Annotated in this window: 52 protein-coding genes and 2 rRNA genes (1 of these 54 running past the window's edge); 41 read left to right on the plus strand and 13 right to left on the minus strand. The window is 69.3% G+C overall.

The window, feature by feature from the left end; translation table 11 throughout:
- Positions 1-1,824, plus strand: a 23S ribosomal RNA gene (locus ACWGKS_RS24670); the annotation flags it as partial.
- 93 nt (positions 1,825-1,917) lie between these two features.
- Positions 1,918-2,033: ribosomal RNA gene (gene rrf / locus ACWGKS_RS24675) — 5S ribosomal RNA — on the plus strand.
- A gap of 958 nt (positions 2,034-2,991) precedes the next feature.
- On the opposite strand, the gene ACWGKS_RS24680 is transcribed toward rrf, so the two are convergent.
- Complete coding sequence (locus ACWGKS_RS24680) at positions 2,992-4,356, minus strand: DUF222 domain-containing protein (RefSeq protein ID WP_452524190.1); 1,365 nt, start codon at positions 4,354-4,356, stop codon at positions 2,992-2,994.
- A gap of 880 nt (positions 4,357-5,236) precedes the next feature.
- On the opposite strand from ACWGKS_RS24680, the gene ACWGKS_RS24685 reads away from it, so the two are divergent.
- Together ACWGKS_RS24685 and ACWGKS_RS24690 are read left to right on the plus strand one after the other, a co-directional pair.
- Positions 5,237-6,415: a tetratricopeptide repeat protein gene (locus tag ACWGKS_RS24685; RefSeq protein WP_452524192.1), complete on the plus strand. Its 1,179-nt coding sequence runs from the start codon at positions 5,237-5,239 to the stop codon at positions 6,413-6,415.
- A 59-nt stretch (positions 6,416-6,474) separates the two neighbouring features.
- Positions 6,475-6,876 (plus strand): NUDIX domain-containing protein, encoded by a 402-nt coding sequence (locus tag ACWGKS_RS24690; protein WP_452456071.1) that lies wholly within the window; start codon positions 6,475-6,477, stop codon positions 6,874-6,876.
- A 3-nt stretch (positions 6,877-6,879) separates the two neighbouring features.
- Here the strand turns inward: ACWGKS_RS24690 and ACWGKS_RS24695 are convergent, their stop codons facing one another.
- Positions 6,880-7,809 (minus strand): GNAT family N-acetyltransferase, encoded by a 930-nt coding sequence (locus tag ACWGKS_RS24695; protein WP_452524194.1) that lies wholly within the window; start codon positions 7,807-7,809, stop codon positions 6,880-6,882.
- 52 nt (positions 7,810-7,861) lie between these two features.
- Positions 7,862-8,788: an MBL fold metallo-hydrolase gene (locus ACWGKS_RS24700; protein WP_452524223.1), complete on the minus strand. Its 927-nt coding sequence runs from the start codon at positions 8,786-8,788 to the stop codon at positions 7,862-7,864.
- A gap of 271 nt (positions 8,789-9,059) precedes the next feature.
- Between ACWGKS_RS24700 and ACWGKS_RS24705 the strand changes: the two genes are divergently transcribed.
- Positions 9,060-9,464: a single-stranded DNA-binding protein gene (locus ACWGKS_RS24705; RefSeq protein ID WP_358510495.1), complete on the plus strand. Its 405-nt coding sequence runs from the start codon at positions 9,060-9,062 to the stop codon at positions 9,462-9,464.
- 9 nt (positions 9,465-9,473) lie between these two features.
- Here ACWGKS_RS24705 and ACWGKS_RS24710 read toward each other — a convergent pair whose 3' ends face one another.
- The 4 genes from ACWGKS_RS24710 to ACWGKS_RS24725 form a co-directional block, all read right to left on the minus strand.
- A complete protein-coding gene (locus ACWGKS_RS24710; protein WP_358510498.1) occupies positions 9,474-10,481 on the minus strand; it encodes an HAD-IIA family hydrolase in 1,008 nt (335 codons plus the stop codon).
- Positions 10,482-10,527: 46 nt separating this feature from the next.
- Positions 10,528-11,370 carry an aminoglycoside N(3)-acetyltransferase gene (locus tag ACWGKS_RS24715; protein ID WP_358510501.1) on the minus strand — a complete coding sequence of 281 codons (843 nt, stop codon included), beginning with the start codon at positions 11,368-11,370 and terminating at the stop codon, positions 10,528-10,530.
- 117 nt (positions 11,371-11,487) lie between these two features.
- Complete coding sequence (locus ACWGKS_RS24720) at positions 11,488-12,753, minus strand: DUF1015 domain-containing protein (protein ID WP_452524197.1); 1,266 nt, start codon at positions 12,751-12,753, stop codon at positions 11,488-11,490.
- A 47-nt stretch (positions 12,754-12,800) separates the two neighbouring features.
- Complete coding sequence (locus ACWGKS_RS24725) at positions 12,801-13,151, minus strand: SCP2 sterol-binding domain-containing protein (protein WP_358510507.1); 351 nt, start codon at positions 13,149-13,151, stop codon at positions 12,801-12,803.
- Positions 13,152-13,312: 161 nt separating this feature from the next.
- Between ACWGKS_RS24725 and ACWGKS_RS24730 the strand changes: the two genes are divergently transcribed.
- The 13 genes from ACWGKS_RS24730 (at position 13,313) to ACWGKS_RS24790 (ending at position 28,425) form a co-directional block, all read left to right on the plus strand.
- Positions 13,313-13,951, plus strand: coding sequence for a membrane fusogenic activity family protein (locus tag ACWGKS_RS24730; protein ID WP_452524199.1), 639 nt, complete (start codon positions 13,313-13,315; stop codon positions 13,949-13,951).
- A 42-nt stretch (positions 13,952-13,993) separates the two neighbouring features.
- On the plus strand, positions 13,994-14,173 hold the full coding sequence (locus tag ACWGKS_RS24735) for a hypothetical protein (RefSeq protein WP_358510513.1): 180 nt from the start codon (positions 13,994-13,996) through the stop codon (positions 14,171-14,173).
- Between the two features lie 21 nt (positions 14,174-14,194).
- Positions 14,195-14,995, plus strand: coding sequence for a TlyA family RNA methyltransferase (locus ACWGKS_RS24740; RefSeq protein ID WP_358510516.1), 801 nt, complete (start codon positions 14,195-14,197; stop codon positions 14,993-14,995).
- 111 nt (positions 14,996-15,106) lie between these two features.
- Complete coding sequence (locus ACWGKS_RS24745) at positions 15,107-16,033, plus strand: NAD kinase (RefSeq protein ID WP_358510519.1); 927 nt, start codon at positions 15,107-15,109, stop codon at positions 16,031-16,033.
- A gap of 24 nt (positions 16,034-16,057) precedes the next feature.
- Complete coding sequence (gene recN, locus ACWGKS_RS24750; protein ID WP_358510522.1) at positions 16,058-17,770, plus strand: DNA repair protein RecN; 1,713 nt, start codon at positions 16,058-16,060, stop codon at positions 17,768-17,770.
- A gap of 129 nt (positions 17,771-17,899) precedes the next feature.
- On the plus strand, positions 17,900-19,072 hold the full coding sequence (gene steA / locus ACWGKS_RS24755) for a putative cytokinetic ring protein SteA (protein ID WP_452524225.1): 1,173 nt from the start codon (positions 17,900-17,902) through the stop codon (positions 19,070-19,072).
- Positions 19,069-20,046 (plus strand): copper transporter, encoded by a 978-nt coding sequence (locus ACWGKS_RS24760; RefSeq protein WP_358510525.1) that lies wholly within the window; start codon positions 19,069-19,071, stop codon positions 20,044-20,046. The genes steA and ACWGKS_RS24760 overlap by 4 nt, the downstream gene beginning before the upstream one ends.
- Positions 20,043-20,846 (plus strand): hypothetical protein, encoded by an 804-nt coding sequence (locus tag ACWGKS_RS24765; RefSeq protein ID WP_358510528.1) that lies wholly within the window; start codon positions 20,043-20,045, stop codon positions 20,844-20,846. Before ACWGKS_RS24760 ends, ACWGKS_RS24765 begins: the two co-directional genes overlap by 4 nt.
- A complete protein-coding gene (gene murJ, locus ACWGKS_RS24770; protein WP_358510531.1) occupies positions 20,843-22,444 on the plus strand; it encodes a murein biosynthesis integral membrane protein MurJ in 1,602 nt (533 codons plus the stop codon). Before ACWGKS_RS24765 ends, murJ begins: the two co-directional genes overlap by 4 nt.
- A complete protein-coding gene (locus ACWGKS_RS24775; RefSeq protein ID WP_358510534.1) occupies positions 22,441-23,523 on the plus strand; it encodes a glycosyltransferase family 4 protein in 1,083 nt (360 codons plus the stop codon). The genes murJ and ACWGKS_RS24775 overlap by 4 nt, the downstream gene beginning before the upstream one ends.
- A gap of 310 nt (positions 23,524-23,833) precedes the next feature.
- Complete coding sequence (locus tag ACWGKS_RS24780; RefSeq protein WP_358510536.1) at positions 23,834-24,853, plus strand: TerC family protein; 1,020 nt, start codon at positions 23,834-23,836, stop codon at positions 24,851-24,853.
- 227 nt (positions 24,854-25,080) lie between these two features.
- Positions 25,081-27,915: an excinuclease ABC subunit UvrA gene (gene uvrA / locus ACWGKS_RS24785; RefSeq protein WP_358510539.1), complete on the plus strand. Its 2,835-nt coding sequence runs from the start codon at positions 25,081-25,083 to the stop codon at positions 27,913-27,915.
- Positions 27,916-28,038: 123 nt separating this feature from the next.
- Complete coding sequence (locus ACWGKS_RS24790; RefSeq protein ID WP_358510542.1) at positions 28,039-28,425, plus strand: Rieske (2Fe-2S) protein; 387 nt, start codon at positions 28,039-28,041, stop codon at positions 28,423-28,425.
- An 81-nt stretch (positions 28,426-28,506) separates the two neighbouring features.
- Here the strand turns inward: ACWGKS_RS24790 and ACWGKS_RS24795 are convergent, their stop codons facing one another.
- Positions 28,507-29,664, minus strand: coding sequence for a mechanosensitive ion channel family protein (locus ACWGKS_RS24795; RefSeq protein WP_358510545.1), 1,158 nt, complete (start codon positions 29,662-29,664; stop codon positions 28,507-28,509).
- Between the two features lie 178 nt (positions 29,665-29,842).
- Between ACWGKS_RS24795 and uvrC the strand changes: the two genes are divergently transcribed.
- The 10 genes from uvrC (at position 29,843) to ACWGKS_RS24845 (ending at position 40,038) form a co-directional block, all read left to right on the plus strand.
- Entirely contained in the window at positions 29,843-31,876 is a 2,034-nt protein-coding gene (gene uvrC / locus ACWGKS_RS24800; RefSeq protein ID WP_358510549.1) for an excinuclease ABC subunit UvrC, read from the plus strand.
- Positions 31,873-32,757, plus strand: a complete 885-nt coding sequence (gene rapZ, locus ACWGKS_RS24805; RefSeq protein WP_358510552.1) for an RNase adapter RapZ — start codon at positions 31,873-31,875, stop codon at positions 32,755-32,757. Before uvrC ends, rapZ begins: the two co-directional genes overlap by 4 nt.
- Before the next feature lie 177 nt (positions 32,758-32,934).
- On the plus strand, positions 32,935-33,948 hold the full coding sequence (locus ACWGKS_RS24810; protein WP_358510555.1) for a gluconeogenesis factor YvcK family protein: 1,014 nt from the start codon (positions 32,935-32,937) through the stop codon (positions 33,946-33,948).
- A 43-nt stretch (positions 33,949-33,991) separates the two neighbouring features.
- Entirely contained in the window at positions 33,992-34,411 is a 420-nt protein-coding gene (locus ACWGKS_RS24815; protein ID WP_358510558.1) for a DUF488 domain-containing protein, read from the plus strand.
- A 199-nt stretch (positions 34,412-34,610) separates the two neighbouring features.
- Entirely contained in the window at positions 34,611-35,591 is a 981-nt protein-coding gene (gene whiA / locus ACWGKS_RS24820; protein ID WP_067605321.1) for a DNA-binding protein WhiA, read from the plus strand.
- A 338-nt stretch (positions 35,592-35,929) separates the two neighbouring features.
- On the plus strand, positions 35,930-36,934 hold the full coding sequence (gap, locus tag ACWGKS_RS24825; RefSeq protein WP_358510561.1) for a type I glyceraldehyde-3-phosphate dehydrogenase: 1,005 nt from the start codon (positions 35,930-35,932) through the stop codon (positions 36,932-36,934).
- 122 nt (positions 36,935-37,056) lie between these two features.
- The gene (locus ACWGKS_RS24830) at positions 37,057-38,244 is read left to right on the plus strand and encodes a phosphoglycerate kinase (RefSeq protein ID WP_358510564.1); all 1,188 of its coding nucleotides are present in this window, start codon (positions 37,057-37,059) and stop codon (positions 38,242-38,244) included.
- A gap of 41 nt (positions 38,245-38,285) precedes the next feature.
- The gene (gene tpiA / locus ACWGKS_RS24835; protein ID WP_358510567.1) at positions 38,286-39,065 is read left to right on the plus strand and encodes a triose-phosphate isomerase; all 780 of its coding nucleotides are present in this window, start codon (positions 38,286-38,288) and stop codon (positions 39,063-39,065) included.
- A 288-nt stretch (positions 39,066-39,353) separates the two neighbouring features.
- Positions 39,354-39,590 (plus strand): preprotein translocase subunit SecG, encoded by a 237-nt coding sequence (gene secG, locus ACWGKS_RS24840; protein ID WP_067605382.1) that lies wholly within the window; start codon positions 39,354-39,356, stop codon positions 39,588-39,590.
- A gap of 76 nt (positions 39,591-39,666) precedes the next feature.
- Positions 39,667-40,038, plus strand: coding sequence for an RNA polymerase-binding protein RbpA (locus tag ACWGKS_RS24845; protein ID WP_087097472.1), 372 nt, complete (start codon positions 39,667-39,669; stop codon positions 40,036-40,038).
- A gap of 298 nt (positions 40,039-40,336) precedes the next feature.
- Here ACWGKS_RS24845 and ACWGKS_RS24850 read toward each other — a convergent pair whose 3' ends face one another.
- Positions 40,337-40,597, minus strand: coding sequence for a hypothetical protein (locus ACWGKS_RS24850; protein ID WP_067605311.1), 261 nt, complete (start codon positions 40,595-40,597; stop codon positions 40,337-40,339).
- A gap of 143 nt (positions 40,598-40,740) precedes the next feature.
- Here ACWGKS_RS24850 and ACWGKS_RS24855 point away from each other — a divergent pair, with 143 nt between their 5' ends.
- Positions 40,741-41,424, plus strand: a complete 684-nt coding sequence (locus tag ACWGKS_RS24855) for a hypothetical protein (protein WP_358510570.1) — start codon at positions 40,741-40,743, stop codon at positions 41,422-41,424.
- Here ACWGKS_RS24855 and ACWGKS_RS24860 read toward each other — a convergent pair.
- Entirely contained in the window at positions 41,416-42,174 is a 759-nt protein-coding gene (locus ACWGKS_RS24860; RefSeq protein WP_358510573.1) for an IclR family transcriptional regulator, read from the minus strand. The genes ACWGKS_RS24855 and ACWGKS_RS24860 overlap by 9 nt on opposite strands.
- A 97-nt stretch (positions 42,175-42,271) precedes the next feature.
- Here ACWGKS_RS24860 and ACWGKS_RS24865 point away from each other — a divergent pair, with 97 nt between their 5' ends.
- The 7 genes from ACWGKS_RS24865 to hutI all read left to right on the plus strand — a co-directional run bounded on the left by ACWGKS_RS24865 (position 42,272) and on the right by hutI (position 50,046).
- The gene (locus ACWGKS_RS24865) at positions 42,272-42,526 is read left to right on the plus strand and encodes a FitA-like ribbon-helix-helix domain-containing protein (protein WP_358510576.1); all 255 of its coding nucleotides are present in this window, start codon (positions 42,272-42,274) and stop codon (positions 42,524-42,526) included.
- On the plus strand, positions 42,523-42,924 hold the full coding sequence (locus ACWGKS_RS24870) for a type II toxin-antitoxin system VapC family toxin (protein WP_358510579.1): 402 nt from the start codon (positions 42,523-42,525) through the stop codon (positions 42,922-42,924). Before ACWGKS_RS24865 ends, ACWGKS_RS24870 begins: the two co-directional genes overlap by 4 nt.
- Positions 42,925-43,008: 84 nt before the next feature.
- Positions 43,009-44,556, plus strand: coding sequence for a histidine ammonia-lyase (gene hutH, locus ACWGKS_RS24875; protein ID WP_358510582.1), 1,548 nt, complete (start codon positions 43,009-43,011; stop codon positions 44,554-44,556).
- A 21-nt stretch (positions 44,557-44,577) separates the two neighbouring features.
- Positions 44,578-46,251, plus strand: a complete 1,674-nt coding sequence (hutU, locus tag ACWGKS_RS24880; RefSeq protein ID WP_358510584.1) for a urocanate hydratase — start codon at positions 44,578-44,580, stop codon at positions 46,249-46,251.
- Positions 46,248-47,486, plus strand: a complete 1,239-nt coding sequence (locus ACWGKS_RS24885; protein ID WP_452524208.1) for an allantoate amidohydrolase — start codon at positions 46,248-46,250, stop codon at positions 47,484-47,486. The genes hutU and ACWGKS_RS24885 overlap by 4 nt, the downstream gene beginning before the upstream one ends.
- Positions 47,483-48,841, plus strand: a complete 1,359-nt coding sequence (locus ACWGKS_RS24890) for a formimidoylglutamate deiminase (RefSeq protein WP_358510590.1) — start codon at positions 47,483-47,485, stop codon at positions 48,839-48,841. The genes ACWGKS_RS24885 and ACWGKS_RS24890 overlap by 4 nt, the downstream gene beginning before the upstream one ends.
- Positions 48,842-48,876: 35 nt before the next feature.
- Positions 48,877-50,046 carry an imidazolonepropionase gene (gene hutI / locus ACWGKS_RS24895; RefSeq protein WP_358510658.1) on the plus strand — a complete coding sequence of 390 codons (1,170 nt, stop codon included), beginning with the start codon at positions 48,877-48,879 and terminating at the stop codon, positions 50,044-50,046.
- A 70-nt stretch (positions 50,047-50,116) separates the two neighbouring features.
- On the opposite strand, the gene ACWGKS_RS24900 is transcribed toward hutI, so the two are convergent.
- Entirely contained in the window at positions 50,117-50,383 is a 267-nt protein-coding gene (locus ACWGKS_RS24900) for a hypothetical protein (RefSeq protein ID WP_358510661.1), read from the minus strand.
- A gap of 411 nt (positions 50,384-50,794) precedes the next feature.
- Here ACWGKS_RS24900 and ACWGKS_RS24905 point away from each other — a divergent pair, with 411 nt between their 5' ends.
- Together ACWGKS_RS24905 and ACWGKS_RS24910 are read left to right on the plus strand one after the other, a co-directional pair.
- A complete protein-coding gene (locus ACWGKS_RS24905; RefSeq protein ID WP_452456066.1) occupies positions 50,795-51,235 on the plus strand; it encodes a DUF485 domain-containing protein in 441 nt (146 codons plus the stop codon).
- On the plus strand, positions 51,235-52,911 hold the full coding sequence (locus ACWGKS_RS24910) for a solute symporter family protein (protein ID WP_358510596.1): 1,677 nt from the start codon (positions 51,235-51,237) through the stop codon (positions 52,909-52,911). Before ACWGKS_RS24905 ends, ACWGKS_RS24910 begins: the two co-directional genes overlap by 1 nt.
- Here ACWGKS_RS24910 and ACWGKS_RS24915 read toward each other — a convergent pair.
- The gene (locus ACWGKS_RS24915; RefSeq protein WP_358510599.1) at positions 52,883-53,824 is read right to left on the minus strand and encodes a hypothetical protein; all 942 of its coding nucleotides are present in this window, start codon (positions 53,822-53,824) and stop codon (positions 52,883-52,885) included. The genes ACWGKS_RS24910 and ACWGKS_RS24915 overlap by 29 nt on opposite strands.
- A 137-nt stretch (positions 53,825-53,961) precedes the next feature.
- Here ACWGKS_RS24915 and cas6 point away from each other — a divergent pair, with 137 nt between their 5' ends.
- A complete protein-coding gene (gene cas6, locus ACWGKS_RS24920; RefSeq protein ID WP_452524211.1) occupies positions 53,962-54,912 on the plus strand; it encodes a CRISPR system precrRNA processing endoribonuclease RAMP protein Cas6 in 951 nt (316 codons plus the stop codon).
- Between the two features lie 104 nt (positions 54,913-55,016).
- Here cas6 and ACWGKS_RS24925 read toward each other — a convergent pair whose 3' ends face one another.
- Positions 55,017-55,199: a hypothetical protein gene (locus ACWGKS_RS24925; protein WP_452456064.1), complete on the minus strand. Its 183-nt coding sequence runs from the start codon at positions 55,197-55,199 to the stop codon at positions 55,017-55,019.
- A gap of 241 nt (positions 55,200-55,440) precedes the next feature.
- Between ACWGKS_RS24925 and ACWGKS_RS24930 the strand changes: the two genes are divergently transcribed.
- A complete protein-coding gene (locus tag ACWGKS_RS24930; RefSeq protein WP_452456082.1) occupies positions 55,441-57,165 on the plus strand; it encodes a hypothetical protein in 1,725 nt (574 codons plus the stop codon).
- A protein-coding gene (locus ACWGKS_RS24935; RefSeq protein ID WP_358510607.1) for a hypothetical protein crosses the window boundary here: on the plus strand, positions 57,162-57,176 show its 5' end (the start). 660 nt of this gene lie beyond the right edge of the window; 15 of the gene's 675 nt are visible here — the first part of the coding sequence; the start codon lies at positions 57,162-57,164; its stop codon lies off the right edge, out of view. The genes ACWGKS_RS24930 and ACWGKS_RS24935 overlap by 4 nt, the downstream gene beginning before the upstream one ends.

Genomic DNA, 57,176 nt, shown 5'->3' on the forward strand with positions numbered 1-57,176 from the left:
TGGGTTGGTAGGGGAGCGTCGTGCATCCGGTGAAGCCGCCGAGTGATCGTGTGGTGGAGGGTGTGCGAGTGAGAATGCAGGCATGAGTAGCGATAGCAACGTGAGAAACGTTGCCGCCGATTGACTAAGGGTTCCTGGGGCAGGTTAATCCGCCCAGGGTGAGTCTGGACCTAAGGCGAGGCCGACAGGCGTAGTCGATGGATAACGGGTTGATATTCCCGTACCCGTGCATGAGCGTCCAATACCGAATCAGGTGATGCTAACCACGCCGGCTCTTGGTGTTCCCTTCGGGGAGTGCCTGTGGGCTGGTCTGGGATCCGAGCTTGTAGTAGGTAAGTGATGGGGTGACGCAGGAGGGTAGCTCTACCCGGCGATGGTTGTCCGGGGGTAAGCGTGTAGGCCGAGGGGTAGGCAAATCCGCCTCTCGTTAAGGCTGAGACGTGATGCCGAGCCGTTTTTGGTGAAGTGAGTGATCCCATGCTGTCGAGAAAAGCCTCTAGCGAGTTCGTGTGTGGCCAGTACCCTAAACCGACGCAGGTGGTCAGGTAGAGAATACCGAGGCGTTCGGGTGAACCATGGTTAAGGAACTCGGCAAATTGTCCCCGTAACTTTGGGAGAAGGGGAGCCCTGTCCGGTGAAGGAGTTTTCCTCTGGAGCTGGGTGGGGTCGCAGATAGCGGGGGGAAGCGACTGTTTATTAAAAACACAGGTCCGTGCGAAGTCGTAAGACGCTGTATACGGACTGACGCCTGCCCGGTGCTGGAACGTTAAGAGGACTGGTTAGTGGGTTTCGGCCTGCGAAGCTGGGAATCTAAGCGCCAGTAAACGGCGGTGGTAACTATAACCATCCTAAGGTAGCGAAATTCCTTGTCGGGTAAGTTCCGACCTGCACGAATGGCGTAACGACTTCCCCACTGTCTCAACCATGGGCCCGGTGAAATTGCACTACGAGTAAAGATGCTCGTTTCGCGCAGCAGGACGGAAAGACCCCGGGACCTTCACTATAGCTTGACATTGGTGTTTGGGATGGTTTGTGTAGGATAGGTGGGAGCCGGTGATGTTGTCACGCTAGTGGCGGCGGAGGCGTTGGTGAAATACCACTCTGACTGTTTCGGGCATCTAACTTTGGACCGTGATCCGGTTCGGGGACAGTGTCTGGTGGGTAGTTTAACTGGGGCGGTTGCCTCCTAAAGTGTAACGGAGGCGCCCAAAGGTTCCCTCAGCCTGGTTGGTAATCAGGTGTTGAGTGTAAGTGCACAAGGGAGCTTGACTGTGAGACGGACGTGTCGAGCAGGAGCGAAAGCTGGGACTAGTGATCCGGCACCGGCGTGTGGAAGCGGTGTCGCTCAACGGCTAAAAGGTACCCCGGGGATAACAGGCTGATCTTCCCCAAGAGTCCATATCGACGGGATGGTTTGGCACCTCGATGTCGGCTCGTCGCATCCTGGGGCTGGAGTTGGTCCCAAGGGTTGGGCTGTTCGCCCATTAAAGCGGCACGCGAGCTGGGTTTAGAACGTCGTGAGACAGTTCGGTCCCTATCCGCTGTGCGCGTTGGAGACTTGAGAAGGGCTGTCCCTAGTACGAGAGGACCGGGACGGACGAACCTCTGGTGTGCCAGTTGTTCTGCCAAGGGCATGGCTGGTTTGCTACGTTCGGGATTGATAACCGCTGAAAGCATCTAAGCGGGAAGCTTGCTTCGAGATGAGGTCTCCTGCCTCCTTTGAGAGGGTAAGGCCCCCTGTAGACGACGGGGTTGATAGGCCGGGTGTGGAAGCCCTGTGAGGGGTGGAGCTGACCGGTACTAATAGGCCGAGGGCTTGTCCGCTGCAGATAATTAGGTTGCTCGCGCACATTTTGTTCACGAAATCTTACTCGTGGCTGTGCCCCTTTGGGGGTGTGGTTGTGGGTGTTTGGTTTCCGTGGTGGTTATTGCTGGAGGGTCACACCCGGTCTCATTCCGAACCCGGTCGTTAAGTCTCTTTGCGCTGATGGTACTGCCCTGTGGTGGGGTGGGAGAGTAGGTCGCTGCCACGGTTTTTCTTGGAGGGGGGTCCGCTTGTTGGCGGGCCCCCTTTTTTTGTGTGTGGTGGGGTTGTGTGTGGGGGGTTGTCTTTTTAGGCGGCCCCCTTTTTTTGTTGTGGGTGGGGTGTCTGAGGTGCGGAGTCTTGGGGTTGTTGGGCGTTGCTCGGGTGGTTGGTGGGGCGCCTCAGGTTTCTGGCTCTGAGGGTTGTTGGGCGGGGTGGGGGTGGGTTTCTCCCTCCTTCCCCGCCGCGTGATTGTTGCCGCCCGCACCGCACGCGTCAAGGCAATGTCGGGTTCTGTGACGCTGTGGTGGGTGGCCTTGACCCGCACGGCACGGGCGGCGGTTTGGCGGCTATCGGGGAAGGGGGGAGAGTGGTTGAGGTCCCAACGGCCCCGGGCTTCGCCCGGTCCGGCCGTGGCCGGCCGGATCCCTTCCCCTCCGCCTGGTGTCCTCGTTGAGCGCGTCGCCACTACGTGACGGGTGAGGTCACGAAGCACCCGCTACAGGTGGGACGGGTGGCGAGCCGCGTCCCTGCGGTAGCCGGCTCTGGTCTTCTCAGCGATGATCTTGCTCGTAGCGCCATGTTGGGCGCCCAACATGGCGCTACGGACAAGATCGTTTCTCTTCAGAGCCCCTCCACCGAAACCCTGAGGAGATACTTCCGTGAGAGGTGGCGCCGACCATAAAGGGCAAGGGGGTAGTGGGTAACCCGCAATGGCCACACTGCCCGTGGTGGGGGTGGCGCCGATAGGACAGATGGCCGCCGTAGGGCCGAGGGCGGCACTGTCCAGCCGAGACCCCCGATGGGAGTCATTCTGGCCCCTGGTGATGGCTCCGGGTAGGGGGTTCGTGGGGTTTCTGGCTCTGGGCATGCCGATATCCCCACAGGGCACGGGCCCTTGGGGTCTGACACCCAACCGGGGGTGATCTCGTCGGGGTGGTGTTCCACCTGGTGGAAACGGGTGGTGGTTAGGGGGCGGTGGCTGGGGCTGGCTCCCCCTCACCATCCCCGGACCCGCTGGTCTCGGTGTCCTGGTGGTTCTGGGCGTGGTGGTGTTCCCAGATCTGCCGGTTCACCTTGGCCTGCAACCGGTGCTTGAGCCGATTGTGGGTCGAGCACAGCACCTGCATGTTGTCGGCGCTGGTGGCCCCGCCGTGGGAGAAGGGGACGATGTGGTCGTACTGCGACCAGCTACGCGGCATGTCGCAGCCTTCGTGCCACTCGCAGTAGGGCTTCTTGAACCCGGCCGCTTGACGGACCGGATCGGGGGCGCACCGCTGCTTTCGCCCCACATCCAACAGGGTCCGACCCTGGGCGTCGGTCACGAACCGGCGCAGCCAACTGTGGGGGGTCAGGCGGGCCACCATCTGATCGGGCAACACCACACCATCCTCGGTGGTGGCGGGCTCAGCCGACCCGTCGCCCAGGAAGCGCTTCAGCGGGACGGTGATGTTCAACGTGGCCAACGGTTGGCGGCTCAGGCTGGAGCAACCCCGATGCGTCAGAGCGGTCTCGAAGATCCGCATCATCGCGTCATAAGTGCGCTGATGCTTCGGCATCGCCGCGTTCTCCGGCCCATACGGTTCGGTGTAAGCCTCCAAGGCGGCCTGGATCAGCTCGTTATCGGCCCCCGGCCCCCACATCCGTAGCAGGAACCCACCCTCGAAGGTGGGCGAGAATTGGGCACCCCGGTTCTCGAACGTCGCGTCATAGTCCCGGTCGGCCTTATCCGGATCCAGGCGGGCGACGAACCATTTCGCCGCGTCCCGCAGCTGGCGCACCGAGGCCTGCGGGCATTCCTTCTTATAGGCGATGAGCCCGTATTCTAACCGGGCCCGAAACCCCTCCGCCGAAGGACGCTGGGCACGGAATTCCTCATCCGTTGTTTCGAGGACCTTCGCCCATTCGGTGGTGGCTTTTTCGGTGGAGGTCGCGATGGCGCAGGCTTCACCCAGCGACAGGGCGCTGGTTTGGAAGGCTTCTTCCACCAACGGCAGCTGCTGCTGATGCAACGCTCGGGCGAGGGTGGCGAGGCTCTTGGCCTCGGCCGGGGAGGTGCCCCACTGGTGGGTGATCCACGCTTGGATGCTGCGCTGGCCACCCTCTTCCAACAGGACACCGGTGGTCTCCATGCGGGCCAGGGCGGGCAGCATCCCGTAGCGGATCCGGTCTGTTTCCTGGTTGAGGCGGCCGAACTGGGCGAGCACCTCGGTTTCGCACCCGGACGGGATATCCCGTTCGGAGAATTCCACCGCCATCTCCCGCGCACCCGCCATCGCCTTATCGACCGGGGTGTTCCCGGTCGGGCGCGGTGCGTGGGGAGGAAAGCTCATGCTCTGATTATATGCGAACACCCCCAAGAATGGCAGGCCTACCCGCGAGTTTATTGACCGAATTCTGGGGCCGGTATTCCTATCATACGAGGACCCCTGTTTCGGGTTGCCCGCAACCCCTTTTCGCTATGGTCGGATCCGTCTATCGCGGAGATACTCCTGGCGAATTCGAGGGAAGGGGCTCTGAATGGAAACGATCTTGCTCCTAGCGCCATGTTGGGCGCCCAAATGGGCGCTAGGAGCAAGATCATCGCTGTGAAGACCAGGGCCGGCTACCGCGGGGACGCGGCCCGCCCCGTGCCCCACCTGTAGCGGGCTCTTCGTGACCGGGCCGGTCACGTAGTGGCGACGCGCCCCACGAGGACACCAGAGGGAGGGGGAGGGATCCGGCCGGCTACGGCCGGAGTGGGCCGAAGGCCCACAGGGCCCGTTGGGACCTCAACCACTCTCCCCCCTTCCCCGATAGCCGCCAAACCGCCGCCCGTGCCGTGCGGGTCAAGGCCACCCACCACAGCGTCACAGCACTCAACATTGCCTTGACGCGTGCGGTGCGGGCGGCAACAATCACGCGGCGGGGAAGGAGGGAGAACCCACCCCCACCCCGCCCGACCACCGGCAGGTTCTCTACCTGAGGCGCCCCACCAGCAGACGTTGGGCAGCACGAAACCGGTGGTACCCAAGCTCCCCCTATATCAAGAGGAACATGCTGGGAGCTCCCGGAGCCACTGGAGATCGGTGGGCTGTGGATAAGTGCACGGTGGGGATATACCGCATTGGTGATCTGGGTTCATCCCATGTCGTAAGCTGGAGGATACGAGTACTACTATGCGCTGCTACTGGTCAAGGTGGCAGCGCTTTTGAATGTTGACGGACGGGTTCGATGACTGAGGAAAGCCGATCGGGAGACCGCGAGGACTCCGGAGCACACGACCACAGCGGTAACGGCTCCGGTGGGCCTGGCGGACGCGGGCGCGGTGACGACTCCCGCTCCCGGTCCGGCTACAGGGGATCCCGGGACGATCGCCGGGATGATCGTCGTGGTGGTGGGAACCAGGGTGACCGTCGTGGTGGTGGTTATCAGGGTGGCCGGGGCCAGGACCGGGATCGTCGTGGTGGTGGGTTCCGGGGTGAGCGGGATCGTCGCGATGACCGGGGTGGTTATGGGCGTCGTGATGATCGTCCTGGCGCCAGTGCGGGTGGCGGTGGCGGCCGTGACTTCCGTCGGGACGACCGTCGCGATGACCGACGTGACGACCGACGTGGTCCCCGTGAGGAGCGGGACCCGGCGGACCTCGCTCCGCCGCTGCCGGATGAGGCCACCTACAACCAGATCGACCCGGAGACCAAGCGCGATCTGCACTCGCTGCCCAAGTCCCTGGCCGAGCTGATCGGCAAGCACATCGTGGCCGCCGGCCTGTTCGTCGACGAGGACCCCGAGAGGGCCTACAAGCACGCCGCCTACGCCCGCCGCAAGGCCTCTCGCCTGCCGACGGTCCGTGAGGCCTCCGGCATCGCCGCCTACACGGTCGGCAAGTGGCAGGAGGCCCTCTCAGACCTGCGCGCGGCGCGGCGGATGAGCGGTCGGGACACCTTCCTGGCGGTCATGGCGGACTGCGAACGTGGTCTGGGCCGGCCGGAGCGGGCGCTGGAGATCACCAACGACCCGGCCGGGAAGGACCTGGACACCGCGGACCGGATCGAGTTGCGCATTGTGGCCGCCGGTGCCCGTAGGGACATGGGTGACGTCAAGGCCGCGCTGGCCGAGCTGCAGGTGCCGGAGCTCAAGGAACGCCGTGCCCGTCCGTACGTGGCCCGGTTGTTCTACGCCTACGCCGACGTCCTGGAGGAGCTGGGCCGTACCGATGACGCCCGCGAGTACTTCGCCCGGGCCTCTTCGGTGGACCGCGAGGGCATGACCGACGCCGACGAGCGTCTGGCCGCGCTGGAGGGCGTGGAACTGGTCGACCACGACGTCGAGGACGGCGTTGTCTGGACCGACGTCGAGGAGGACGCGGACCAGGCGGCGGAGGAGGCTGAGGAACGTAGGGGTCGGGACTGACCTTCCCCGAACCGATCGATGCGCCGTCGGGTGGTGAGAAGCCACTCGGCGGCGCCGTCGTGCGTCTGGGGGAGGTGCCCGCCGAGTACGACTCGGTGGTGTGCCTGACCTACCTGGGGGAGCGTCCCTTGATGGTCCGCAATCGTGAACGGGCCTGGGAGTTCCCCGGCGGGCATCGGGAGCCGGGGGAGGGGATCTCCGACACGGCTCGCCGTGAGGTGTGGGAGGAGGCCGGTGCCACCCTCGGGGAGATCCGGGTGGTGGGTCACTACGTGCTGGCCAAGGGGCACACCACGGTGGTCACCCACGCCCGGGTGCGCGAGTTGGAGCCGTTGACCGGCCGTTTCGAGACCAGCGAGGTGCGCGCCTTCGACCGGCTACCGGCCGACGATGAGTTGTCCTGGGCGGATGGTCTGTACGCGCACCTGCTCCGGATCCTGGACCTGCCCGGGGCGCCCTAGGGTTCAGGGCCTGCGGTAGGTCTGCTCGCTGCCGATGACGCCGTACCCGAGCCGGTCGTTGATGGCGAGCATGGGTTCGTTGTCGGCGTGGTTACCGGTGTAGGCGTACCGGATGCCCTTCTCCCGTGCGCGGTGCAGTGCCGTGGTCTTGGTGTAGGCGGCCAGCCCACGCTTTCGGTACTCGCGCAAGGTACCGGTCATCCCCGATTCCATTCGGCCGGTGCCGTCCGAGTTGTAGCAGGAGATCGCCACGGGGACCCCGTCCAGCAGGAGCGCCAGGCTGAGGTCGCGGTCGGCCAGCGGGTTGCCCCACAGGATGCGGACCCAGTCCTCGTAGGGCAGGAATCCGTCGTCGAGGCCTCCGGGTTCGTCTTCGCTGGTGGCCTTGTCGATCTCGTAGATGGGGCGGGGGTCGTCGTCGAACTCCCGGAGGGTACGCAGTTCAGCGCCCTCGGGGGTGGGCGGAGCTTCCGGGAGCGTGGTCAGGTCCAGGCCGAGGATCTGGGCGCTTTCGGCGAGTTCGTACCCGCGGTCCAGGATCGCCCGTCGGAAGCCCTCCCCGCCGACCTGGACGTTCTCCTCGGCGGCGTCGGCGCCCAAGAGGTCGGCGCCACCGTCGACCAGGCGCCGTTCGGAGGTTTCCAGCAGCCGAGCGGGGAGGTCCCCGTGGACGAAGCGCGGTGCCACGGCGGCCATGTACGACTGCCCGTGCGTTCGCCCGTTCTCGCCCTCGTACAGACGGGAGAGGACGTGTCCGACCACTTGATCGCCCTCCACCGCGACGAAGCGTTGATCCCGGAAGTAGGTCAAGGGCCGGTCGAAGCGCTCCGTGAGGAGGGCCTCGGTGAGCACCAGGCAGGGGTAGGACGTCCGGATGAGCGCGAACGTTCCGGGGATGTCCGTGCGGCGCATCGGACGGATCTCGATCGTCATGCCGGGGACACTACGTCGCGGCCCCCTCGGGGCGCATCCGGTTTTTCTCGCTTCAAGCGCGTTCCTCTTCGGCCTTCCTCGCGGTGTCGGCCTGCTCTTGGGCGAGCCGGTCCAGCCAGTGCACGATCCCACCGACGTTGGCCTCGGCGCCGCTGAGGATGTCGAGTACCGCGGCGGCGTCGGGTGAGGCGTCCGGGGGCAGTGGCTTGTACCGGGAGATCACCTTGTCCTTGACCATGGCCACGGCGTGATCCAGGTCCCCACCGGTGTCCTGGGAGTCGCGGACGGTCTCCACCCACAGGCGTAGTTCGCGCTCGGCCCGGTCGAGTTTCTCGCCGACCCCGTCCACCGCGCCGAAGTGGGAGAACATCAGGCGCTGGGCGCCGATGTCACCGAACAGACGCAGCGTGCCCAGGCAGGCGTTCATGTCGAAGTCCGGCGGCGGGGTGGCGGGACGCAGGTCGCCGGTGAGTGGGTTGTACACGCCGAGGGCGTCGCCGACGTAGAGGTCGCCGGTGGCGGTGTCGACCAGACCCATGTGGTGCTTGGCGTGGCCGGGCGCGTAGTGCGATACGAGTTTGCGTCCCGCGCCGAGGTCGATCTCGCCGGTCTCGGCGACCGAACGGATTCGGGTCGCCTCGGTGGGACGCATGTGCCCGAAGAGGGTCTCCAACCGGTCGCCCCACACCATCTTGGCGCTGGCCATGAGCCGGCTGGGGTCGGCCAGGTGCCGGGCGCCGCGTTCGTGCACCACGATCTCGGCGTTGGGGAACAGTGCCGCCATGTCGCCGGTGCCGCCGGCGTGGTCCAGGTGGATGTGCGTGACCACGATGGTGGCCAGGTCGTCGGGGGACAGACCGAGTCGGATGACGGCGTCGCGCAGGACCGGGGCGGATCCGGCGGTGCCGACCTCCACGATGCAGGGCCGTTCGGTGCGGATGAGGTAGGCGGACACCACCCCCGGGTACCCGGCCAGCATCGTGTCGATGGCGTAGATCTCGTCGCCCAAGGGGATGATCCCCTCGGGCAGGTCGTCGGTGTTCACGTCTTTGTGCACGTCCGAGCACCCTTCTTCTACCGTTGCGGACCGAACCCGACTCTAGGGCACGGGGCCTGGACGGTCCTGTGTCGGGGGTCACCTGGGGCTCGGGTTATCCACAGATTCTCGAACGGTCTTTTCTCGCATCCTGCCGGCGGGGATCCTGGAATCAGTGCGCGCACCAGGTCACCCTCTACCGGGAAGGTTCCTCGTGCTCATCCGGAAACCCTCAGAAACCAAGGACACGACCAAGACCACGATCACGACCGAGGCCACGACAAAGGATCAGGGCCATCTCAACCAGGTGTTGGTGGTCGGGCGGATCACCGCCGCGCCGACCGTACGCGAACTGCCCAGCGGGGATCGGTTGGTCTCCTGGCGGATCGGGGTGGTCCGCCCCGAGGATCCGCGGCGTCCTGGGCATCGGCTGGACTCGCTGACCCTGGTCTCCTTCGAGGATTCGATGGTGGACCGGGTCCGGGAGTACCGGACGGGGGAGGTGGTCCGGGCGTCAGGGGCTCTGCGTCGTCGGATCTGGCGCGGCCCACAGGGGGTGCGCAGCATCCTGGAGGTCGAGGTGAGCACCGTCGCCATCGAACGGAGGCCCGTGGGGTGAGGCTCCTACCTACCAGCCCAGGACCCGAAGGGCGGCGGCCACCGACTCTCCGGTGGGGTCGATGGAGTCGTCGGCCCACACCGCGTCGCACAGGGCCCGCAGTCCGTCCAGCCGGTCACCGTTTCCGGACAGCTCGACCGCACCCGTGCCGGTGGTGGCGGTCCAACCACCGCACACCGACCGGTCGCCTTCTCGCCGTGGGCCGGGGTGGGTCTCGTTCATCCCCGACACGTCCCAGGACAGGTAACGGGGACGCTGATGGGGCGGGGCGGCCACCAGGTCGCGGGGTGTGACGACCCCGGACAGCACCAGCAGTCCGGCCGCGCCGTGGGTGGTGGCGCCCTCGATGTCGGTGTCCAACCGGTCGCCGACGATCAACGGGTCGGTGGCCCCGGTGCGGAGCATCCCCTCTTCGTGCAGGGGGCGCATGGGCTTGCCGGCGATCACCGGTTCCACTCCGGTGGCGTGCGCGATGACGCGTACGAAGGATCCGTTGGCGGGGGTGATGCCCCACTCGCCGGGGGCGGTGGCGTCGGCGTTGCTCGCCACGTAGTAGGCGCCGCGCGCCACCGCCAGCGCGCCCTGGTCGAGGAGTTCGCGGTTCATGGTGCGGGAGAAGCCCTGGACCACGGCCACCGTCGAGGTGTCGGCGATGGTGACGGGCCGCAGCCCCATACGACGTACCGCTTGCCGCAGCCCGGTGTCGCCGACCACGAGGACGTCCGAACCGGAGGGGAAACGCTCGGCGATCAGTCGGGCGGCGGCCTCCGCGGAGGTGACGACGTCCTCGGGGGCGGCCGGCACGCCCAGGTGGGTGAGGTGTTCGGCGATCCGAGCGGGGGTGCGTCCGGCGTTGTTGGTGACGAAGGCGACCTTGACTCCGGCGGCGCGTGCCTTGCCGATCGCCTCGGGTGCGGCGGGGACGGCTTCGGCACCGATGTAGACCACGCCGTCCAGGTCCAGGAGCATCGCGTCGTGGAGCTCGTTGAGCGGGCGGTCTGCTGCCTGGAGGGACATGGAGGTCGGCCCGTCTTTCCGTGTGGTGATGGTGGTCGCTTCCAGGCTAGGCGGCTCCGCCCCGCGGGGCCTCCCCACGGGGTGTGTGGTCCGTCGCAGCCGGGGCGCGGTGTTCGGTCAACCAGTCGGTGGCGAAGCGCACCGCCTCGGCGAGGGGGAAAAGGCGTGCGGTGGCGGCGCCCACGGTGTCGACCGTGACCGTGCCCGTTCGTTCCAGGTCCGTGCCCAGGGCGGCGAAGTCGTCGGCGTCGAAGGCGATGTCCTGGACGCTCAGCCAGGTCCGATCGCCATCGGGGGTTCGGACGGCGCAGGAGGTGTCGGCCCGGGCCGGGTTCGGTACCCGGTATTCGGCCAGATGGAAGGTGGTGCAGGTGTCGTAGCCGACACCTAATAGCAGGACGTGGGCGCCGAAGTCCGCCAACCTGGCCAGGGGCGATTCCTCGCCCAGGGCCGAGCCGAGCGGGTGGGGACGCATGAGGTGGTGGGCGTGGGGGCCCAACGCCGCGAAGGAGGTCTGCGGATGGGGGCTGCGTACCGCTCCCGGCCAGGTGCGCACCATCTCCGAGATCCGACCCATGTGGGCGCCGGGGGTGGCGAGGGGGTCGAACGCGGGTGTGTGTTCGCGGATGGTCGGCCACCAAGACTCGGGCACCGGCGGGTTCCGCCAGCCGGAGGGGTCGGTGTTGTCCGAGGTCTGGGTGGGCACCACCAGGGTCCCTCGGGGGCCGACCGCGTCCATCAGGGCCTGCACCACGGCCTGCTCGGCGCCGCACACCCACCCCAGGGAGCCGAGGGAGGAGTGCACGAGGAGGGAGTCGCCTCGGCGTACACCCAACCGGGCCAGGTCTCGGGCCAGGAGTACACGGGTCTGGGGGTGGTCGACGGGCATGTCCGTGTTCTCCTCTGCCGGGGTGGGAACACCCAGCGTGGCAGGGGGTGCGCGCCGGCGACAGAGGTTTTCTCGATGCCTTCGGCGACCGGGGCGCACCCTGGTCGCCCGTGCGGGTCAGTCCAGAACCCGCATGACCAGGCCGGTGCGGGGTTTGGGTCCGAAGGAGGTGGATTTTCGGGGGGTGAGCTCGCCGCGGTCGGCGACGGCGTAGACCTGCTCCACCCGCAGTGGGGGCACGATGATCGCGGTGCCCCGTTCGGTGCGGGCGACGGCGATCGCTTCGGCCGGGTCGTCGTGCACCATGCGCACCTGTTCCTCGGGGACGCCCCACAGGGGTAGCAGGACCCGGTGCAGGGCGGCGGTGCTCAGGTGTCGCCACTGCGCCGAGCGTTCGGGCATGGCCCGTGACAGTGCTCGGTCGGTGAAGTCGTGCACCAGGTGGGCGGTGCCGTCGGGGGCGGCCACGATCAGGGCGGGGGAGTCCACGCCGTCCAGGTGGGTGGGGCCCGCGTCGGGAAGGGGGGAGACGGTGGCGACGGCGCGGGCCTGGTCCAGTGCCCGCGCGGTGTCCAGTCCGGGCAGGACGCGGTGGATGGCACCGAGCCGGGGCGGGTGGGTGTCACTGTCCACCAGCAGCGCCAGGCCGTGCCGCCAGGCGGGATCGGTGTGTTCGTCGCGCAGGCGTCGGTAGGCGGAGTAGCGGTGGTGTCCGTCGGCGATCAGGGCCGTGCGGGGAGCCAGGTCCTGGGCGACGCGGTGGTGGACGGCCGGGTCGGTGATCGCCCACAGGCGGTGTCGGGCTCCGTCGCCGGTGCGGGTGGAGATCAGTGGTGTGCCCTGGGCGGCGGCCTCGGCGGCGGTGGAGGCGGCTCCGCCCTCGCCCCGGTAGACCAGGAAGATCGGTTCGAGGTTGGCGCGGGCGGCGCCCATCAGCAGGAAGCGGTCGAGTACGGGGGGTTCGGCCACGTCCTCGTGCGGGCGGACCGCCGGTGTCGCCTCTTGGTCCTCGGGGAGTCCGAGGGCTCCGATGAGTCCGCGTTGGAGACGGCCGTCGGGGGTGATCTGCTCGTACACGTACAGGGCCGGTTCGGGGTCCTGGGCGAGATAACCGTCGTCGATCCAGCTGCGCAGCAGGGTGGCGGCGCCGCGGTAGCGGTGGGCGGCGGCGTCCTGGCGGGACAATTCGAAGGGGAGTGTGACCCTGGCCGCGTTGTGCGGGTCGGAGCGTTGGAGTTCCCGCGCCTCTCGGGCGTCGGGGATGTCGTAGGGCGGGGCCAGGAGTCGGGAGACGTCGAAACCATCGTCGATGAAGCGGTCGACGTCGGGCGCGGCGTAGCGGAGGCCGCGGAAGGGGGCCAGGTCAAGGGATTGGCGTGGCATCTCAGAAAGGTATCGTCCCGGCGGGCGGGCCGGGGCACCGCCCGGGATCAGAGCAGACGGCGCAGGCGCAGCAGGTCGCCGAAGCTCGCGTCGATCTTCAGACGGCGACCGAACAGGGCCTTGGCGGGGTCCAGGCGTTCCTCGGACAGGGCGACGAAGTCCTCGCTCGAAACGGTCACCGTGACCTGGGGTCCGGGGCCCGGCGTGGAGCGCGGGCGGTGGGTGACGTCGGTGAGGCCGTCGACGGTCAGGCACATGTCGAAGGCGGTGTCCAGGTCGGGGACGATCACGCTCACGGTGCGTTCGCGGATGTGCCTGCGGCGCCGTTCGAGGGGTTCTCGCAGGAGGCGCTCGTTTGCCCGGGCGATGCTTTCGAGGCACGCGTCGATGCTGCTCATCGGATCATGATGCCGTATCGGCGCGGAGATCGTCCGTTCGCGTGTCACCGGGACCGTGGGAACGGTAGCGTTGGCGTCGTCCCCCGGAACGAGGCCCCTCCCTCACCCGCGCCCTCTTTTCGTTCGTTTTCTCCCGCGGTCCCATCAAGGAGCACGTCATCATGGTCGTCGACGCGGTACGCACCTACCTCGATGCCGCCAATGGCCTCACCGAACTCTCTCGTAAGGAGGCGGTGGCGGCCGCCAAGGCGTTGTTGCGGGCCGGTGGCGCCAACGGCGCACCGGTCCCTTCGGTGGACGCCGCTCAGGGTCCGCCGCCGCGAGTGGGGCAGAACATCCAGGCGTTGGCGGGTGAGCTGATCGAGACCAGTCAGGCGAACCGGGCGGCCATCGCCGATCTGGTGCGCGCCGAGGTGGGGCGTGCCCTGGAGGAGTTGGACGTGGTGCCGCGCGCCGAGCACGACCGGTTGGTGCGCAGGGTCGCGGAGTTGGAGCGTCGCCTGGGTGCCAGGTACGCCGTGGAGCGGGTGCCCGGCCGGCTGGAGCCGGTGGCCGAGGAGGAGACCTCGAAGGCGGAGCCCGCCGAGCCCGACCCCGTCCCCGAGCCCGTGGAGGGCCCCGCCGACGAGGCCGAGCCCGTGAGCGAGCCCGAGCCCGAGTCCGCTCCCACCGAGCAGCCGGCCTCTCCCAGCGCCAAGACCGGTACCGGGACCAAGACCGCCACCAAGCCCACGGCCAAGAACACCCGTGCGCGCTCCACCGCCAAACGCACCACCAAGGGCAAGAGCGCCAAGAAGTGAACGAACGATAGTGTCGGGACGTGAGCGAGGGACGGGGGTCGTATGGGCGCCGACGAGCAGGCCGAGGCTTTGGCCGAACAGACCCTTCGGGCTACCAGGGAACGGTTGGCCGGGCTGGACGAGGTGCCCACGCACGAACACGTGGCGGTCTTCGACACCCTGCAACAGGAGTTGTCCGGTGTGCTCGGTGCGCTCGGGCAGGGGTCCCAGAGCGGGCGATAATGCCCGGTACCCTAGGTGACCATGGCAAAACGTAGTCGGCTCGACGCGGAACTGGTCCGCCGCGGTCACGCACGCTCCCGCGGTCACGCGGCCGAGATGATCGAGGGCGGATTCGTTCTCGTGTCCGGGATGGCCGCCTCCAAGGCCGCCACCCAGATCGGGACCGACCAGCCCATCGTGGTGCGCACACCCTCCGAGGAACCGACCTACGTCTCCCGTGGGGCGCACAAGCTCGTCGGCGCGCTGGACGCGTTCGAGCTCTCGGTGAAGGGGCGCCGCGCCCTGGACGCCGGCGCCTCCACCGGCGGGTTCACCGACGTGCTGTTGCGAAGAGGCGTCGAACGTGTCACCGCGGTCGACGTCGGTTACGGGCAACTGGCCTGGTCGTTGCGCAGCGACGATCGGGTCGAGGTGATGGAGCGCGTCAACGTCCGCGAACTCACCCCCGAGCAGATCTCCGAGCCTCGCCCCGACCTGGTGGTGGGCGATCTGTCGTTCATCTCCCTGAAGCTGGTGTTGGGTCCGCTGCGCGGGTGCGTCGACCCGGCCGCTGATTTCGTGATGATGGTCAAACCCCAGTTCGAGGTAGGCAAGGACCGGGTGGGCGCCGGCGGTGTGGTGCGTGAGCCGGCGCTGCGGGCCGAGGCCGTGTCCGACGTGGCCGCGCACGCCCTCACCTTGGGTCTTGGGGTGGTCGACGTGGCCGCGAGCCCCCTCCCCGGCCCCTCGGGCAACGTCGAGTACTTCCTGTGGATGCGGGCCGGTGCCGACCCGTTGGACCCCGCCCGACTCGAACGGGCGATCGAGGAGGGACCGGCCTGAGGGCGTGGCCCATGGTCGTAAGTGTCCGGTAGCGTGACCCGGCCGGGTCCGGGCGAGGCATCCGGTCGGTACCAGTGCTCCCGACCGGGGAGTGAATGTAAGGGGACGGCGATGACCGGCGGACGCAGTGTTCTGCTGCTGGCCCATACCGGTAGACCCGCGGCTGTGCGCAGCGCACGGTTGGTCCACGAAAGGCTCAGCGGGGCCGGGCTGACCGTTCGCATGCTCAAGAGCGAGCTGGAGAACCTGGCGGCCGAGGGTTGTGAGTTGTCCCCGGTGGAACCGGTGGAGGGCCCCCACGCCGCCGAGGGGGTGGAACTGGTCATGGTCCTGGGCGGTGACGGCACCCTTTTGCGGGCGGCCGAGATCGCCCGCCCCGCCGGGGCGCCGCTGCTCGGGGTCAACCTCGGGCACGTCGGGTTCCTTGCCGAGGCCGAACGCGAGGACCTGGGCGCCACGGTGCGCAGTGTGGTCCGACGCGAGTACGTCGTCGAGGAGCGCATGACCCTGGACGTGGCGGTCTTCAACGGAGGCCGTGGTGACGGGGCGCCCCCGGTGCGTTCCTGGGCGCTCAACGAGGCGACCTTGGAGAAGGCCGACACCCGCCGGATGTTGGAGATGGTCCTGGAGGTGGACGGGCGCCCCCTGTCCAGCTGGGGTTGTGACGGTGTGGTGTGCGCGACCCCCACCGGTTCCACCGCGCACGCCTTCTCCGCGGGTGGTCCCGTGGTGTGGCCGGACGTGGAGGCGTTGCTGGTCGTGCCGATCAGCGCGCACGCTTTGTTCGCCCGCCCCCTGGTGGTGGGCCCGGACGCGACCGTGGCGCTGGAGGTGTTGCCGGACACCACGCCGGGCGTGCTCTGGTGTGATGGACGGCGTATGGTCGAATTGCCCGCGGGGGCACGAATCGAGATCACCCGTGCCGATACGCCTGTTCGTCTGGCCCGGCTGCACCGCGCGCCGTTCACCGACCGGTTGGTGGCCAAGTTCGGTCTGCCGGTCACCGGGTGGCGGGGACGCGCCGGTCGCGAACGTTGAACGACTATTGCAGGAGAGGGTTCGGTGCTCGAAGAAGTCCGCATCCAAGGCCTCGGTGTCATCGACGACGCCGTGTTGGAGCTGTCACCGGGTTTGACCGTGGTCACCGGTGAGACCGGCGCGGGTAAGACCATGGTCGTCACGGGGCTGGGACTGCTCTTCGGTGGGCGTGCCGATCCCCAGCGGGTCCGGCCGGGTGCCGACCGGGCGGTGGTCGAGGGTCGGTTGACGGTGCCCGAGGGCGGTCGGGTGGCCACCCGGGTGTTCGAGGCCGGTGGCGACATCGACGACGACGTACTGATCCTGAACCGGACGGTGTCGGCGGAGGGGCGTTCGCGCGCGACCATGGGCGGTCGTTCCGCGCCGGTGAGCCTGTTGGCCTACCTCGCCGATGACCTGGTGGCGGTGCACGGTCAGTCCGACCAGCAGCGTCTGCTGCGCTCGGACCGTCAGCGTTCGTCGTTGGACCGGTTCGCCGGTGACGAGTTGGCCAAGGCGATGAAGCGTTACTCGGTGGCCTATCGGCGCCACCGCGAGATCTCGGCCGAGCTGGAGGAGTTGGTGGAGCGGGCGCGTGAGCGCGCCCAGGAGGCCGACCTGCTCCGGTTCGGGGTGGAGGAGATCGCCGCCGCCGAGCCGTTGCCGGGTGAGGACGCCGAGTTGCTCGCCGAGGAGACGCGGTTGGCGCACGCCGACGGGTTGCGGGTGGCGTCCACCACCGCGCACGAGGCGCTCACCGGGGACCCTGCCGCCGCGGAGGTGCAGGCCGACGTGGTGGGGTTGTTGTCGGCGGCGCGTCAGGCGGTGGCCTCGGTCAGCGAGCACGACCCGGACCTGGCCGCGATCGGTGGCCGGTTGGACGAGGCGTCCTACATCATCACCGACGCCGCCACCGAGCTGGCGTCCTATTCGGAGTCGGTGGACGCCGACCCGGGCAGGCTGGCGGAGGTGCAGGAGCGTCGTTCCCTGCTCACCCAGCTTTCGCGCAAGTACGGCGCGACCACCGATGAGGTGTTGACCTGGGCGGAGAACGCGGCCAAGCGGTTGGCGGACCTGGACGGCGACGACGAGCGCATCGATGCATTGCGCGCCGAGACCGAGGACCTGGCCGCCCGTATGGACGAGGCGGCCGGTGAGCTCACCGGGATCCGTGAGGTGGCGGCCGAGCGGTTCGGTACGGCGGTCACCGAGGAGCTGATCGCGCTGGCGATGCCGCACGCGCGGGTGAGCGTGCGCATCACCACCGGTGAGGAGTTCGGTTCGCACGGGCGCGATGAGGTGGAACTGCTGCTGGCCCCGCATCCGAGTTCGCCTCCGTTGCCGCTGAACAAAGGCGCTTCCGGTGGTGAGCTCTCGCGGGTGATGCTGGCCATCGAGGTGGTCTTCGCGGGCTCCGACCCGGTCCCCACGTTCGTGTTCGACGAGGTGGACGCGGGCGTGGGTGGTAAGGCGGCCGTGGAGATCGGGCGGCGTCTGGCCCGCTTGGCCCAGCGTGCCCAGGTGATCGTGGTCACGCACCTGCCTCAGGTGGCGGCGTTCGCCGACGCCCATCTGGTGGTGGAGAAGTCCACGGAGGGTCTGGTCATCGAGAGCGGTGTGGTGCTGCTGGATCGGGCCGGCCGTGTGCGTGAGCTCTCGCGGATGCTCGCGGGTCTGGAGGACTCGGAGTTGGGGCGGGCGCACGCCGAGGAGTTGCTGGGTAACGCCGACCCCGAGCGGGCCTACCCGGCGGCCTGAACGATCGGCTCGACCTTCGCCGGTGCCCGGAATCCGGGCACCGGCGGTGTTTTGTCCTGAAAACGCCGTTCAGTCGACCGCCGTGACTCCGGGTGAGCGAAGTCTGACAGTATGCCAGCGATGAAGGTACTGCGATTCCGCCGCCCACGCGTGGAGGCCCCCGCCGGGCTGGTCGCTCCCGTTCGTTCGGACCGTCGAACCAAGAACCTGACCAGGCGCCTGCGTCCCGGTGACATCGCCGTGATCGACCACGTCGACCTGGACCGGGTCAGCGCGGAAGCGCTCGTGGGTTGCGGTGTGGCCGCCGTGGTCAACGTGGCCCCCGGCATCAGTGGTCGCTACCCCAACCAAGGGCCCGAACTCCTCGTGGGCGCGGGCATCCCCCTGATCGACGACGTCGACCCCGAGGTGTTCACCCGCGTGCGCGAGGGCGAACGGCTGCGCCTGGAGGGCGACACCCTGTACCGGGGCGAAGAGGTGGTGGCGCGCGGGACCCGCCAGGATCGGGCCTCGGTCGACGCCGCCATGGAACTCGCCCGCGCCGGGCTGGCCACCCAGCTGGAGGCCTTCGCCGCCAACACCATGGCCTACCTCCAACGCGAACGCGACCTGCTGTTGGACGGTATCGGCATCCCCGTGATCGGCACCGCCATGGAGGGCCGCCACGTGCTCATCGTGGTGCGCGGGTACCACTACCGGGAGGACCTCGCGGCGCTGCGCCCCTACATCCGCGAGTTCCGTCCGGTCATCGTCGGTGTGGACGGCGGCGCCGACGCGGTCATGGAGGCCGGGTACCGACCCGACATCATCGTCGGGGACTTCGACTCCGTCTCCGACCGGGCCCTGGACAGCGGCGCCGAACTCGTGGTGCACGCCTACCGTGACGGGCGCGCGCCCGGACTGCAACGCCTGCGCGACCTGGACCACAAGGCCGTGGTCTTCCCCGCCACCGGCACCAGCGAGGACGTGGCGATGATGCTCGCCGACGGCGCCGGGGCCGCCCTCATCGTGGCGGTGGGCGCCCACGCCACCCTGGAGGAGTTCCTGGACAAGGGACGAGCGGGCATGGCCAGTACCTTCCTGACCCGATTGCGGGTGGGCGGCAAGCTCGTCGACGCCAAGGGCGTGAGCCGGCTGTACCGCTCGCGCATCTCCCCGTGGGCGCTGCTGGCGATGGTGGCCGCCTGCCTGCTCACCATCGTGGTCGCCGCGTACTGCTCACCGGCCGGCCAGGTCTACCTCACCTTCCTGGCGGCGCGTTGGGACGCGTTCGCCTATTCGTCGATGGGGCTGTTCACGTGATCGACTTCCGTTACCACCTGGTGTCCATCGTCGCGGTGTTCCTGGCCCTGACGGTCGGACTCGTGCTGGGCACCACCATGCTCCAGGATCCTCTGCTGGAGTCGATGCAGTCCGAGACCGCGGACCTGCGCGGCCAGAGCGAGGACCTGCGCGTCGAACGCGACGAGGCCGAACTGCTCAACGCCGGCGCGGACCAGTTGGCGCGGGCCACCGCCGGTGAGGTGCTCACCGACCGGCTCAAGGGTGTGGAGCTGGTAGTGGTCACCGCGCCCGGGGCCGACGAGGACGTGGTGCACGGGTTGGGGGAGCGGGCCGAGGAGGCCGGCGCCGAGGTCACCGGGCGTGTGCTGATACGGGACGCGCTCCTGGCCGAGGACGGGGCCACCTTCGTCGACGAACTCGCCCTACAGGTCTCCGACGCTCCCACGGAGCTGACCGGTGGGGCCCACGACAAGGCGGGCGCGGAACTGGGGCGGGCCCTGGTGGTTCGACAGGACGATGACGAGGGCGGACACGCCGCCGCGACCCTGGCCGCCTTCGAGGAGGGCGGCCTGATCACCGTGCAGGGTTCGCCCGCGACCGCCGCACGGGCCCTGATCGTGGTGGCCCCCACCGGGCCGGCCGAGGAGGAGGCCGAGTCCGCGACCACGGCGTTGCTCGCGCTCACCGGGGCGATGAACCGCCAAGTGGGGGCGACGGTCCTGGCCGGAGGTACCGAGGCCGCGCACGAGGGCGGGGTCATCGCCCGAGCCCTGGCCGAGGACGCCTCCTACAGCACCGTGGACGTGGCGGGCCGCCCCGCCGGTGACGTGGTCGTCGCCCTGGCCCTGGCCGAGGCCCTGGACGGTGGCCGTGGTGCCTACGGCGTGGGTGAGGGAGCCTCCGGGTTCCTTCCCGAACCCCTGCCCGAAGCCAGGAGTGGGGACGCGCCCTCGGAGATCGAGGCCGATGCGGCGGCCAGGACCACGGAGTGAACGCCGTGCGCGGACTGACCGGCGCCGCCCTGGGAGGCCTGTCCGCCCACTGCGCCTACCGGTGGCTGACACGGCGCCGCGACCATCTTTGGGAGCGGGTGAACTTCCGCGGTCGTACCGTCACCCTGCAAGCGGGGACCGCGTTGGCGTCGGGGATGTGCGCGGCCATGGCCCTGACCCCCGGAACCGACCCGAGGGTGCGGGCCGCCTCGACGCTGGCCGCCGCCGGTGCCGCCGCCTTCGGCGCGTACGACGACCTGTCCGGCTCGGCCGAGACCAAGGGCCTGCGCGGCCACCTGGGTGCGCTGGCCCGAGGCCGCGTCACCACCGGAGCGGTCAAGATGGCGGGCATCGGCGCCACCGGTGTGGCCGCCGCGTCGCTGCTGCGGCGGGGCCCGGCCGACACCCTGGTCGACGGGGCCTTGATCGCGGCCGGCGCCAACCTGGTCAACCTGTTCGACCTGCGCCCCGGGCGCGCGGTGAAGTTCGCCCTGCTGGCCGCCGCCCCGGCGCTGACCACCCCGGCCGCACCGCTGGTCGGCCCGTTGGTGGGGGCCTCCATCGCCCTGCTCCCCGACGAACTGGCCGAACGTTCCATGCTCGGCGACACGGGCGCCAACGCCTTGGGCGCCGCGCTGGGGGTGGCCGCCGTGGTGCGGGCCCCGCGACCGGTCCGGCTGGCCCTGCTCGGTGGCGTGAGCGCCCTGACCCTGGCCGGTGAGGTCACCGGCTTCTCCCGGGTGATCGACCGTGTGCCGCTGTTGCGCCGCCTGGACCACTGGGGTCGGTCGCCGACATGACCCGTGGTGTGGCCACGGCGGCCGCGCTCATCGCCGTGGTCACCGTGGGGGCGAGGTCGGCGGGTTTCGGTCGTACCGTCGTCTTCTCCCAGACGGTCGGTGACACCTGTCTGGGCACCGCCTACGTCACGGCGAACCAGCTGCCGGCGGTTCTGTTCGAGATCGTCATCGGTGGGGCCCTGACCGCCATGGTGGTCCCCGTCCTGGCGGTGGCGGTCCGGCGGGACGAACATGAACAGGTGCGGCACACCGTTTCCGCGCTGGTCACCTGGGTCCTGCTGCTCTCCCTGCCGCTGGCCGCCCTGTTGGCCCTGGCCTCGGTGCCGGCGATGACGCTGATGTTGGGGACGGGCCTGGGGTGTGATGGCGCCGCGTTGATCTCCCTGGCCGCGCGCATGCTCGTGGTGTTCGCCCCGCAGGTCGTCTTCTACGGGCTGGCCGCCGTGCTCTTCGGGGTGGCGCAGGCCCATCGGCGCTTCCTCGGTCCGGCCCTGGCCCCGTTGGTCTCCAGTCTGGTGGTGGTCGCCGCCTACCTGGCCTTCGTTCCCTTGGGGTCCGGACACCGTCAGGAACCGCAAACCCTGCCCCTCGGCGCCGAACTCACGCTCTCGTTGGGGACCACGGCGGGGGTGGTGGCCCTGTTCGTCACGGCGCTGGTGTCCGCCCGGGGCCTGGGGATCCGTCTCAGGGCACGCCTGACCTTCCCGCCCGGGGTGGGGGAGCGGGTGCGGTCCCTGGCCACCGCCTCCCTGCTGCCGTTGGTGGTGATGCAGGCGTCGCTCCTGTTGGCGGTGGTGTTGGCCAACCGGGGTGGGGGAGCGGGTGCGGCGGTGCACCACAGCTACGCGTGGGCGCTGTTCACCCTGCCCTACGGGGTGATCGCGGTGCCCGTGGCCACCAGTGCCTTCACCGAACTGGCGGTGGCGCACGCCGAACACGACCGGTCCCGGTTCGCCCGCTTGCTGGCGGGTGGGGTCAGGGCCGTGGTGGTGATCACCGCCGCGGCGGGCACCGCGCTGGCCGCGGCGGCCGGTCCGCTCGCGACGGTCCTGGCCCGGGTCGATCCCCTGCCCTTGGAACGAGGGCTGCTCGCCTACGCGCCCGGGGTGGTGGGTTTCGCGCTGGTGGCGCTGCTGAGCCGGGCCCTGTACGCCTCCCACGACGGCAGGCGGGCCGCCATCGCGCAGGTCACGGGGTGGCTGGTGGTCATGGTGTGCTCTTGTGCCCTGGTGTGGGCGTTGCCGGCCGGGTGGGCGATCACGGGGTTGGGCTCCGCCACCACCGTCGGTACGGGGCTGGCCGCGGTGCTGCTGTGCGCCGCGGTGATGAGTGTGCACGGACGTGACAGTCTGGCCGGACTGTCACGTTCGTTGGCGGCGGCGGTGCCGGCCGGGGTGGTCGGCGCGGTCGCGGGTAGGGCGGTGGCCGCGGTGTCGGCGCCGACCGGGGTCTGGGCGGCCGTGGGGACGGCGCTGGTGTCGGGCGGGGCGGCGCTGGTGGTGTTCGGCGCGGTCGTGGCCCTGTTGGACCGGTCGGCGGTGCGCGTGGTGAGCGGTCGGGCCCGGAAGGTACTCGAACGCAGGAGGGGGACACGGTGAACGGCAGGATCGCGCTGGTGGTCGGGACCAGTACCGGAGGTGTGGGCCGCCATGTGCGCTCGTTGGGGGCGGGGTTGCTCAGACGCGGATACCGGGTGGCGGTGGTCGGCCCGCCCGAGGTCGAGCGGGAGTTCGGTTTCACCGAGGCCGGGATGCGGTTCTCGCCGGTGCGGATCGGCACGGGGCCCTCATGGTCCGACCCCGGGGCGGTACTGCGGTTGCGGGCCGTGCTCGGTGGTGCGGACGTGGTGCACGCGCACGGTCTGCGCGCCGGTGCCCTGTGCGCCCTGGCCGGGGCGCGTCCGCTGGTGGTGACAGCGCACAACGGGCCGCCCCGGACGGAAGGGCCGCCGGCCGCGGTCTATCCGGTGCTGGAGCGGATCGTGGCGTTGCGCGCCGACGCCGTGCTGGGGGTCTCCGGTGACCTGGTGGAGCGGTTGCGGGCGGCGGGGGCCGAGGGCGCGCGCATGGCGGTGGTGGCGGCGCCGGGGACGGGGCGGGAGCTCAAGGGCCGTGAGGAGACCCGCCGCGACCTGGCGGTTTCACCGGAGAGACCATTGCTGCTCACGGTGGCGCGTCTGGCCGAGCAGAAGGGGATCGACATGCTGCTGGACGCGGCGTCGACGCTCGCCGGCCGGACGCCCGAACCGGTGGTGGTGATCGCCGGGGACGGACCGTTGTGGGGAGAGTTGCACGACGTGGCCGCGGAGATGGACGCGGACGTGCGCATGTTGGGTCGTCGTGACGACGTGGCGGACCTGTTGGCCGCCGCCGACGTGTTCTGTCTCACCAGCCGCTGGGAGGGTCCTTCCCTGGTGATCATGGAGGCTTTGCGGGCCGGTCTGCCGGTGGTGGCCACCCGGGTGGGCGGCATTCCCGATCTGTACGCGGGCACGGTGCTGATGGTGCCGCCCGGGGACCCTAGGGCGTTCGCCGCCGCGGTCGGGCGGGTGCTCGACGATCCCGGGCTCGCCGACGACCTGCGCGCGCGTTCACGCGAGGCGGCGCGGTCGTTGCCCACGGAGGAGGACGTGTTGGAGTCGGTGTGTTCGATCTACAAGACGGTGGCCCGATGGTGAGGGCGTTCGGCAAGGGGGATATGGCTCTCCGGAATGGTCGTTACCACCGTCGGGGCGACTTCCCCCCGGGTGTGGTTCATGGCATCCTGAGGACCGGCTCGGATGGCGTACCCTTTGTTGGTGCGCTTCTTGCGCCTGCTTCACCACGTGAGGGGAGTATCCCTGTCGCGGCGGCGCCGTCATCACGGACCACAACGTTGTGTTCCCGGTTCCGTCGGTCCACACCTTTGAGGTGCGGGCGGGAGAGACCTCCGGTTAGTTTTCGTGCGCGCACAACGCTCGCGCGCACCGACCGGAGGAGAATCCGTCAGTGAACGTTCCCCTGTGGGTCTGGGCTGCCACCATCGCGGCCATGATCCTGATCCTTGCCGTGGATCTGATCATCGTCGATCGCCCCTGGAGTAAGACCAAGGGCCCGATGGAATTCGGGATGAAGCAGGCCGGCTGGTGGGCGGTCTTCTACATCGGCCTCGCCGTGGTCTTCGGTTTCGGTGTCATGTACTTCGGCGGTGGCACCGCGGGTGCCGAGTACTTCGCCGGCTTCGTCACCGAGAAAAGCCTGAGCATCGACAACCTGTTCGTCTTCTATCTGTTGTTGACGGGCTTCGCGGTGCCCAAGAAGTACCAGCACGAGGTGTTGCTGGTCGGCATCGTCATCGCGATCGTGATGCGCGGCATCTTCATCGTCCTGGGCGCCCAGGTCATCAACGCCTGGAGCGAGGTCTTCTACCTCTTCGGCGTCTTCCTCATCTACACCGGTTACAAGATCATCCGGGACCACCTCAAGGGTGACGAGGACGACAAGGACTTCACGCAGACCCCGGTGGTCCGCCTGGTCAAGCGTTTCTGGCCGGTGACGAACGACTACCACGACGCCAAGATGACCGTGAAGCTCGACGGCCGTCGTCACGTGACCCCGATGCTGCTGGTGATCGTCGCGATCGGTGTCATCGACCTGGTCTTCGCCGTCGACTCCATCCCGGCGATCTTCGGTCTGACCCAGGACGCCTACATCGTCTTCACCGCCAACGCCTTCGCCCTGATGGGTCTGCGTCAGCTGTACTTCCTCCTGGCCGGTCTCATGGACCGCCTGGCCTACATCAGCTGGGGCCTGTCGGCGATCATGGTCTTCATCGGCGTGAAGATGATCCTGCACGCGCTGCACGAGAACGGCGTGCACGTCATCGAGGTCGGTATCGGCACCTCGCTGACCGTCATCCTGGGCATCATGACCATCACCATCATCGGCAGCCTGATCAAGTCGCGCTCGGACGAGGGCAAGGACAAGCGGGCCGAGGTGGAGACGGACAGCTCCGCCGACCGGTCCTGAGGGCCCTGGAGAACTTCAAAGAACCCCAGATATTCGAACGGTTGTTCGTCTATAGTGGTGGTGGTCTGACGCCGACGCGTCATGGCCACCACCACTTCTGCTTGGTGGAAGAAACCGTCACGGGCGATCGTTAGTCTTGGCGGACGGGGGAGGTGACCCCCTCCCCACATCCCCGCCATGGCCCGGACGGGCCTGCGACCGCCGTACCGCGAAGGATGTCTCACTCGATGGTCGAACAACTGGTGGTCCGTGGAGCACGGGAGCACAACCTCAAGGACGTCTCCCTGGATCTGCCCCGCGACTCCATGATCGTGTTCACGGGCCTCTCCGGCTCGGGCAAGTCCTCACTCGCCTTCGACACGATCTTCGCCGAGGGCCAGCGCCGCTATGTCGAGTCACTGTCGGCGTACGCCCGTCAGTTCCTCGGACAGATGGACAAACCCGACGTCGATTTCATCGAGGGCCTCTCGCCCGCGGTCTCCATCGACCAGAAGTCCACCAGCCGCAACCCGCGTTCCACGGTGGGGACCATCACCGAGGTCTACGACTACCTGCGCCTGTTGTGGGCGCGCGTGGGCGTGCCGCACTGCCCAGAGTGCCACCGCGAGATCGCCCGGCAGAGCCCTCAGCAGATCGTCGATCGGGTCATGGAGATGACCGAGGGCACCCGTTTCCAGGTGCTCGCCCCGGTCGTGCGCGGCCGTAAGGGCGAGTACGTCGAACTCTTCAAGGACCTGCAGTCCAAGGGCTTCACCCGCGCCATGGTCGACGGCCGGGCGGTACGCCTGGACGAGACGCCCAAGCTGGGACGCTACGACAAGCACGAGATCTCCGTGGTCGTGGACCGTCTCAGCGTCAAGCCCGGATCCCTGGGTCGACTCACCGACTCGGTCGAAACGGCGCTGAAGCTGGCCGGGGGCACCATCGTCCTGGACTTCGTCGACCTGGAGAACGACGACCCCGAGCGGGAGAAGGTCTTCTCCGAGCACCTGTACTGCCCCTACGACGACCTGTCCTTCGAGCAGCTCGAACCGCGTTCCTTCTCCTTCAACGCCCCCTACGGCGCCTGCCCCGACTGCTCCGGTCTGGGCACCCGCATGGAGGTCGACGGCGACCTGCTCGTGCCCGACCCGGAGAAGACGCTCGCCGACGGCGCCATCGCCCCCTGGTCGGGCGGCCCGAACGGCGGTTACTGGGAACGCATCCTCAAGGCCCTGGGCGAGGCCATCGGCTTCGACACCGACACCGCCTGGGAGCGACTGCCCCGGCAGGCCCGCAAGGCCATCCTGGAGGGGCACGACACCCAGGTCCACGTGAGCTACCGCAACCGGTACGGGCGCAGCCGCTCCTACTACACCGAGTTCGAGGGCGTGGTGCCCTGGGTGAAGCGTCGTCACTCCGAGGTGGAGAGCGACCACACCCGTGAGCGCCTCGAAGGCTACATGCGCAGCGTGCCCTGCCCCACCTGCGAGGGCACCCGGCTCAAGCCGGTGGTGCGCGCGGTGACGATCGGCGGCAGGTCCATCGCCGACGTCGCCTCGATGTCGCTGAGCGAGAGCGCCGCCTTCCTGGCCGACCTGAGGCTTTCGGACCGCGACATGGTCATCGCCGCGCAGGTGCTCAAGGAGATCAACGCCCGCCTGGGCTTCCTGCTGGACGTGGGGCTGGACTACCTCAGCCTGGCCCGCTCCTCGGGTTCGCTGTCGGGTGGTGAGGCCCAGCGCATCCGTCTGGCGACCCAGATCGGCTCCGGCCTGGTGGGTGTCCTCTACGTCCTGGACGAGCCCTCCATCGGGCTGCACCAGCGCGACAACGCCCGCCTGTTGGAGACCCTGCAGCGGCTGCGCGACATCGGCAACACCCTCATCGTGGTCGAGCACGACGAGGACACCATCCGAGCCGCCGACTGGATCGTCGACATCGGCCCCGGCGCCGGCGAGCACGGCGGGCACGTGGTGGTCTCCGGCATCGTCGACGAGCTCTACACCGCCACCGACTCGCTGACCGGCGACTACCTGTCGGGACGGCGCGTCATCGAGTTGCCCGAGAAGCGTCGTCCCCTGACCAAGGGGCACGAGTTGGTGGTGCGCGGGGCCCGGGAGAACAACCTGGAGGGCATCGACGTCACCTTTCCGCTGGGCGTGTTCACCGCCGTCACCGGGGTGTCCGGTTCGGGCAAGTCCACGCTGGTCAACGAGATCCTGTACAAGGCGTTGGCCAAGGAGCTCAACGGCGCCCGCGACGTGCCCGGGCGGCACCTGCGGGTCAACGGGATGGGCAAGGTCGACAAGGTGGTGCACGTCGACCAGAGCCCCATCGGTCGTACCCCGCGCTCCAACCCGGCCACCTATTCCGGGGTCTTCGACCACGTGCGCAAGCTGTTCGCGCAGACCACCGACGCCAAGACACGCGGCTACCAGCCGGGCCGGTTCTCCTTCAACGTCAAGGGCGGACGCTGCGAGTCCTGCTCCGGTGACGGCACGCTCAAGATCGAGATGCAGTTCCTGCCCGACGTGTACGTGCCCTGCGAGGTGTGCCACGGCGCCCGGTACAACCGGGAGACCCTGCAGGTGAAGTACAAGGGCAAGAACATCTCCGAGGTGTTGGAGATGCCGATCGCCGAGGCCCTGGAGTTCTTCGAGCCGATCAACGCGATCCGGCGCCACCTGCAGACGCTCGTGGACGTCGGCCTGGGGTACGTGCGGTTGGGGCAGCCCGCCACCACGCTCTCCGGCGGTGAGGCCCAGCGGGTCAAGCTCGCCTCCGAGCTGCAGCGCCGATCCACCGGCAAGACCGTGTACGTGCTGGACGAGCCCACCACGGGTCTGCACTTCGAGGACATCCGCAAGCTGCTGGGCGTGCTCGACAGGCTCACCGAGAGCGGCAACACCGTGATCGTCATCGAGCACAACCTCGACGTGATCAAGACCGCCGACCACGTCATCGACATGGGCCCCGAGGGCGGCTCCGGCGGTGGCCTGGTGGTCGCGCAGGGCACCCCGGAGGAGGTCGGCGCGGTCGCGGAGTCCTACACCGGACGCTTCCTCGCCAAGATGCTCTGAGGCCGTCGCCGAGCGGGGGCCGGGACGGGGCACCCCACCTGAGCTACTACAGTTCGTAGTGGACTTTCAGGCGCAGGTGAGGAGCGTTCGGTCGTGGCCGGAATGAGGACATGCGGGTGCGGGATGAGCAGGCGACGTCTGCTCGGTGCGGCGGGCGCGGCCACGGCCGTCGGTGCCGTGAGCGCCTGCGGGGAACCTCCCGAACCGCAGGAGGTGCGCCGCGGCCAGGTGATCGGCCAGACCACCGAGGTTCCCGAGGGCGGCGGAACGGTGTTCAGCCACAGCAAACTGGTGGTGACCCAGCCGGAGAAGGGTGAGTTCAAGGCCTTCGACGCCGCCTGCACCCACGGTGGTTGCACGGTCCAGGAGGTGGACGAGGAGCTGATCCGGTGCCTGTGCCACGGCAGCGAGTTCGACTACACCTCAGGCGAACCGGTGGCCGGGCCCGCCCGGGACCCCCTGGAGCCGTTCACCGTCACCATCGACGGCACCGACATCATCCTGGATTAGCGGATCTCGGATCCGACATGAGGGAGCCCCGACCGGATGTGACCGGGCGGGGCTCCCTCATGTTCGAGAGGACGCGGGGGCTCAGGCCTCTTCCGGGTCCCCCGAGCGTGCGTCGCCGTTGCTCTGGTGCACGGCGCCTGAGGCGGCGGTGGCACGGCGGAAGGCCGAGGTGGGGAACCGCGCGGCGTAGTCGGACTCTTCCTCTTCGCCGCTGGAGACGAACTCGGTGCGCTTGCGCGGCAGCGACTGCGGGTAGTGCGTGGCCAACCAGGTGACGAGGTGCTCGCGGATCTCGCAGGCGACGTTCCACTGACCGCCGGTGTCGGCGGCGGTGGCGACCACGCGGACCACGACCTCACCGGACTCGCTGATGTTCACGACCTGGCAGGACCAGCTGCGGCCGTCCCAGTTCTTGCTGGAGGTGATGAGCTTGCCGGCCTCCTCGCGGAGTTCGGCGATGGGCACCTCCCAGTCCAGGGGGAACTCGACCTTGGCGGTGATGTTGGTGCCGGACTTGGTCCAGTTCTCGAAGCTGGTCGTGGTGAAGTTGAGGACCGGGACCACCAGTCGGCGCTCGTCCCAGATCTTGATGGTGACGTTGACCAGGCTCAGTTCCTCGACCCGGCCCCATTCGCCCTCGACCACGACGACGTCGCCGATGCGCAGGGCGTCGCTGAAGGCCAGCTGGAGTCCGGCGAACAGGTTGCCCAGGGTCGACTGCGCGGCGACACCGGCGACGATACCGATGACACCGGCCGAGGCCAGGAGTCCGGCCCCCAGAGCGCGCACGGAGTCGAAGGTGAAGAGGATGGCGGCGATCGCCAGGACCACGATGATGGACGTGACGACGCGGCGCAGCAGGCGGACCTGGGTCTGGAGCCTGCGGGCGCGGCGGTCGGCGTCGCCGTTGCTGACGGACAGGCGCTGCAACACCATGTCGGTGGCGGCGTAGGCCAGGCTGAGGCCCAACGCGGTCAGCGAGCCGATCATCAGGATCCGCATCGCGTGTTCGATGGTGGAGTAGGTGCTCCAACCCACGTCGCCCACGCTGGGCAGGGCCAGGTTCGCGCCGACCACCGCGGCCGCGGTGTAGGCGGTCACGGCCGAACGCGAGACCACGTAGCGGGCCATCGGCCAGATCTTGCCCAACTTGTGGTTGAGCACCCAGTGCAGCACGAAGACGAGGGCCATGGAGACCGCGACGGCGATGCCGATCGCGATCCAGTGCGCAACGGTCACGGCGTGGACCTCCTTGTCGTCAATGTCGGGAAGTTGCTGAGTTACTCGCCCAACTTAGGGCATGTGGATACTCAATCGTGACGTTTGAGTGAACGATCATTGTGATTCGCGGAGGTAGGTGGGCCCTCGGACGTCGGGCAGGTGGCCGTCTGTCCTCGCGACCCACCAGAATGGGGGCATGGCTGCGACTCCTCACCTGCGACCGGCACCAGGATCGATCCCGACCGAACCGGGCGTCTACCGATTCAAGGACACCGCCGGCCACGTCATCTACGTGGGCAAGGCCAAGAACCTGCGGTCACGCCTGTCCTCCTACTTCCGTGACTTCGCGGGGCTGCACCCGCGCACCCAGCAGATGGTCTCCACCGCCGCCGACGTGGACTGGACCATCGTCGGTACCGAGGTCGAGGCGCTTCAGCTGGAGTACTCCTGGATCAAGCAGTACAACCCGCGCTTCAACGTCAAGTACCGCGACGACAAGAGCTACCCCTACCTGGCGGTGACCCTCAACGAGGAGTTCCCACGAGTACAGGTGATGCGCGGAGCCAAACGCAAGGGGGTGCGGTACTTCGGCCCGTACTCGCACGCCTGGGCCATCCGCGAGACCGTCGACCTGATGCTGCGGGTCTTTCCGGTGCGCACCTGCTCCGCCGGGGTGTTCCGGGGGGCGCGCAACAGCGGCCGGCCCTGCCTGCTCGGGTACATCGGCAAGTGCGTCGCCCCATGCGTGGGAAAGGCCACACCCGAGGAACACCGTGACCTGGCCGAGGACTTCTGTTCGTTCATGGCCGGGGACACCGGACGCTTCATCCGCGACCTGGAGGGCCGGATGAAGGAGGCGGCCAAGGAACAGGAGTACGAGCGGGCCGCGCGGATCCGCGACGACATCGAGGCCCTGCGCGCCGCCCTGGAGAAGCAGGCCGTGGTCCTGCCCGACTCCACCGACTGCGATGTCATCTCCATGGCCGAGGACCCGTTGGAGGCCGCGGTCCAGATCTTCCACGTGCGCGGCGGCCGGATCCGTGGTCGACGCGGGTACGTGGTCGACCGGGTCACCGACGCCGACTCCGGCGATCTCATGCAGACCTTCCTGCGTCAGATCTACGGCGGCCTGGACGGTGGGGAGGAGACCGAGGGCACGGGTACCTCGGTGCCGCGCGAGGTCCTGGTCTCCCACGAACCCGTCGACCAAGACGCCGTCGCCCGATGGCTGTCCGGACACCGCGGTTCCACGGTGGACCTTCGGGTGCCGCGACGGGGCGACAAGAAGTCCCTCATGGAGACGGTCGACAAGAACGCCAAGGAGGCACTGGCCCGGCACAAGACGCACCGTGCCGGCGACCTGAGCACGCGTTCTCGGGCCCTCAACGAGATCCAGGAGGCCCTGGACCTGACCGAGGCCCCGCTGCGCATCGAGTGCTTCGACATCTCCAACCTGCAGGGTGAACACGTGGTCGCCTCCATGGTGGTGTTCGAGGACGGGCTGGCGCGCAAGTCCGAGTACCGGCGCTTCTCGGTGCGCGGCAGCGGCGAGGGCGGGAGGGAACTGCACGACGTGGCGGCCATGTACGAGGTGGTCAAGCGTCGGTTCCGCCGTTACCTGGAGGAGAGCTCCAAGGCCGGTGAACTCGCCCGCATGGGTGAGACCGGCGACCATGGCGCCCCGCCGGACCAGGCCGAGGGCGAGCCGGTGCCCGGCAAGTTCGCCTATCCGCCCAACCTGGTGGTGGTGGACGGTGCCCGGCCCCAGGCCGAGGCGGCCCGGCGGGCCCTGGACGAACTGGGCATCGAGGACGTGGCCGTGTGCGGTCTGGCCAAGCGGCTGGAGGAGGTGTGGCTTCCCGACGACGAGGATCCGGTGATCCTTCCGCGCAACGGGGAGGGGCTCTACCTGCTCCAACGGGTGCGCGACGAGGCCCACCGGTTCGCCATCCGCTACCACCGGCAAAAGCGTGCCAAGGCGCTCACCGGCAGCAGCCTGGACGAGCTGCCCGGGCTGGGCCCGGCCCGGCGGAGCGCGCTCATCAAGGAGTTCGGCTCGGTGAAAAGATTGGCCGAGGCCGATGCCGAGGAGATCGCGGCCGTTCCCGGAATCGGTGCCAAGCTGGCAGAGGCGGTACACGCGCACCTGTCCGGTGGCCCCGCCGGACAGGGTGGGAAGGGCCCGGGGGCGACGGCAGAGCAGAGTACCGACGGGGGAGGAGACAAATGACGGTCGAACTGGGTGGGGTACTTCCACCCGAGGTGGTCGTCGTCACCGGCATGTCCGGTGCGGGACGCAGTACGGCGGCCAGGGCGCTGGAGGACCTGGACTGGTTCGTGGTGGACAACCTGCCGCCGGGGCTGTTGCCGACGATGATCGAGCTGGCGGGCCGCACCCACGGTGCGGTACCGCGGGTGGCGGTGGTGGTGGACGTGCGTTCGCTGGCCTTCACCGAGGACCTGCTGTCCACGGTCGAGGAGTTGCGCAAGCGCGACATGACCGCGCGCGTGCTGTTCCTGGAGGCCTCCGACGAGGCCCTGGTCCGTCGATTCGAGGGGGTGCGCCGGCCCCACCCCCTGCAGGCCGAGGGACGTCTGACCGACGGGATCGTCCGTGAGCGCGAGACCCTGCTCGCGATCCGGGGCGAGGCCGACCTGGTCATCGACACCTCCCAGCTCAACGTGCACCAGCTCAAGGCGAGGGTGATCGGGTTCTTCGGGGAGAGCGACGAGGCGCGCACCCGCGCCAACGTGGTCTCCTTCGGGTTCAAGCACGGTCTGCCGGTCGACGCCGACCTGGTGTTGGACTGTCGTTTCCTGCCCAACCCCCACTGGGTGCCCGAGCTCAGGCCCATGAACGGGCGTGACGAGCCGGTGCGCGACTACGTCCTCTCCCAGGACGGCGCCAAGGAGATGTTGGAGGCCTATGTCGAGGTCCTCAAGCTGACCATCGCCGGCTACCAGCGCGAGGGCAAGCACTACATGACCCTGGCCGTGGGCTGTACCGGGGGTAAGCATCGCAGCGTGGCCATGGCGGAGCAGTTCGCCGAGAGACTGCGCGGACAAGGGGTGGACGTCAACGTCGTTCACCGCGACGTCGGCCGCGAGTGACCAGGAGGATCCCGGCCCGAAACCGCGCCGACACCGTCCGGTGAACCGAATCGCCAAGAGGGGCGTCTTCACTTACATTGGCCCGATCACGGTCGGTTCCTCGGCCCCGTGCAGGGACTCGGGCACGGTGGGCCGGGGTGTCCGTTGGACCAGGGGACGAGGGGACAGGCCGAAGGCATGCCGAAGAGCACCGAGCCGGACGAACCAGATGAACCGGACGGGGAGGACGTTTCGCGTCCACCCCGGGTGGTGGCGCTGGGAGGCGGACACGGCCTGTACGCCTCGCTGTCGGCGTTGCGCAGGGTGACCACCGACGTCACCGCGATCGTGACCGTGGCCGACGACGGCGGCTCCAGCGGTCGTCTACGCGAGGAGTTGGGGGTGCTTCCGCCGGGGGACCTGCGGATGGCGCTGGCGGCCCTGTGCGGGGACGACGAGTGGGGCCACACGTGGACCCAGGTCCTGCAGCACCGCTTCCGATCCGAGGGCGACCTGCACGGTCACGCCGTCGGCAACCTGCTGATCGTGGCGTTGTGGGAGCTGCTGGGCGACTCCGTGGCGGGCCTGGACTGGGTGGGGCAACTGCTCGGTGCCCACGGCCGGGTCCTGCCGATGTCATCGGTGCCGTTGGAGATCTCCGCCGAGGTGGCGGGGCTGGACCCCGATCGACCCGACGAACTCACCACGGTGCGCGGCCAGGTGGCCTGTGCGAGCACCAACGGGCGGGTGCGTTCGGTGTCGCTGCTGCCCGAGGAACCCCCTGCCAGCACACAGGCGGTCAAGGCGGTCAGGGAGGCCGACTGGGTGGTGTTCGGCCCCGGGTCCTGGTTCACCAGCGTCCTGCCGCACCTGCTGGTCCCCGAACTGGCGAACGCCCTGGTCACCACGCGGGCCAAGCGGATGGTGGCGTTGAACCTGTCGCCGCAGAAGGGCGAGACCGACGGCTTCCGCCCGGAGACCTACCTGGAGGTGCTGCGCGAACACGCGCCCAAACTCGGGGTGGACGTGGTGCTCGCCGACATCGGGATGGTCGAGGACCCGTTCCCGCTCATGTCGGTGGTCGGTGAGCTGGGCGGCCGGCTGGAGTTGGCCGACCTGAGCCGCGGCGATGGAACGCCTCGGCACGACTCCGACAAGCTCGCCGCGGCGTTCGAACGCGTACTGACCTCCCCCGAGGAGGACGAACCTTGACGGTCCGGGTTCGTGTCGACCCTCATCGGGGAAGGGCGATCGCATGACCGACGAGCACCGTATCCACCTGGAACGTGTCTATGACGAGGTCCGCGCTCGAAAGCATTCCGAGGAGGAGCCGCCGCCCGGTGAGCGTTTCCTCGTGGATCGCGTGTGGCCGCGCGGGGTGAGCAAGGACGCCATGGCGGACGTCACCTGGCTCAAGGACGTGGCGCCCGGTTCGGACCTGCGCACCTGGTTCGGGCACGACCCGGATCGCTTCGAGGAGTTCGCCGAGCGGTACCGCACCGAACTGGAGGAGAACTCCGGGGCGCTCGAACCCCTACTGAAGGCGGCCGAGCGGGGACGGGTGACCCTGCTGTACGCGGCCAAGGACACCGAGCACAACCACGCGATCGTGCTGCGCGACCATCTGGAGACCCTCAGGGGCTCGAAGGGATCCAAGGGTTCGAGGGGCAATTGACCCCACATCGCCACGAAGGCCGACACGCCGCCTGTGACCTGGGGCGGCGGATCGACGACACGCCGTACAGGGGTCGGTACGAGGGCCCGGGTCACGTAGTCTGCGACGAGTAGGTCGCCCGGTTCCCACACCGGGCGGCGGTGGCCGGTGTGGGGTGTGAACACCGGTTTCCTGACAGCTCAAGGGGAGGATCGCGGCGATGGCGATGACCGGCGTGGTGAAGGACGAGTTGAGCCGTCTGGCGATTCTCAAGCCATGCTGCCGTAAGGCGGAAGTGTCCACCATCCTGCGCTTCACCGGAGGCCTGCATCTCGTGGGCGGCCGGATCGTGATCGAGGCGGAGTTGGACACGGGGGCGGCCGCGCGCCGGTTGCGCAAGGACATCTCGGAGGTCTTCGGGCACGAGTCCGAGGTGGTCGTGCTGTCCCCGAGCGGGTTGCGCAAGGGCAACCGGTACGTGGTGCGGGTGATCAAGGACGGCGAGTCCCTGGCCCGGCAGACCGGCTTGGTGGACAACAACGGTCGTCCGGTGCGGGGGTTGCCGCGGCACGTGGTCGCCGGTGGCGCCTGTGACTCGGAGTCGGCCTGGCGTGGAGCCTTCATCGCGCACGGCTCCCTCACCGAACCGGGCCGGTCGATGTCGCTGGAGGTCACCTGCCCCGGACCGGAGGCGGCGCTGGCCCTGGTGGGCGCGGCCCGTCGACTCAAGGTGCACGCCAAGGCCCGCGAGGTGCGCGGGGTGGACCGGGTGGTGGTCCGCGATGGCGACTCCATCGGGGCGTTGCTGACCCTGCTGGGCGCCCACCAGAGTGTGCTGGCCTGGGAGGAGCGGCGGATGCGCCGTGAGGTGCGCGCCACCGCCAACCGTCTGGCCAACTTCGACGACGCCAACCTGCGGCGCAGCGCCCGCGCGGCGGTCGCGGCGGGTGCTCGTGTGGAGCGGGCCCTGGAGATCCTGGGGGAGGACGCCCCCAAGCACCTGGTGGCCGCCGGTCAGTTGCGGTTGGCGCACAAGCAGGCCTCGCTGGAGGAACTGGGACAGCTCTCGGTGCCGCCACTGACCAAGGACGCCATCGCCGGGCGTATCCGGCGGCTGCTGGCCATGGCGGACAAGCGGGCGGGCGACCTGGGCATCGAGGGGACAGAGGCGAACCTCACCCCGGACATGATGGTGCCCTGAGGACGTAGGACCCCTCGGTTGGGTTCGTACGCCCCCGGTTTCGGAGCGCCGGAGATGTTCACCTTTGTTAACTGCGGAAACTCCCGGATAACTTCCGAAAATGGTATAGACCTCTTTGGTTCGTGGTGCCAGGATGGGTAGTGAATCCGCGAGGGTGGAAGGGTCGTCGAGCGTGGGGTCCGAGCGGTTCTCCGCCGGCGCTCCGCTAGGCTCTTTGTGAACACCTGTTATGCGTTCACGCTGTTCAACATGGTCGATCCGGGTCGTGCAGGCCTTGGATCCCCCGGACGTGAACGCCCGGGTGAAACTGCTGTGCGATGAATGAGGAGAATGGTTCCGTGACCATCCGTGTAGGCATCAACGGCTTCGGTCGTATCGGCCGCAATTTCTGGCGTGCGGTCGCCGCCGCTGGCAGCGACATCGAAATCGTCGCGGTCAACGACCTCACCGACACCAAGACGCTCGCGCACCTGCTCAAGTACGACACCGTCCTCGGCACCCTGCAGGTCGACGTCGAGGCCGGCGAGGACTTCATTCGCGTCGGCGACAAGACCGTCAAGGTCCTCGCCCAGCGCGACCCCGCCCAGCTGCCCTGGGCCGACCTGAACGTGGACGTGGTCGTGGAGTCCACCGGCATCTTCACCAAGGCCGAGGACGCGCAGAAGCACATCGACGCCGGTGCCAAGAAGGTCATCATCTCCGCCCCGGCCAAGGGCGAGGACATCACCGTCGTCATGGGCGTCAACGACGACAAGTACGACGCCGCCAACCACCACATCATCTCCAACGCCTCCTGCACCACCAACTGTGTGGCGCCCATGGCGAAGGTGCTGCTGGACAACTTCGGTTTCCAGCAGGGCTTCATGACCACGGTGCACGCGTACACCAACGACCAGGTCATCCTGGACCTGCCGCACAAGGACCTGCGTCGCGCCCGCGCCGCCGCGCAGAACATCATCCCCACCAGCACCGGTGCCGCCAAGGCCACCGCCCTGGCCATCCCGGAGTTGGCGGGCAAGCTGGACGGCATGGCCATGCGCGTGCCCGTGCCGGACGGCTCGGCCACCGACCTGGTCGTCACCGTGGACCGTGAGGTCACCAAGGACGAGGTCAACGCCGCGTTCAAGGCCGCCGCCGAGGGCCCGCTCAAGGACGTGCTCGTCTACACGGAGGACCCGATCGTCTCCTCCGACATCGTCGGCACCGCGCCCTCCTGCACCCTGGACGCCGGCATGACCATGGTCATGGGCAACCAGGTCAAGATCCTGGGCTGGTACGACAACGAGTTCGGTTACTCCAACCGCCTGGTCGACCTGACCAAGCTGGTCGGCTCCAACCTGTAACCACGGGTATCTCACGGCTCATGGCCGCGCACGCCTGACACGGCACCCCTACCGCCCGGCGCGGTAGGGGTGCCGTCGCGTGCGTGCCCCCAGACTTCACAAACTCCAACGAGGAGACCAACATGCGGACGATCGACGACCTCGACGTCTCCGGAAAGCGCGTGTTCGTCCGGGCCGACCTGAACGTGCCCCTGGACGGCGAGCGCATCGCCGACGACGGGCGCATCAGGGCCGCCCTGCCCACCATCACCAAGCTGCGCGAGCGCGGTGCCCGCGTCATCGTCGCCGCCCACCTGGGTCGACCCAAGGGCGCCCCGGACCCGAAGTTCTCGCTGCGCCCCGTCGCCGCCCGCCTGGGCGAGCTGCTCGGCACCGAGGTCGCCTTCGCCACCGACACCGCCGGTGAGTCCGCCCTCGCCACCGCCGAGGCCCTGACCGACGGTCAGGTCGCGCTGCTGGAGAACGTGCGCTTCGAGCCCGGTGAGACCAGCAAGGACGACGCCGAGCGCGGCGAGCTCGCCGACCGCTTCGCCAGGCTGGCCGACCTGTACGTGGGCGACGCCTTCGGTGCCGTGCACCGCAAGCACGCCAGCGTCTACGACCTGCCCGGCAAGCTCCCGCACGCCGTGGGCGGTCTGGTGCTGACCGAGGTCGAGGTGCTCAAGAAGCTCACCGGTGACCCGCAGCGCCCCTACGCCGTCGTCCTCGGCGGCTCCAAGGTCTCCGACAAGCTCGGTGTCATCGACAACCTCCTGGGCACCGCCGACCGTCTGCTCATCGGCGGCGGCATGGTGTTCACCTTCCTCAAGGCCAAGGGCTACGAGGTGGGCTCCAGTCTCCTGGAGGCCGACCAGCTCGACACGGTCCGCGGCTACCTTGAGCGCGCCGAGCGCGAGGGCGTGGAGATCGTCCTGCCGGTGGACGTGGTGGCCGCCGAGAAGTTCGCCGCCGACGCCCCGCACGACGACGTCGACGTCGACGCCATCCCGGCCGACCGGATGGGTCTGGACATCGGCCCCAAGAGCAGGCTCCTGTTCGCGGAGAAGCTGGCCGACACCAAGACGGTCTTCTGGAACGGCCCCATGGGCGTGTTCGAGATGGAGCCCTACGCCGGCGGCACCCGTGCCCTGGCCAAGGCGCTCATCGACTCCGACGCCTTCACCGTCGTCGGTGGTGGTGACTCGGCCGCGGCCGTGCGCGCCCTGGGCTTCGACGAGGCGGCCTTCGGTCACATCTCCACCGGGGGCGGTGCCAGTCTTGAGTACCTGGAGGGCAAGGACCTGCCCGGCATCGACGCCCTCGCCGAATAGCCTCGGCACCATCCACAAGACCTCGTAAGGAAGTGACGACGATGTCCAAGCGCCTGCCGCTCATCGCGGGCAACTGGAAGATGAACAACAACCACCTGGAGGCGATCGCGCTCGTCCAGAAGCTGTCCTTCGCCCTGAACGACAAGGACTACGACAAGGCCGAGGTCGTCGTGGTACCGCCCTTCACCGACCTGCGCAGCGTGCAGACGCTGGTGGACGGGGACAGGCTGAGCATCAAGTTCGGTGCTCAGGACATCTCCGCCCACGACAAGGGCGCCTACACCGGTGAGATCTCCGGTTCGATGCTCGCCAAGTTGGAATGCTCCTACGTGCTGGTGGGCCACTCCGAGCGTCGTGAGTACCACGCCGAGGACGACGCCCTGGTCAACGCCAAGGTCAAGGCCGCGTTCAAGAACGGCATCGTGCCGATCCTGTGCGTGGGCGAGGGCCTGGAGGTCCGCAAGGCGGGACAGCAGGTCGAGCACGTCCTGGCCCAGTTGGACGGTGCCCTGAAGGAGGTCCCCGCCGAGCAGGCCGAACGGATCGTCGTGGCCTACGAGCCGGTGTGGGCCATCGGTACCGGTGAGGTCGCCACCCCCGAGGACGCCCAGGAGGTGTGCGCGGCCATTCGCGTGCGTCTGTCCGAGCTGTACTCCGGTGAGGTCTCCGAGGCCGCGCGCATCCTCTACGGCGGTTCGGTCAAGGGCGACAACATGGCCGGCATCATGGCCAAGGACGACGTCGACGGCGGCCTGGTCGGTGGCGCCAGTTTGAAGGCGGACGAGTTCGCCAAGGTGATCCGTTTCGGAGAGAACGGCTGACCGAACGTCTTGTTTCGCCCCATCCGTCACGCTCCGATGTCCAAGCGTGACGGATGGGGTGCCCGACAGGTGCACGGTTCGGGCTAGACTTCGCTCAGGGGTTCACCGTGCCTCGCGGTTGACCCTTCCGTGTCCGCAGGGCGCGGTAAAATCTGAAAACGTCCCCGGCTCTCCTCCTTCCACGGCCCGCTCCCGGACGGCACCCTCATGTCGTCGCAGGTGATGGGTGGGGAAAGGGGGGCCGAGGTGTCCATCCCCCCGCTGCGGGGTCGAGCTACGGGTGAGCGTGTGATCCTCGGTCTGTCCATCTTCGTGATGCTTCTCAGTGTGCTGCTGGTCCTCCTCGTGCTGATGCACAAGGGCAAGGGCGGTGGCCTTTCCGACATGTTCGGCGGTGGCGTCACGTCCTCGCTCGGTGGGTCTTCGGTGGTCGAGCGCAACCTCGACCGGATGACCGTCGGCGTGGGGGTCGTGTGGATCGTGACGATCGTCGTTCTCGGCCTGCTGATCAACCGGGGGATGTAGCGCCGGTCGCGTTCCCTCGTCCACAGTCAAGCTCGCCCGAGTCAACCGGTGAGCGAGTTCGCCGAAGGAGTTTTTCGTGGGTAGTGGCAGTGCCATCCGTGGCAGCCGAGTCGGAGCCGGCCCGATGGGCGAGGCGGAGCGGGGCGAGGCCGCTCCGCGAGTGAGGGTTCCGTTCTACTGTGCGAACTTGCACGAGGTCGTTCCCAGTTTCGCCAGCGAGGCCGCGGTCCCCGATGAGTGGGATTGCCCGCGTTGCGGTTTCCCCTCGGGCAAGGACAAGGCCAACCCGCCGGCGCCGCCTCGTACCGAGCCGTACAAGACGCACCTGGCGTACGTGAAGGAGCGGCGTAGCGAGGAGGAGGGCAAACTCATCCTGGATGAGGCGCTCGCCAAGCTGCGCGCCGACCGCGCCGCGGTGGAGGCTCACATGAAAGCCTCCCAGAACTGATCTACCGGATTCTCCGGATCATCGTCGGGGCCCGCGCCGACCGCGCGGGCCCCGACATGTTTCTCAGGGGGACACGGTTTTCAGGAGGCACGGTCTCCGGGCGGTGGGGGTACATGAGAAGCGCTACGACTTTCTCATTCACGAGACCGGTGTGGCTGGTGGGAAATACGATGACCGACGCACCCCCGAAGCCCCCTTGCCTTGAGGAGATGGTGTCGATGTCCACGTGCCCCACCGGAGGAGACCACGACTGGATCCTCGGCGACGACCGTAAGTTCCAGTGCGCCAAGTGCGGGGCTCAGAGCGCCAGGCGGCTCTGAGGCGTTTCACCCGGTCGGGCCGTCCCACCCTCATCCGGCTCGTTCTTGGCCCTGGCCCTCCAGGTCACCGGCACACCCAGACTCTCGGCCACACCCTTGGCCCACCGTTCCAGCGGCGCGAAGCGGTCGGGGCCCTCCTCGGCGAGCATCGTCCACCCTCGGTAGACCACTCCGTCCTGAACCAGGACCTCACCGTCGACTTCGAGGACCGTCTCGTACTCACGTGTACCGCGTCTCATGGGCAGGACTGTAGCGGTCGCCGCCACCCGACATCAGGCATTTCACGCAATCCATACTCCAAGACGGACACCGTGCCACAAAACCTGGCACAGTAGGGTGAGTCGGCGCACAAAGCGCCCCCCGAACTTGAAAGAATGGGGACATGGCTTCCCCCGAACACTCGGAACTCCCCTCCGACGCACCGGGCCTTCCCTCCGACCTGACCGGGGCCCCCGGGAGCGTGTCCCACCTACGCCGCTACGTCAGTCTGCGCGGGCCCAACGCCCGTATGTGGATGACCGCCGCCTACTTCTCCGCCGCGCTCACCCTGGGCTTCCTCGTGGTGGTGGGTTCGATGATCTGGCACGTGGCCAAGGAGGAGAGCACGGTCGGTTCGGTCTCCCTGTGGGCCTTCGCGGCGCTCATGATGTTCTTCATCGGCCCGGGCGGCAACGTGTTCCTCGTGCGAGGGCTGCCCCAGCGCATCACCCGCCAGGGCATCAGTGCCGACAGCGACGGCGTCACGGTCCTGCAGGAACGCAAGTGGTGGTTCCCCGGGGAGGGCGCCTTCATCGCCTGGCCGGAGATCCACCGCATCCGTGAGGTGCACACCGGTGGGCGCCGGATCCTGTACTTCATCGAGTTCGCGCTGGACACCCACCGCACCGAATCCGAACTGCCGAGCTGGGCCGAGAGCGCCGAGAGTCTCGATCTGGAGGCCGACCCCGACGCGGCCACGCAGTTCTACGTGCAGGTGCCCCGCGAACACAAGGAACAGATCCTGCGCATGTTCGAACGGACCGCACCACTGCCCGCCATCGTCGAACGCAGCGCGCCACTACGCTGAACGACCGTTGAGTCGACGGGTGAGCTCGTCGGCGGCGTCGCGCACCCGCGCCGCGAGCGCGCCCGGTGTCACCGGTCGGGCGCTGGGCACGGTGAGGCTGATCGCCGCCGCGGGGCGTCCGTTGTGGTCGGCCGCGGCCGCCGCCACCGACACGAATCCCTCCGTGACCTGGCCGTCCTCCAACGACCAGCCCTGCCCGCCCTCCTCGGCCAGTAGTGTGCGCAGGTCGCCGGGGGAGCTCGGTCCGCGGCCGGTGCGGTCGGTGAAGGCCGCCGCGTTCGGGTACAGGGCACGCACCTGGGCCCGTGGCAGCCGGGCCAGCATCGCCCGACCCGACGCCGTCAGGTGGGCGGGAAGTCGCACACCCACTCCGGTGATCAGCGTGGGCGCGTGCGGTGGCTGTTCCTTGAGGAGGTAGAGGGTGTCGGCCCCGTGCAGGACCCCCAGGTGGGCGGTGGCTCCGGTGGACTCGGTGAGTTGGTGCAGCAGGGGGCGGGCCAGCCGTTCGATGCCGTCGTGGCGCAGGTAGGCGGAGCCGATCTCGAACGCCGCGACCCCCAACCCCCACCGGCGTTCCTCGGGCAGGTGGGTCACGAACCCCTCCTCGGCCATGGCCTCCAACAGCTGGTAGACGCTGGACCTGGGCAGCCCGAGTCCGTTCGCGATCGCGGTGGCCGACACCGGGCCCGGGCGCGAGGCCAGGAACCGCAGGAGACGTAACGCCCGCGTGGCCGCCGGAACATGACTCATGCTCCGATCGTCCCACAGGAACATGTGGCGCCATTATGGCGCCGAACAGTGTGTGATGGGCGCCCGCGCGAGCCCTCCTGTTTGTTACTCTGGCGCCATGGCTGCCATTCAGATCAAGGACGTTCCGGACGAGGTCAGAGACATCCTGACCGTGGAGGCCAAGCGGGCGGGCAAATCACTCCAGGCCTACCTGCTCGGTGTCCTGGAAAAGGAAGCGCGTTTCGCGCGGAACCGGGAGATCGTGGAACAAACACCCCTGCCAGGGGCCGGCCTCGGCATGGACGAGATCGTGGCCGCGGTGCGCCGAGCCCGTGGAGACGGCGATCCCGAAACCGAAAGTGGAGTCGCGTGATCGTCGTCGACACCTCGGTGCTGATCGACCTGTACCTGGGGTCGCCCGGGCGCACGTCCACCATCGCTCGAAGGGTGGTCGGATCGGACGTCGAGTGGTACGCACCGAGCCATCAGTCGGTGGAGCTCCTCGGCTCACTGCGCGGATTGGTCCTGGGCAGGAAGATCTCTTCGGCCGATGCCGAGGCCGCTCGCAAGCTTTACGGGTTGCAGACCATCGTGCAGGTCGAGGTGGTCGGGTCGGTCGCGGATCGTGTCTGGGAACTGCGGCATAACCTCACCGCCTACGACGCGGCTTATGTGGCGGTGGCCGAAGCGCTGGATTGCGCGCTGGTCACCGGAGACGCTCGCTTGGCGGCCGCGCCGGGGATCGAATGCGAGGTGCGTGTGATCCGCTGACGTCAGTCCCGGGTGTCCGGGATTTCGGACGGAACTCACGTGTCAGCGCTTCCGGCGGGGCGGCGGGCGGGGTCGAATGGGGGCATGTCCACAGCAGTCTCTTCCGTCGCCGTCGGTGGCGCCCCGCTCACCCCGGCCCAGGTCCTGGCCGTCGCTCGCGACGGCGCCCACGTCTTCCTCGGTGAGGAGACCCGCAAGGCCGTCCGGCACGGCCGAGAGCGGGTCGAGTCCCTGGCCCGCGGCGAGGTTCCCGCCTACGGGGTCAGCACCGGGTTCGGCGCCCTCGCCACCCGTCACATCGCCCCCGAACTGCGGGCCCGCCTGCAACGTTCGCTGATCCGTTCGCACGCCGCGGGTGCCGGCCCGGAGGTGGAGAGCGAGGTCGTGCGCGCCCTGATGTTGCTGCGGCTGCGCACCCTGGCCTCGGGCAACACCGGTGTCCAGCCCGTCACGGTCGACACCCTCGCCGGTCTGCTCAACGCCGGGATCACCCCCGTGGTGCACGAGTACGGCAGCCTGGGCTGTTCGGGTGACCTGGCGCCGCTGTCCCACGTGGCGCTCGCGCTGATGGGGGAGGGGAAGGTCCGTGACGCCTCCGGTGGGCTCAAGGAGGCCGCCGACGCCTTGGGGGAGGCCGGGATCGCCCCCGTGGAACTGGGCGCCAAGGAGGGGCTGGCCCTGATCAACGGTACGGACGGCATGCTGGGCATGCTCGTCATGGCCTGCGTGGACCTGGAACGGTTGCTCAAGGTCGCCGACGTCACCGCGGCCATGAGCGTGGAGGCCCTGCTGGGCACGGACCGGGTCTTCGCCGCCGAACTCCAGGCGCTGCGCCCCCACCCCGGGCAGGCCGCCTCGGCCGGCAACCTGCGCGCCCTGCTCGCCGACTCCCCGGTGGTGGCCTCCCATCGAGGTCCCGACTGCAACCGGGTCCAGGACGCCTACTCGCTGCGCTGCGCGCCCCAGGTGGCAGGCGCCGCCCGCGACACCCTCTCCCACGCCCTGCTGGTGGCCGGTCGTGAACTGGACAGCGTCATCGACAACCCGGTGGTGCTCGACGACGGTCGGGTGGAGTCCAACGGCAACTTCCACGGCGCGCCCGTCGCCTACGTGCTGGACTTCCTGGCGGTGGCGGTGGCCGACGTGGCCTCCATCGCCGAACGCCGCACCGACCGCATGCTCGACGTCTCCCGCTCCCACGGTCTGCCCGCGTTCCTGGCCGACGACCCCGGCGTCGACTCGGGCCACATGATCGCCCAGTACACCCAGGCCGCCATCGTCTCCGAACTCAAGCGCCTGGCCGTGCCCGCCAGCGTCGACTCCATCCCCAGTTCCGCCATGCAGGAGGACCACGTGTCCATGGGGTGGGCGGCCGCCCGCAAGCTGCGCCGCGCCGTGGACGGGCTCACCAACGTGCTGGCCGTGGAGCTGCTCACCGCCGCACGCGCCCTGGACCTGCGCTCGCCCCTGGAACCGGGACCGGCCACCGGCGCCGTGCGGAACCTGGTGCGCGAGAAGGTCGCCGGTCCCGGACCCGACCGCTACCTGGCGCCCGAGATCGCCGCGGTGGCGGAGCTGGTCGCCGACGGCTCCGTCGTCGAGGCCGCCGAGTCCGTCACCCCGCTCGCCTGAAACCGTCTGAGGAGACCCGTCATGAGCACGCCACGCACCGTACGCGCGGCCCGCGGAACCACCCTGTCGGCCAAGGGCTGGCAGCAGGAGGCCGCCCTGCGCATGTTCCACAACAACCTCGACCCCGAGGTCGCCGAACACCCCGAGGACCTCGTGGTCTACGGCGGCACCGGTCGGGCCGCGCGCGACTGGCGCAGCTTCGACCGCATCACCGCATCCCTGCGCGACCTGGAGGGCGACGAGACCCTGCTGGTGCAGTCCGGGCGACCGGTCGGCATCATGCGCACCCACGAGTGGGCGCCGCGCGTGCTGTTGGCCAACAGCAACCTGGTGGGCGACTGGGCGAACTGGCCCGAATTCCGCCGTCTGGAGGCCGAAGGGCTGACCATGTACGGGCAGATGACCGCCGGTTCGTGGATCTACATCGGTACCCAGGGCATCCTGCAGGGCACCTACGAGACCTTCGCCGCGGTGGCCGCCAAGTTGGGTTCGAGTGAGCACGGTGGCGGCACACTGGCGGGCACCGTCACCCTCACCGCCGGACTCGGTGGAATGGGCGGCGCCCAGCCGTTGGCCGTCACCATGAACGGCGGCGTGGCGATCGTGGTCGAGTGCGACGGCAGCCGCATCGACCGACGGATCCGACACCGCTACCTGGACGTGCGCGCCGAGAACCTCGACGAGGCCCTCGACCTGGCCGAGCGTGCACGGGCGGAGCGTCGTCCGTTGTCCATCGGCGTCCTGGGCAACGCCGCCGAGGTCTTCCCCGAACTGCTCTTCCGCGGCGCCCCGATCGACATCGTCACCGACCAGACCTCCGCGCACGACCCGCTCGCCTACCTGCCGGCGGGCGTGCCCTTCGAGGATTGGAAACGTCTGGCCGCGGACAAGCCCGAGGAGTTCACCGCGCGTGCCCGTGAGTCCATGGCCGCGCACGTGGCGGCGATGGTCGGTTTCATGGACGCCGGCGCCGAGGTGTTCGACTACGGCAACTCCATCCGCGACGAGGCCCGCCAGGGCGGGTTCTCCCGCGCCTTCGACTTCCCCGGCTTCGTGCCCGCCTACATCCGACCGCTGTTCTGCGAGGGCAAGGGCCCCTTCCGCTGGGCCGCCCTGTCGGGTGACCCCGCGGACATCGCCCGCACCGACCAGGCGATCCTGGACCTGTTCCCCGACAACGAGCACTTGGCCCGATGGATCCGGATGGCCGGGGAGAGGGTCGCCTTCCAGGGGTTGCCCGCGCGCATCTGCTGGTTGGGTCAGGGTGAGCGGGCCGCCGCCGGTCGGCGCTTCAACGAACTCGTCGCCTCCGGTGAGATCTCCGCGCCATTGGCCATCGGCCGCGACCACCTGGACACCGGTTCGGTGGCCTCGCCCTACCGGGAGACCGAGGGCATGAAGGACGGTTCGGACGCCATCGCCGACTGGCCGCTGCTCAACGCCATGGTCAACACCGCCTCCGGCGCCTCCTGGGTGTCCATCCACCACGGTGGGGGCGTGGGTATGGGGCGCTCCATCCACGCAGGTCAGGTCAGTGTCGCCGACGGCACCGATCTGGCCGCGGCCAAGCTCCAGCGCGTGCTCACCAACGATCCCGCCATGGGTGTGGTCCGCCATGTCGACGCCGGTTATGAGGAGGCCGAGCGGGTCGCCGACACCCACGGCATCCGCGTGCCGATGAAGGAGGGCGAGTGAGATTCGACCGACTCTGGGCCGAACTGGCCCCCGTCGGACGTTCCGCCGACGGCGGTGGCTACCACCGGTACACCTGGGCGGGCGCCGACACCGACGCCCGCGCCTGGTTCACCGAGGCGGCCGTCGCCCGTGGCCTCGACGTGCGCACCGACCGCAACGGCAACCTGTGGGCCTGGTGGGGCGCGCCCGGCCCGGGCGCCGTGGCCACCGGTTCCCATCTGGACTCGGTGCCCGACGGCGGCGCCTTCGATGGTCCACTCGGGGTGGTCACCGCCCTGGCCGCCGTCGACGAGTTGCGTTCACGTGGTTTCACACCGAGCCGGCCGCTGGCGATCGGTGTGTTCGTGGAGGAGGAGGGCGGCCGGTTCGGGGTGCCCTGTCTGGGCAGCCGCCTGGCCACCGGGGAGATCGACCCGGGCCGGGTCCGTGCCTTGACCGACGCCTCCGGTACCACCTGGGCCGCCGCCATGGCCGCGGCCGGGCTGGACCCGGACGGGATCGGGCCGGACCCCGACCTCATCGGCGGGTTCGACGTCTTCGTGGAACTCCACGTGGAACAGGGGCGTGCCCTGGCCGACACCGCCCATCCGGTGGGGGTGGCCGGTTCGATCTGGCCGCATGGGCGGTGGCGCATGGACTTCACCGGCCGCGCCGACCACGCGGGCACCACCCGCCTGGACGACCGGTCCGATCCCATGTTGCCCCTGGCCCACACGATCCTGGCCGCGCGGGCGTCGGCCCGAAGCCATGACGCGCGCGCCACCGTCGCCAAGACCCACGTCACCCCCAACGGCACCAACGCCATCCCCTCGTTGGTCAGTGCCTGGTTGGACGCGCGGGCGGCCGACCAGCCCACTCTGTCCGCGGTGGTGGAGGAGGTGCGCGAGGCCGCCCTCCGCGCGGCACACGACCACGGGGTCGTCTTGGCCGTGGCCGCGGAGTCCGCCACGCCCCTGGTGGAGTTCTCCCACGCCCTGCGCGATCGCCTGGCCGCCACGGTGTCCGACCGGGTCCCCGAGTCGGCGGGGCCGGTGCCGATCCTGCCCACCGGTGCCGGGCACGACGCCGGTGTGCTGTCCGCGCACGTGCCGACCGCCATGATGTACGTGCGCAACCCCACCGGGGTGTCCCACTCGCCCATGGAGTGGGCCGACCCGAAGGACTGCCACGCCGGGGTCACGGCCTTGGCCGACGTCCTCGCCGACCTGCTGGCCGAACCGGGGAGGCCCGCGTGAGCCCACGACGCCTGTGGTGCGAGCGGGCGTGGCTCGGCGGCCGTGACCCCGAGCCCGGGGTGCTCCTGACGGTCGACGCCGGTCGGTTGACCTCGGTGACCTCCGGTGTCGAACGTCCCGTCGACGCCGAACACCTGAGCGGGCTCACCCTGCCGGGTCTGGCCAACGCCCATTCGCACGCCTTCCACCGCGCGCTGCGCGGACGCACCCACTCCGACGGTGGATCCTTCTGGACCTGGCGTGAGGTGATGTACCGGGCGGCCGAACGTCTGGACCCCGATTCCTACCACCGACTGGCCCGGGCGACCTTCGCCGAGATGGCCCTGGCCGGGGTGGTGTGCGTGGGCGAGTTCCACTACCTGCACCACGGGCCCGGAGGCCGTCGCTACGCCGACCCCAACGCCATGGGGCACGCCCTGGTCGCGGCCGCCGCCGAGGCCGGGGTGCGGATTACCCTGCTCGACGTGTGCTACCTGGCCGGGGGGTTGGGGGAGGACGGTCGGCACCTACCGCTCGTGGGCCCCCAACTGCGCTTCGGTGACGGCACCGTGCGGGCCTGGGGCGAACGCGTGGCCGACCTCGCCCCCGAAGGGGACCACGCGCGGGTGGGGGTGGCCGCCCATTCGGTGCGGGCCGTCGCGTCGTCGGACCTGGCCGAGGTGGCGCGCTTCGCCACAGGCGGGGGACGGCCCCTGCACGTCCATGTCTCCGAACAGCCCGCCGAGAACACCGCGTGCCTGGCCGCGTACGGGCTCACGCCCACTCGGCTGCTGGCGGAGGCCGGTGCGCTCACCGAGCGCACGACCCTGGTGCACGCCACCCACCTGACCGACGAGGACGTCGCCACCGTCCGGGCGCACGGTTCGGCGGTGTGCCTGTGCCCCACCACCGAGCGCGACCTCGCCGACGGGTTGCCGCGCACCGGCGACCTCGTCGCCGGACCGGACCCGGTCCCGCTGAGCCTGGGCAGCGACCAGCACGCCCGAACGGACCTGTTCGAGGAGGCGCGGTCCGTGGAACTGCACGAACGTCTGCGCACCCATCGGCGCGGAACCCTGGACGCCGGGGCGTTGTTGCGCGCCGCCACCATCGACGGGCACACCGGTCTGGGTTGGGACGACGCGGGCACACTGGCCCCCGGGGCCCGGGCCGACCTGGTCAACGTCGCCCTGGACGGGGTGCGCCTGGCCGGGACCGACCCGGACCGGGCCGCCGACGCCGTGGTCTTCGCGGCCACCGCGGCCGACGTGCGCCACGTGATGGTGGACGGCGCCTGGACCGTTCGCGACGGCGTCCACACCCGACTGGGCGACACCGCCCGCGAACTCGACTCCGCGATCAAGGAGCTTCTGTGAGCACCGACGTCCCCGGCACCGTCCTGGTCGACGGCATGGCCACCCTGGTCACCAACGATCCCGCCCTGGGCAAGGGGCCGCTCGGCGAGATCCGCGACGCCGCCCTGGTCATCGAGGGCGAACGCGTCGTCTGGGCCGGCCCGAGCGCCTCGGCCCCGGCCGCCGACGTGCGAATCGACGCCGATGGTCGCTGTGTCATCCCCGGGTTCGTGGACAGCCACTCCCATGTCGTCTTCGCCGGGGACCGCAGCCGTGAGTTCGCCGCCCGGATGAGCGGCACCCCGTACTCGGCGGGCGGCATCCGCACCACGGTCGCCGCCACCCGGGCCGCCTCCGACTCCGAACTCCTGGCCGGCGCCCGTCGTCTGGTCCGTGAGGCCGCTACCCAGGGCACCACCACCCTGGAGGTCAAGTCCGGGTACGGGCTGACCGTCGAGGACGAACGTCGCTGCCTGGAGGTGGCCGGTCGCGTCACCGACGAGGTCACCTTCCTGGGCGCGCACGTGGTCGCCCCCGAGTACGCCGACGATCCGGAGGGCTACGTCGACCTGGTCACCGGCCCCATGCTGGACGCCTGCGCCCCACACGCCCGTTGGGTGGACGTGTTCTGTGAACGGGGGGCCTTCGACGAGGCGGCCTCCCGCCGGGTGCTCTCGGCCGGGATGGAACGGGGGCTGCTGCCCCGGGTGCACGGCAACCAGCTGGGGGAGGGGCCGGGGGTGCGCCTGGCGGTGGAACTGGGCGCCGCCTCGGTCGACCACTGCACCTATCTGAGCGCCGAGGACGTGGACGCGCTGGCCGAGGCCGCCCGTCGCCCCGAAGCCACCGTGGCGACCCTGTTGCCCGGGGTGGACTTCTCCACCCGCCAGCCCTATCCGAACGCCCGGGAGCTGCTCGACGCCGGAGCCCTGGTGGCGCTGGCCAGCGACTGCAACCCGGGTTCGTGCTTCACGTCGAGTCTGGCGTTCTGCGTCGCGGTGGCGGTCCGGGACATGGGGATGACCCCGGACGAGGCGGTGTGGGCGGCGACCAAGGGCGGGGCGATGGCCCTGCGCCGCACGGACGTCGGGCATCTGTCCCCCGGCGCCCGCGCCGACCTCACCCTGTTGGAGGCGCCCAACCACCTGTACCTGGCCTACCGTCCGGGTGTGCCCCAGGTGGCGGCGGTGTGGAAGGACGGCGCGCTCATCGCGGGACGTCCCTGAACGCGGACGGGGGCCGGCGGACACCGAAGCGGTGTCGGTCGGCCCCCGTTACGCTGCGGGGTGTGGCGTGCTACTCGTCGTCGGTGTCGGCGCCCTCGGCCTCGGGCTTGTCGTCCGAAGTCGGGGCGGCCTTCTTGGCGCGACGCTTCTTCACCGGACGGGAGTAGTCGACCAGCGGCTCGAAGCGGGTCTCGTGCTCCTTGAAGCACTCCTCGCAGGCGTCGACCTCGCGGACGGCGCCTTCCCAGGCGAACTGGATGACCTCAGTCGCCTCGACCTTCTCCTCGCGAACGGCGTGGGGATCGCAGTACTTGCGCGTGAAGACCTCGGTGACCACGGCGGGGATTTCCCTTCGGTTTCGCATGAACAGTGTGGACCCCTTAATCATACACATGTACGAACGACGAGACCGGGATTGATCCGGTTCGCCGTCATGGGTTCGGGGTCGCCCCGAAGCCTAGCGAAGACGGAGGGGTCTCCGCGCCGAGCGGAGGTCCGCGCGTCCTGTGTGACCTGCTTCTCCCCGTGGTGCCCTCCGGGCCGTGATCAGCCTCGCGCCATTCGTGTCAACCGATTTGTGCATTTGGGGAACACGGCGGTCCACCGCTCGTTAGGGTGATGCCCGATCGGAACGGTGTACGGCGAATCGCGCGGATCTACGCAGCGGCGGCCGAACCGTTCCAGAAGGGGACACGCCGTGGGGGAACGGCGCCCGAAAAACCGCGCAGAGATCGTTGGGGGACGAGTCGTGGTCGAGTACATGGAAGGCACGTCCAGAGGGCGTGCGGAGTCCGATGGCGGGGGTGACCGGCCCGGGGGCAGGTCCGCGAGGGCCCGTGCCCGAGCCGAGGCCGACGCGGCGCACACCTGTGAACGCGTCTCCGTCGATCCGCGTTTCGTGAAACTACGGCGACGATTCGCCCTGCAATTCACACTCCTGGTGACCACCTTCCTCGGTGGTTACATGGCCTATCTGTTCCTTTCGGCCTACGCGCGCGATTTCATGCGGGTGCAGATCTTCGATTCGATCAATGTCGCCCTTCTCCTGGGAATCGGACAGTTCTTGCTCACCTTCGTCCTGGCCTGGGTGTTCAGCCGAATCTCCGCCCGCGCGATCGACCCGCTGGCCGAGGAGATCCGCGACCGCGCACGGGATGAGGACCGGATCGACGGACGGGTGATGGACTGATGGGCCCACTCGACCTCGCCCACGCCTGGACCATCGGCCTGTGCGCCGTGTTCGTCCTCACCACCCTGGCCATCACCATTCGGGCCCGCAGCACCACCAAGGGCGCCGTCGACTTCTACGCCGGCGGTCGCGGCTTCTCCAGCACCCAGAACGGACTCGCCCTCACCGGCGACTACCTGTCGGCGGCGTCCTTCCTGGGCATCGCCGGGATGATCTCGTTGCAGGGCTACGACGGCTTCCTGTACTCCATCGGCTTCCTGGTCGCCTGGCTGCTGGTCCTGCCCATGGCCCAGCTGATGCGCAACACCGGGCGCTTCACCATGGCCGACCTGCCCGCCTTCCGCATGCGCAGGATGCGCGTTCGCTTGGCCTGCACCATCTCCACCGTCACGGTGTGCGTGTTCTACCTGGTGGCCCAGATGGTCGGCGCCGGAGCCCTGGTCGCGGTCCTGCTCGGTTTGCACGACGGCGGAACCTTCCTCGGGATGAGCGCCGGCCAGACCCGCACAGGCGCGATCGTCCTGGTGGGCGTGCTGATGATCATCTACGTCATGTACGGCGGAATGAAGGCCGCCACCTGGTTGCAGATCATCAAGGCGGTCGTGTTGCTGACGGCCACCGGCCTGCTCACCGTCATGGTGCTGGCCGTGTTCTCCTTCGACCCGCGCGCCCTGCTCTCCGGCGCGGCCGACGCCAGCGGTCACGGGCAGGCCTTCCTCGAACCCGGGCTCGGCTTCGGGGTGGAGGTGCCCGGTGAGTCCGCGCGGACCTTCTTCAACAAGATCGACCTGATCAGCCTGGGGTTGGCCCTGGTCCTGGGCACCGTCGCGCTGCCGCACATCCTCATCCGCTTCTACACGGTGCCCGACGGCCGCTCGGCGCGCGCCTCGGTCAACCGCACCATCGTGATGGTCGGCGTGTTCTACCTGATGACCCTGGCCTTGGGGTTCGGCGCCGCCGCCCTGGTGGGTTCGGAACGCATCATGGCCCTGGACCCCTCGGGCAACTCCGCGGTGCCGATGCTCGCCGAGGAACTGGGCCGGCTCACCGCCGGTCCGGTGGGCGCGGCCGTGCTGCTCGCGCTCATCTCCGCGGTCGCCCTGGCCACCATCCTCGCGGTCATCGCCAGCCTCACCCTGGCCTCCTCGTCCTCCATCGCGCACGACCTGTTCGGCCACATCCTCATGTGGGGGCGACCGCGCGAGTCCCAGGAGGTGAGCGTGGCCCGCTTCTCGGCCTGTCTGATCGGTGCGCTGTCCATAGCCCTGGCCGTTCAGGCCCAGGAACAGAACGTCGCGTTCCTCGTGGGGTTGGCCTTCGCGATCGCCGCCGCGGCCAACCTGCCCGTCATCGTCCTGACCATGTTCTGGCGCCGCTTCAACACCAATGGCGTGGAGTGGGGCATCTACGGCGGGCTGTCGGCCACCCTGCTGCTGATGCTGTTCTCCCCGGTGATGTCGGGCAAGACCGACCCGGTCACCGGTGAGAACCTGTCGATGCTGCCGGCCTGGATCGACATCCAGTACTTCCCCCTGGAGAACCCGGCGCTGGTCGCAGTTCCCATCGGGTTCGCCTGCGCCGTCATCGGCAGCCTGCTCTCCTCCGAACGCAACAGCGCCCGCTTCACCGAACTGCGGGTGCGCTCCCTCACCGGGTGGGGCGCCGAACGTGACTGACGGCCATCGCCTCGGCGACCTCGTCCAACAGCCCCGGTAGGGCGGGCAGGCCCCGGGCCGTGTCCGCCCAGGACCGTTCCACCTCGGCCACCCACCGCTCCACCGACATCTCCTCGGAGCGGCGCATCGACCGCAGCATCGCCCAGGCCGCGACCGCCACCAGCGGTCGGGCCGGGCCGCGGCCGCGCACATCCAGGGAACCGGCCACCGACCATCGCCCGTCCGGGGCGGGGGAGGGCAGCGCCTCACCGACGGCGCGCACGAACGGATGGCCGACCTCGAACCGGACGGGGGCCGCCGCCCCCTCGACGCCCGAAAGCGCCGCGTACCAGCCGGGCAGGTCGACGTGGACGTCCACTTCCACCCGGAGCAGGGAGGAGTTCTCGCCGACCATGCTCATCGGCGCGGGGAACCTCATCCGGGCGTGGACGGACAGGGCTTGGGCGGCCCGGTCGTGCACCACGGTGCCGCTCGTCACCGAGTCCTCGAAACCGGTGACCGCGGGGTCCTCGCGCATGGCGAAGTCGACCGCGCACCGGCCCTCCGGGTCCCAGGAGGTGATGGTCAGGTCGGTGCCCATCCACCCCTCGACCTCCTCGGAGAAGTCCGGCTCGCCCCTCTCGTCCAGGACACTGAGCAGGTAGTGGGCGCCGGGGACCAGGTGCTCGCCGGAGAGCAGCCGTAGCGAGTGCTCCATGTCCGGCGCGGCATCGGTGTCCTCGTTCCTGTGGACCACCCCGAGTTCCTCGGCGCGCCGCTCCAGTCGCTCCCGTTCGGCTTCGTCGGGGACCAACAGGTGCCCTTCGGCGTCGAACCGGGCCTCGCGCAACACCCGATGCGCCCCGGCGATCGAACCGGCGACGTCCTCGCGCCTCAACGCGTCCAGGTCCAGGGTGTGGCCCAGGCGTGGCATGTCCCCTCCGCTTCGGCTGGTGGATCGGTACGGGCCCGCTCATTGTGGTCTGCCGAGGTGATGGTCGACAAGTGGGCCGGGCACTGTCCGAGAGGAGTTCCCGGTGAGCCGAGCACATGAGGAAAGGGGTGGGGGCGGTGCCCAGACGGTGGACCGTGATCCTCAAGGACCGAGCCGACGCGGCGCGTCCGATCCGTCCGGAGGACTGCCACGGGTTGCTCAACCACTGGTGGCCCCAGTCCGACCGTGAACACACCGTGGCCAAGCGTTGGGCGATGAACGGTTGGCCCCTGCCCTTGGGGAACCGTCTGCACCACTGGACCCTCACCTGGTTGGACGACGAGGATCCCGCGCCCCTGGACCCGGCCGAACTGGTCGGTGTCCCCCAACGCATCGGCGACCACCTGCTGGAGCCGCTGTCGGTCACCCGCACCTTCGACCGCACCTACGCCGAGATGCTCACCGAGGGATACGGTCGCTTCCCGGCCCGTGCGGCCGAGATCCGCGCCATGACGCCCGTGGTGACCACCACCCGCGACACCACCGGCGAACGCGTCCCGCACATCTGGCCCAATCCCCGGCGGCTCTTCGGCGCGGTCCACCGTTCCGGCGGTGGGATCGTCGGCGGCAGCGGCGCGGTGGGCGCGGTGGCCCGCTTCGCCCCATCCGCCCTGGCCGCTCCCTGGCTGGAACGCGCCCTGCTCGACCTGTCACAGTTGCGCCGCTCCCCGCTGCCCGGGGAGGAGGTGCGCCTGACCGAGCACCACCACGCCGAGAAGCGCAACGTGCTGGGTTGGCTGGGCGGGCTGCGCCTGGACTCCGCGGCCGGCGCACGTCGTTCCGTCGACACCTTGGCCACCCTGTTGGAACTGATCGAACTCACCGGGGTCGGCAAGTACACCGCCCAGGGGTTCGGCGCCATCCGGGTCGACGGCGTCACCGGCGGCCGCCCCGCCGTGGAGGTCCCGGCCCCTCGGGACGGCCACGGCACGCACCCGGTCCGTCGTGCCCGGCCGCGTCACGTGGGAGGCACCCGAGCCCACGCGGTGGTCGAAGCCGAGGAGTTCGGCGGCGCCCTGTTCGATTGACCCCCGAACCGCCGGTTCCCGCCCGAGGACGGAGGGCGGGGGCCGGTGCCCAGTGGTCGGCTCCCACCCGGTGGACGGGGTGGGAGCCGACCCTTTCGCACCCCTCAAGTCCGCCGTGTGTGTGGGGCCGGAGCGTGCTCGGCCCCTTGTGCCCGCAGGGTGCGGGCCAGATCGCGCAAGTGCGGAACCAGGTTCTGCGGGGTCAGGAGGGGACCGGAGAGCTTGGTCGCGGAGGGACGTTCCCGTTCGGACAGTCCGAGTGGTTCGTGTGGGTGCGGGCTCGGCATCGGCGGCCTTTCTCGAAGGTGGGGAGGTGCATGTGCGCCGGGCGGAGACGGTGGGGCATCGACGCGTCCTCCAAGGACGTCTCTCGGACAGTGCGTCGATCACCGGTGACCGGATGGGGCCGGCGGGGTGACGCCGCGGTGTGACTCCTGGTATCCGTGGTGAGGTCGGCGTCGCCGTCCGAGAGGAATCCCCGAAGGACGCGTCGACGTCGTGACATCCACGTATAAGGAGTCCGCCACGGTGCCCCCTGCCCCCGCCCACCGCGAGCCACCGGCCGATCCCCCCGCCCGCGGGGTCCTGGTCGGTGTGGACCTGCGGGGCATTCAGGCCTACGTCTACAGCGGGCGCCGGATCCTGGACGCGGTCGGGCGGGCCGCGCTGGTCGCCGAACTCACCGACACTTCCGACGCCCGTCACGGGGTGGCCGACCTGGTACCCGAGGATTGCCTGACCCTGCGCGACGCCGGGGGCGCCCTCACCGTGGTGCTGCCGGACGTGGACACCGCCCGTACCTTCACCTCCCGCTACACGAGAAGGCTCCGTGACCGCGCCGGGGAGCTCACCCCGGTCGTGGCGTTCGTGCCCTACGGGCCGGGGACGCCCGAGCCCGACCTGGACTCCGCCCTGGCCGCGCTGCCGGTACGCCTGCGCCTGGCCCGCCGCCACATGTCGGCTCTGCACGCCCCCGCGCACGGGTACGGGATCACCGCGGTGTGCTCGGTGAGCGGGGCCCCGGCGGAGTCGGTGGACAGCAGCCGTTCGGACCACACCCGGGCGCACGAACGGGTGTCCGCCGACGTGGCCAGGGCTCGCGGCATCGGTCGCCGTTGGCACCGGGCGCACGGCGACGCCTGGCTGGCGGACGCGGTCACCGCCACCGGCTCCCCGGAGTTGGCGCTGCCCATGGAGGTGGACCGGCTCGGCCGCGACCACGGAGGGGTGAGCCGGGTCGCCGTGATGCACCTGGACGTCAACGGGCTGGGCGCGATCCTGGGCGAGTACCGGGAACTGGTGGGCGACCCCGATCGGCCCGGATCCGGTGCCCTCGCCCAGCGGGGGTTGTCCACCCGCATCGCGGGGCTCACCAAGGGGTTGGCCCGGGCGATGGTGCGGGCGGTGACCGCGATGGTCCACGCCGCCCCGGGGGAGGCGCCGCACGTTCCGGGAACGGGGACGGGCGGTCCCATCACCCTCGACCACGAACCCGGGGGCCCGGTGCGGTTGCCGGTACGACCGATCGTGGTCGCCGGCGACGACCTCACGGTCCTGTGCGACGCCCGCCTGGCCCTGGCCCTGGTGCGCTACGCCCTGGACTGGTTGGACACCGACCCCGAACTGATCCAGGACGCCGACGACCCGAGGGTGGCCCTGCACCGGGACCTGGCCGCCGCCTACGGCACCGGTGGCCGTCGGGTGCCGGGCGGCGGGCACACCACCTTCGTGCCCACGATCGGTGTCGGTGTCGCGATGCAGCCGGTGGGCGCGCCCCTGTCCTTGGGCTATGACCTGTGCGAGGCGATGTGCCGGGTGGCCAAGGCGCATCGAGTGGCCCGCGCCGAACACGATCCAGTGGCCGCGGAGGACCACACCGTCGCCTGGACGACCCGCTTCGACGGGGTCGAACGGGTCCTGCGCCGGATGGAGGCCGCACAGGAGGCCACCCCGCCGCGCACCGCCCGGCCGATGAGCGGCGCCGACTTCACCCGCTTCCTCGATCGTTACCTCGGCGGAGGCGACGGCGATGGCGGCCCGCTCGTGGACGGCGACACCCGCGGACGCGGCTGGCTGGTGTCCTCCCTGGTCCCCCTGTTGGAGTCGGGGGTCGATCCCGCCCCCGAACTGGCCCGTCGGGCCCGAGTGACCGGAAGTCCCGTCGTCCTGCCCCGGGGATGGAGCACCGGTGAGCTGTTGGACGCCGTCGACGTGATGGACCTGTACCTGGAGCCGGAGGGTGGGCGCTCGTGAGCACACCGGAT

Source organism: Nocardiopsis sp. NPDC055879 (assembly GCF_053615935.1).

Excerpts from the sequence above, each read along its gene's own strand:
- ACWGKS_RS24680 (WP_452524190.1), bottom strand. The coding sequence starts at position 4,356 with ATGAGCTTTCCTCCCCACGCACCGCGCCCGACCGGGAACACCCCGGTC.
- ACWGKS_RS24685 (WP_452524192.1), top strand. The coding sequence starts at position 5,237 with ATGACTGAGGAAAGCCGATCGGGAGACCGCGAGGACTCCGGAGCACAC.
- ACWGKS_RS24695 (WP_452524194.1), bottom strand. The coding sequence starts at position 7,809 with ATGACGATCGAGATCCGTCCGATGCGCCGCACGGACATCCCCGGAACG.
- ACWGKS_RS24700 (WP_452524223.1), bottom strand. The coding sequence starts at position 8,788 with ATGCTGGCCGGGTACCCGGGGGTGGTGTCCGCCTACCTCATCCGCACC.
- ACWGKS_RS24710 (WP_358510498.1), bottom strand. The coding sequence starts at position 10,481 with ATGTCCCTCCAGGCAGCAGACCGCCCGCTCAACGAGCTCCACGACGCG.
- ACWGKS_RS24715 (WP_358510501.1), bottom strand. The coding sequence starts at position 11,370 with ATGCCCGTCGACCACCCCCAGACCCGTGTACTCCTGGCCCGAGACCTG.
- ACWGKS_RS24720 (WP_452524197.1), bottom strand. The coding sequence starts at position 12,753 with ATGCCACGCCAATCCCTTGACCTGGCCCCCTTCCGCGGCCTCCGCTAC.
- ACWGKS_RS24725 (WP_358510507.1), bottom strand. The coding sequence starts at position 13,151 with ATGAGCAGCATCGACGCGTGCCTCGAAAGCATCGCCCGGGCAAACGAG.
- ACWGKS_RS24730 (WP_452524199.1), top strand. The coding sequence starts at position 13,313 with ATGGTCGTCGACGCGGTACGCACCTACCTCGATGCCGCCAATGGCCTC.
- ACWGKS_RS24735 (WP_358510513.1), top strand. The coding sequence starts at position 13,994 with ATGGGCGCCGACGAGCAGGCCGAGGCTTTGGCCGAACAGACCCTTCGG.
- ACWGKS_RS24740 (WP_358510516.1), top strand. The coding sequence starts at position 14,195 with ATGGCAAAACGTAGTCGGCTCGACGCGGAACTGGTCCGCCGCGGTCAC.
- ACWGKS_RS24745 (WP_358510519.1), top strand. The coding sequence starts at position 15,107 with ATGACCGGCGGACGCAGTGTTCTGCTGCTGGCCCATACCGGTAGACCC.
- murJ (WP_358510531.1), top strand. The coding sequence starts at position 20,843 with ATGACCCGTGGTGTGGCCACGGCGGCCGCGCTCATCGCCGTGGTCACC.
- uvrA (WP_358510539.1), top strand. The coding sequence starts at position 25,081 with ATGGTCGAACAACTGGTGGTCCGTGGAGCACGGGAGCACAACCTCAAG.
- ACWGKS_RS24790 (WP_358510542.1), top strand. The coding sequence starts at position 28,039 with ATGAGCAGGCGACGTCTGCTCGGTGCGGCGGGCGCGGCCACGGCCGTC.
- uvrC (WP_358510549.1), top strand. The coding sequence starts at position 29,843 with ATGGCTGCGACTCCTCACCTGCGACCGGCACCAGGATCGATCCCGACC.
- rapZ (WP_358510552.1), top strand. The coding sequence starts at position 31,873 with ATGACGGTCGAACTGGGTGGGGTACTTCCACCCGAGGTGGTCGTCGTC.
- ACWGKS_RS24810 (WP_358510555.1), top strand. The coding sequence starts at position 32,935 with ATGCCGAAGAGCACCGAGCCGGACGAACCAGATGAACCGGACGGGGAG.
- ACWGKS_RS24815 (WP_358510558.1), top strand. The coding sequence starts at position 33,992 with ATGACCGACGAGCACCGTATCCACCTGGAACGTGTCTATGACGAGGTC.
- whiA (WP_067605321.1), top strand. The coding sequence starts at position 34,611 with ATGGCGATGACCGGCGTGGTGAAGGACGAGTTGAGCCGTCTGGCGATT.
- ACWGKS_RS24830 (WP_358510564.1), top strand. The coding sequence starts at position 37,057 with ATGCGGACGATCGACGACCTCGACGTCTCCGGAAAGCGCGTGTTCGTC.
- tpiA (WP_358510567.1), top strand. The coding sequence starts at position 38,286 with ATGTCCAAGCGCCTGCCGCTCATCGCGGGCAACTGGAAGATGAACAAC.
- ACWGKS_RS24850 (WP_067605311.1), bottom strand. The coding sequence starts at position 40,597 with ATGAGACGCGGTACACGTGAGTACGAGACGGTCCTCGAAGTCGACGGT.
- ACWGKS_RS24855 (WP_358510570.1), top strand. The coding sequence starts at position 40,741 with ATGGCTTCCCCCGAACACTCGGAACTCCCCTCCGACGCACCGGGCCTT.
- ACWGKS_RS24860 (WP_358510573.1), bottom strand. The coding sequence starts at position 42,174 with ATGAGTCATGTTCCGGCGGCCACGCGGGCGTTACGTCTCCTGCGGTTC.
- ACWGKS_RS24865 (WP_358510576.1), top strand. The coding sequence starts at position 42,272 with ATGGCTGCCATTCAGATCAAGGACGTTCCGGACGAGGTCAGAGACATC.
- hutH (WP_358510582.1), top strand. The coding sequence starts at position 43,009 with ATGTCCACAGCAGTCTCTTCCGTCGCCGTCGGTGGCGCCCCGCTCACC.
- hutU (WP_358510584.1), top strand. The coding sequence starts at position 44,578 with ATGAGCACGCCACGCACCGTACGCGCGGCCCGCGGAACCACCCTGTCG.
- hutI (WP_358510658.1), top strand. The coding sequence starts at position 48,877 with ATGGCCACCCTGGTCACCAACGATCCCGCCCTGGGCAAGGGGCCGCTC.
- ACWGKS_RS24910 (WP_358510596.1), top strand. The coding sequence starts at position 51,235 with ATGGGCCCACTCGACCTCGCCCACGCCTGGACCATCGGCCTGTGCGCC.
- ACWGKS_RS24915 (WP_358510599.1), bottom strand. The coding sequence starts at position 53,824 with ATGCCACGCCTGGGCCACACCCTGGACCTGGACGCGTTGAGGCGCGAG.
- ACWGKS_RS24925 (WP_452456064.1), bottom strand. The coding sequence starts at position 55,199 with ATGCCGAGCCCGCACCCACACGAACCACTCGGACTGTCCGAACGGGAA.